The 57671-nt window shown below is 41.2% G+C and carries 56 protein-coding genes, 2 rRNA genes and 1 riboswitch (1 of these 59 running past the window's edge); of the genes, 47 read left to right on the forward strand and 11 right to left on the reverse strand.

What is annotated here, in order from left to right; all coding sequences use genetic code 11:
- From BTR25_RS05855 to purD, 18 genes are all read left to right on the forward strand, one after another.
- A 23S ribosomal RNA gene (locus BTR25_RS05855) occupies positions 1-290 on the forward strand; the annotation flags it as partial.
- Between the two features lie 90 nt (positions 291-380).
- Positions 381-497, forward strand: a 5S ribosomal RNA gene (gene rrf, locus BTR25_RS05860).
- A 296-nt stretch (positions 498-793) separates the two neighbouring features.
- A complete protein-coding gene (locus tag BTR25_RS05865; RefSeq protein WP_254842637.1) occupies positions 794-1255 on the forward strand; it encodes a MarR family winged helix-turn-helix transcriptional regulator in 462 nt (153 codons plus the stop codon).
- Positions 1256-1321: 66 nt separating this feature from the next.
- Positions 1322-2197: an alpha/beta fold hydrolase gene (locus tag BTR25_RS05870; protein ID WP_075687093.1), complete on the forward strand. Its 876-nt coding sequence runs from the start codon at positions 1322-1324 to the stop codon at positions 2195-2197.
- A 131-nt stretch (positions 2198-2328) separates the two neighbouring features.
- Positions 2329-2871 carry a DUF2179 domain-containing protein gene (locus BTR25_RS05875; protein ID WP_075687095.1) on the forward strand — a complete coding sequence of 181 codons (543 nt, stop codon included), beginning with the start codon at positions 2329-2331 and terminating at the stop codon, positions 2869-2871.
- Positions 2868-3065 carry an NETI motif-containing protein gene (locus BTR25_RS05880; protein WP_075687097.1) on the forward strand — a complete coding sequence of 66 codons (198 nt, stop codon included), beginning with the start codon at positions 2868-2870 and terminating at the stop codon, positions 3063-3065. The genes BTR25_RS05875 and BTR25_RS05880 overlap by 4 nt, the downstream gene beginning before the upstream one ends.
- Before the next feature lie 84 nt (positions 3066-3149).
- A riboswitch (purine riboswitch) is annotated at positions 3150-3251 on the forward strand.
- A gap of 170 nt (positions 3252-3421) precedes the next feature.
- Complete coding sequence (gene purE, locus BTR25_RS05885) at positions 3422-3913, forward strand: 5-(carboxyamino)imidazole ribonucleotide mutase (protein WP_075687098.1); 492 nt, start codon at positions 3422-3424, stop codon at positions 3911-3913.
- On the forward strand, positions 3897-5045 hold the full coding sequence (gene purK / locus BTR25_RS05890) for a 5-(carboxyamino)imidazole ribonucleotide synthase (RefSeq protein WP_075687100.1): 1149 nt from the start codon (positions 3897-3899) through the stop codon (positions 5043-5045). Before purE ends, purK begins: the two co-directional genes overlap by 17 nt.
- Complete coding sequence (gene purB / locus BTR25_RS05895) at positions 5042-6340, forward strand: adenylosuccinate lyase (protein WP_075687102.1); 1299 nt, start codon at positions 5042-5044, stop codon at positions 6338-6340. Before purK ends, purB begins: the two co-directional genes overlap by 4 nt.
- Positions 6341-6409: 69 nt before the next feature.
- Positions 6410-7123, forward strand: coding sequence for a phosphoribosylaminoimidazolesuccinocarboxamide synthase (gene purC / locus BTR25_RS05900; protein WP_075687104.1), 714 nt, complete (start codon positions 6410-6412; stop codon positions 7121-7123).
- A complete protein-coding gene (purS, locus tag BTR25_RS05905) occupies positions 7116-7370 on the forward strand; it encodes a phosphoribosylformylglycinamidine synthase subunit PurS (protein ID WP_075687105.1) in 255 nt (84 codons plus the stop codon). The genes purC and purS overlap by 8 nt, the downstream gene beginning before the upstream one ends.
- Positions 7367-8050 (forward strand): phosphoribosylformylglycinamidine synthase subunit PurQ, encoded by a 684-nt coding sequence (gene purQ / locus BTR25_RS05910; protein ID WP_075687107.1) that lies wholly within the window; start codon positions 7367-7369, stop codon positions 8048-8050. Before purS ends, purQ begins: the two co-directional genes overlap by 4 nt.
- Positions 8034-10259, forward strand: a complete 2226-nt coding sequence (purL, locus tag BTR25_RS05915; protein WP_075687109.1) for a phosphoribosylformylglycinamidine synthase subunit PurL — start codon at positions 8034-8036, stop codon at positions 10257-10259. The genes purQ and purL overlap by 17 nt, the downstream gene beginning before the upstream one ends.
- Complete coding sequence (gene purF / locus BTR25_RS05920; RefSeq protein ID WP_075687111.1) at positions 10235-11650, forward strand: amidophosphoribosyltransferase; 1416 nt, start codon at positions 10235-10237, stop codon at positions 11648-11650. Before purL ends, purF begins: the two co-directional genes overlap by 25 nt.
- Positions 11651-11655: 5 nt before the next feature.
- Complete coding sequence (purM, locus tag BTR25_RS05925; RefSeq protein WP_075687112.1) at positions 11656-12687, forward strand: phosphoribosylformylglycinamidine cyclo-ligase; 1032 nt, start codon at positions 11656-11658, stop codon at positions 12685-12687.
- A complete protein-coding gene (gene purN / locus BTR25_RS05930; protein WP_075687114.1) occupies positions 12687-13295 on the forward strand; it encodes a phosphoribosylglycinamide formyltransferase in 609 nt (202 codons plus the stop codon). The genes purM and purN overlap by 1 nt, the downstream gene beginning before the upstream one ends.
- Positions 13270-14808, forward strand: a complete 1539-nt coding sequence (purH, locus tag BTR25_RS05935) for a bifunctional phosphoribosylaminoimidazolecarboxamide formyltransferase/IMP cyclohydrolase (RefSeq protein ID WP_075687116.1) — start codon at positions 13270-13272, stop codon at positions 14806-14808. The genes purN and purH overlap by 26 nt, the downstream gene beginning before the upstream one ends.
- A gap of 21 nt (positions 14809-14829) precedes the next feature.
- The gene (purD, locus tag BTR25_RS05940; RefSeq protein WP_075687349.1) at positions 14830-16101 is read left to right on the forward strand and encodes a phosphoribosylamine--glycine ligase; all 1272 of its coding nucleotides are present in this window, start codon (positions 14830-14832) and stop codon (positions 16099-16101) included.
- Here the strand turns inward: purD and BTR25_RS28605 are convergent.
- Positions 16079-16240: an EYxxD motif small membrane protein gene (locus tag BTR25_RS28605; protein ID WP_368482971.1), complete on the reverse strand. Its 162-nt coding sequence runs from the start codon at positions 16238-16240 to the stop codon at positions 16079-16081. The genes purD and BTR25_RS28605 overlap by 23 nt on opposite strands.
- A gap of 204 nt (positions 16241-16444) precedes the next feature.
- Complete coding sequence (locus BTR25_RS05945; RefSeq protein ID WP_075687118.1) at positions 16445-16810, reverse strand: YgaP family membrane protein; 366 nt, start codon at positions 16808-16810, stop codon at positions 16445-16447.
- Between the two features lie 175 nt (positions 16811-16985).
- On the opposite strand from BTR25_RS05945, the gene BTR25_RS05950 reads away from it, so the two are divergent.
- The 9 genes from BTR25_RS05950 (at position 16986) to BTR25_RS05990 (ending at position 29263) form a co-directional block, all read left to right on the forward strand.
- Positions 16986-18728, forward strand: coding sequence for an adenine deaminase C-terminal domain-containing protein (locus tag BTR25_RS05950; RefSeq protein WP_075687120.1), 1743 nt, complete (start codon positions 16986-16988; stop codon positions 18726-18728).
- A gap of 79 nt (positions 18729-18807) precedes the next feature.
- Positions 18808-19863, forward strand: a complete 1056-nt coding sequence (locus BTR25_RS05955) for a DUF3048 domain-containing protein (RefSeq protein ID WP_075687121.1) — start codon at positions 18808-18810, stop codon at positions 19861-19863.
- Positions 19864-19892: 29 nt separating this feature from the next.
- The gene (locus BTR25_RS05960) at positions 19893-20192 is read left to right on the forward strand and encodes a YerC/YecD family TrpR-related protein (protein ID WP_075687123.1); all 300 of its coding nucleotides are present in this window, start codon (positions 19893-19895) and stop codon (positions 20190-20192) included.
- Between the two features lie 320 nt (positions 20193-20512).
- Positions 20513-21196 (forward strand): heptaprenylglyceryl phosphate synthase, encoded by a 684-nt coding sequence (gene pcrB / locus BTR25_RS05965; RefSeq protein WP_075687124.1) that lies wholly within the window; start codon positions 20513-20515, stop codon positions 21194-21196.
- Positions 21197-21258: 62 nt separating this feature from the next.
- Positions 21259-23526, forward strand: a complete 2268-nt coding sequence (gene pcrA, locus BTR25_RS05970; RefSeq protein ID WP_075687126.1) for a DNA helicase PcrA — start codon at positions 21259-21261, stop codon at positions 23524-23526.
- 127 nt (positions 23527-23653) lie between these two features.
- Entirely contained in the window at positions 23654-25660 is a 2007-nt protein-coding gene (gene ligA / locus BTR25_RS05975) for an NAD-dependent DNA ligase LigA (RefSeq protein WP_075687128.1), read from the forward strand.
- 14 nt (positions 25661-25674) lie between these two features.
- On the forward strand, positions 25675-26844 hold the full coding sequence (locus tag BTR25_RS05980) for a CamS family sex pheromone protein (RefSeq protein ID WP_075687130.1): 1170 nt from the start codon (positions 25675-25677) through the stop codon (positions 26842-26844).
- A 117-nt stretch (positions 26845-26961) separates the two neighbouring features.
- Entirely contained in the window at positions 26962-28509 is a 1548-nt protein-coding gene (pruA, locus tag BTR25_RS05985; protein ID WP_075687132.1) for an L-glutamate gamma-semialdehyde dehydrogenase, read from the forward strand.
- 244 nt (positions 28510-28753) lie between these two features.
- Entirely contained in the window at positions 28754-29263 is a 510-nt protein-coding gene (locus BTR25_RS05990; RefSeq protein ID WP_075687133.1) for a hypothetical protein, read from the forward strand.
- A 162-nt stretch (positions 29264-29425) separates the two neighbouring features.
- Here the strand turns inward: BTR25_RS05990 and BTR25_RS05995 are convergent, their stop codons facing one another.
- Genes BTR25_RS05995 through BTR25_RS06005 form a run of 3 tightly spaced genes read right to left on the reverse strand, consistent with a single transcriptional unit; the run spans position 29426 to position 31858 of the window.
- Positions 29426-29782, reverse strand: a complete 357-nt coding sequence (locus BTR25_RS05995) for a hypothetical protein (protein ID WP_083652251.1) — start codon at positions 29780-29782, stop codon at positions 29426-29428.
- A 41-nt stretch (positions 29783-29823) separates the two neighbouring features.
- A complete protein-coding gene (locus BTR25_RS06000) occupies positions 29824-30702 on the reverse strand; it encodes an alpha/beta fold hydrolase (protein WP_075687135.1) in 879 nt (292 codons plus the stop codon).
- Positions 30703-30724: 22 nt separating this feature from the next.
- The gene (locus BTR25_RS06005; protein ID WP_075687137.1) at positions 30725-31858 is read right to left on the reverse strand and encodes an acyltransferase family protein; all 1134 of its coding nucleotides are present in this window, start codon (positions 31856-31858) and stop codon (positions 30725-30727) included.
- Between the two features lie 226 nt (positions 31859-32084).
- Here BTR25_RS06005 and nirB point away from each other — a divergent pair, with 226 nt between their 5' ends.
- From nirB to BTR25_RS06030, 5 genes are all read left to right on the forward strand, one after another.
- Complete coding sequence (nirB, locus tag BTR25_RS06010) at positions 32085-34502, forward strand: nitrite reductase large subunit NirB (protein ID WP_139311181.1); 2418 nt, start codon at positions 32085-32087, stop codon at positions 34500-34502.
- A gap of 5 nt (positions 34503-34507) precedes the next feature.
- The gene (gene nirD / locus BTR25_RS06015; protein WP_075687140.1) at positions 34508-34828 is read left to right on the forward strand and encodes a nitrite reductase small subunit NirD; all 321 of its coding nucleotides are present in this window, start codon (positions 34508-34510) and stop codon (positions 34826-34828) included.
- Between the two features lie 37 nt (positions 34829-34865).
- On the forward strand, positions 34866-36308 hold the full coding sequence (gene cobA, locus BTR25_RS06020; RefSeq protein WP_075687142.1) for a uroporphyrinogen-III C-methyltransferase: 1443 nt from the start codon (positions 34866-34868) through the stop codon (positions 36306-36308).
- 18 nt (positions 36309-36326) lie between these two features.
- On the forward strand, positions 36327-36953 hold the full coding sequence (locus BTR25_RS06025) for an NAD(P)-binding protein (protein ID WP_075687144.1): 627 nt from the start codon (positions 36327-36329) through the stop codon (positions 36951-36953).
- A gap of 630 nt (positions 36954-37583) precedes the next feature.
- The gene (locus tag BTR25_RS06030) at positions 37584-38633 is read left to right on the forward strand and encodes a glycoside hydrolase family 15 protein (RefSeq protein WP_075687146.1); all 1050 of its coding nucleotides are present in this window, start codon (positions 37584-37586) and stop codon (positions 38631-38633) included.
- Between the two features lie 25 nt (positions 38634-38658).
- Here BTR25_RS06030 and BTR25_RS06035 read toward each other — a convergent pair whose 3' ends face one another.
- The gene (locus BTR25_RS06035; protein ID WP_139311182.1) at positions 38659-38952 is read right to left on the reverse strand and encodes a hypothetical protein; all 294 of its coding nucleotides are present in this window, start codon (positions 38950-38952) and stop codon (positions 38659-38661) included.
- 140 nt (positions 38953-39092) lie between these two features.
- Between BTR25_RS06035 and BTR25_RS06040 the strand changes: the two genes are divergently transcribed.
- The 6 genes from BTR25_RS06040 (at position 39093) to BTR25_RS06065 (ending at position 43399) form a co-directional block, all read left to right on the forward strand.
- Entirely contained in the window at positions 39093-39575 is a 483-nt protein-coding gene (locus BTR25_RS06040) for an Hsp20/alpha crystallin family protein (RefSeq protein ID WP_075687150.1), read from the forward strand.
- A gap of 136 nt (positions 39576-39711) precedes the next feature.
- Complete coding sequence (locus BTR25_RS06045; RefSeq protein WP_217696958.1) at positions 39712-40866, forward strand: agmatinase family protein; 1155 nt, start codon at positions 39712-39714, stop codon at positions 40864-40866.
- 12 nt (positions 40867-40878) lie between these two features.
- Positions 40879-41523, forward strand: a complete 645-nt coding sequence (locus BTR25_RS06050) for an energy-coupling factor ABC transporter permease (RefSeq protein WP_075687152.1) — start codon at positions 40879-40881, stop codon at positions 41521-41523.
- Positions 41520-41807 carry a PDGLE domain-containing protein gene (locus tag BTR25_RS06055; protein WP_075687154.1) on the forward strand — a complete coding sequence of 96 codons (288 nt, stop codon included), beginning with the start codon at positions 41520-41522 and terminating at the stop codon, positions 41805-41807. The genes BTR25_RS06050 and BTR25_RS06055 overlap by 4 nt, the downstream gene beginning before the upstream one ends.
- A gap of 66 nt (positions 41808-41873) precedes the next feature.
- The gene (gene cbiQ, locus BTR25_RS06060; RefSeq protein WP_075687155.1) at positions 41874-42551 is read left to right on the forward strand and encodes a cobalt ECF transporter T component CbiQ; all 678 of its coding nucleotides are present in this window, start codon (positions 41874-41876) and stop codon (positions 42549-42551) included.
- The gene (locus tag BTR25_RS06065) at positions 42548-43399 is read left to right on the forward strand and encodes an ATP-binding cassette domain-containing protein (protein WP_254842638.1); all 852 of its coding nucleotides are present in this window, start codon (positions 42548-42550) and stop codon (positions 43397-43399) included. Before cbiQ ends, BTR25_RS06065 begins: the two co-directional genes overlap by 4 nt.
- On the opposite strand, the gene gerPC is transcribed toward BTR25_RS06065, so the two are convergent.
- The 3 genes from gerPC to BTR25_RS06085 form a co-directional block, all read right to left on the reverse strand.
- A complete protein-coding gene (gerPC, locus tag BTR25_RS06070; RefSeq protein ID WP_075687158.1) occupies positions 43396-43917 on the reverse strand; it encodes a spore germination protein GerPC in 522 nt (173 codons plus the stop codon). The genes BTR25_RS06065 and gerPC overlap by 4 nt on opposite strands.
- Positions 43918-44207: 290 nt before the next feature.
- The gene (locus BTR25_RS06080; protein ID WP_075687160.1) at positions 44208-44432 is read right to left on the reverse strand and encodes a spore germination protein; all 225 of its coding nucleotides are present in this window, start codon (positions 44430-44432) and stop codon (positions 44208-44210) included.
- 91 nt (positions 44433-44523) lie between these two features.
- A complete protein-coding gene (locus BTR25_RS06085; protein ID WP_075687161.1) occupies positions 44524-44751 on the reverse strand; it encodes a spore germination protein in 228 nt (75 codons plus the stop codon).
- Between the two features lie 163 nt (positions 44752-44914).
- On the opposite strand from BTR25_RS06085, the gene BTR25_RS06090 reads away from it, so the two are divergent.
- Complete coding sequence (locus BTR25_RS06090; protein ID WP_075687162.1) at positions 44915-45220, forward strand: hypothetical protein; 306 nt, start codon at positions 44915-44917, stop codon at positions 45218-45220.
- A 63-nt stretch (positions 45221-45283) separates the two neighbouring features.
- Here BTR25_RS06090 and BTR25_RS06095 read toward each other — a convergent pair whose 3' ends face one another.
- On the reverse strand, positions 45284-45499 hold the full coding sequence (locus BTR25_RS06095) for a hypothetical protein (RefSeq protein WP_075687163.1): 216 nt from the start codon (positions 45497-45499) through the stop codon (positions 45284-45286).
- 200 nt (positions 45500-45699) lie between these two features.
- Between BTR25_RS06095 and aceB the strand changes: the two genes are divergently transcribed.
- The 3 genes from aceB (at position 45700) to BTR25_RS06110 (ending at position 49244) form a co-directional block, all read left to right on the forward strand.
- Positions 45700-47292, forward strand: a complete 1593-nt coding sequence (gene aceB / locus BTR25_RS06100; RefSeq protein ID WP_075687352.1) for a malate synthase A — start codon at positions 45700-45702, stop codon at positions 47290-47292.
- Between the two features lie 69 nt (positions 47293-47361).
- Positions 47362-48642 (forward strand): isocitrate lyase, encoded by a 1281-nt coding sequence (aceA, locus tag BTR25_RS06105; protein ID WP_075687164.1) that lies wholly within the window; start codon positions 47362-47364, stop codon positions 48640-48642.
- Positions 48643-48809: 167 nt separating this feature from the next.
- Complete coding sequence (locus BTR25_RS06110; protein ID WP_075687165.1) at positions 48810-49244, forward strand: YueI family protein; 435 nt, start codon at positions 48810-48812, stop codon at positions 49242-49244.
- A 142-nt stretch (positions 49245-49386) separates the two neighbouring features.
- Here BTR25_RS06110 and BTR25_RS06115 read toward each other — a convergent pair whose 3' ends face one another.
- On the reverse strand, positions 49387-49848 hold the full coding sequence (locus tag BTR25_RS06115; protein ID WP_075687166.1) for an OsmC family protein: 462 nt from the start codon (positions 49846-49848) through the stop codon (positions 49387-49389).
- A gap of 98 nt (positions 49849-49946) precedes the next feature.
- Between BTR25_RS06115 and BTR25_RS06120 the strand changes: the two genes are divergently transcribed.
- The 5 genes from BTR25_RS06120 to BTR25_RS06140 form a co-directional block, all read left to right on the forward strand.
- Positions 49947-50447 (forward strand): VanZ family protein, encoded by a 501-nt coding sequence (locus tag BTR25_RS06120; protein ID WP_075687167.1) that lies wholly within the window; start codon positions 49947-49949, stop codon positions 50445-50447.
- Positions 50448-50603: 156 nt separating this feature from the next.
- A complete protein-coding gene (gatC, locus tag BTR25_RS06125) occupies positions 50604-50897 on the forward strand; it encodes an Asp-tRNA(Asn)/Glu-tRNA(Gln) amidotransferase subunit GatC (protein WP_075687168.1) in 294 nt (97 codons plus the stop codon).
- Positions 50898-50909: 12 nt separating this feature from the next.
- A complete protein-coding gene (gatA, locus tag BTR25_RS06130; RefSeq protein WP_075687169.1) occupies positions 50910-52367 on the forward strand; it encodes an Asp-tRNA(Asn)/Glu-tRNA(Gln) amidotransferase subunit GatA in 1458 nt (485 codons plus the stop codon).
- Between the two features lie 13 nt (positions 52368-52380).
- Positions 52381-53808, forward strand: coding sequence for an Asp-tRNA(Asn)/Glu-tRNA(Gln) amidotransferase subunit GatB (gene gatB, locus BTR25_RS06135; protein WP_075687170.1), 1428 nt, complete (start codon positions 52381-52383; stop codon positions 53806-53808).
- 792 nt (positions 53809-54600) lie between these two features.
- On the forward strand, positions 54601-57671 hold the 5' portion of the coding sequence (locus BTR25_RS06140) for an S-layer protein (RefSeq protein ID WP_254842639.1). 712 nt of this gene lie beyond the right edge of the window; only the first 3071 of its 3783 coding nucleotides appear in the window; its start codon is at positions 54601-54603; its stop codon lies beyond the right edge, outside the window.

Below are 57671 nucleotides of genomic sequence, written 5' to 3' on the forward strand. Positions count from 1 at the left end.
CCCTATCCGTCGTGGGCGCAGGAAATTTGAGAGGAGCTGTCCTTAGTACGAGAGGACCGGGATGGACGCACCGCTGGTGTACCAGTTGTCTTGCCAAAGGCATCGCTGGGTAGCTATGTGCGGACGGGATAAGTGCTGAAAGCATCTAAGCATGAAGCCCCCCTCAAGATGAGATTTCCCATAGCGCAAGCTAGTAAGAACCCTGAAAGATGATCAGGTTGATAGGTCAGAGGTGGAAGCGCGGTGACGTGTGGAGCTGACTGATACTAATCGTTCGAGGACTTAACCAAAACATAGCAATATGAGTAAGGTGAACTCGGTTTTACAAAACTTCTTCTACATTATCTAGTTTTGAGGGAATGAAACCTCAAACTTAATAGTCTGGTAATTAAGGCGAGAAGGTCACACCCGTTCCCATACCGAACACGGAAGTTAAGCTTCTCAGCGCCGATGGTAGTTGGGGCAGGCGCCCCTGTGAGAGTAGGACGTTGCCAGGCAAATAAAAAAAGACAATCCTTAATTGGGTTGTCTTTTTTTATAGTAATGTATTGATAAGAGTAAATTGGATATAAGTCAACTCTATACTATTCAATTTCGTAAAACAGGTCAATTAAAGGGATGACAAGTGATCACTTATCGGAAATCGAGGACAAAAGAGGTCACGTATAGCTAGGATAAGTGACCTGTTATCGACAAAACAGGTCACTAATCACGTATCTACCCAAAAAATAATTAAGCAAACTTAATGTTTAAGTTAGTTTAATTATTTAGATTGTTTTATAATGTTGGTGAGGTGATACAATTGGATAAAGATTTAGCTAGTATTAGTAAAAAGATTCTAGACTGCTCCAATGCTTTGAGCGGGATTTTCCTAGAGGATTATAACAAATTGGTTGCCGGTGAGTTTGGAGACTTATCGACCAAACAGCAGGTGATTCTTGAATTACTACGTGTACAAACTCGTACGGTTAATGAGATTGCACAATTTTTGTCTATTACTGCAAGTGCAGCGAGTCAGCTGATTTCTAAGCTAGAGAAACTAGGATATATAAAAAGAGAAATTAATCCACACAATAGGCGGGAGATCATCGTTCATCTTGGTGAAAAGGGCCTTTATTATAACCAGATGATTGAGAAGAACCAATTATATATAATCGAAAAATACTATGCAAAACTGCCGCAGGATGACCTAGAAAAACTTTTAGATATACATGAAAAACTCTATAACATTGCAGTGAAAGCCCAACAGGATTAATTTTTTTAACTAATACTTAAGTAGTATTAAATATTTATTAAAATTAATAGTTTAGGGGAGAAGAGGATGAATACAACAGTAAAACTTAGTGACGGCAGGGATATTGGGTTTATAGAATATGGCGATAAAAATGGACTTCCGGTTATGTTTTTTCACGGTACACCTGGGTCTAGGTTACTCTTTCTAGAGGATGATGAGATTTCTAAAACTTTAGGGATACGTTTGATATCATTAGATCGCCCGGGGTTTGGTTTATCAACACCAAAACTAGGCAGATCCCTGTTAGATTGGACAGATGATGTCAAGGAAATTGCTGATCACCTATCTATCAACAAATTTTCAATAATTGGAGTGTCAGGAGGCGGCCCCTTTGCTGCAGCCTGTGCTTATAAATTGCCTCTAAGACTTCACTCAGTTGCATTAGTAGCGAGTGGGACACCGTTTCATAACGGAAAAACTCCAAAGGAAATGATGACAGCAAATAAAATAGCCTTCTTCCTGGCTAGAAAAGCACCCTGGTTAATAAAAGCAAGCTATCGTGCGACTAAAAGGCTTCTTGAAGAAAATCCAGAGAAATTCATGGAACAAAATAGGAAGGGCAATAAACATTTGACTGCCTGGGATCGTCAGTTCCTGCAGACTGATGACCAGTTAAAAGGATTAATGATGCACATGGGGGAAGCCTTTAGGGTATCAATTGACGAGTGTGTCAATGAACCGGCCTTACTCACAAAACCATGGGGCTTTTCAGTTAAAGATATTGTCGTACCTATTGATGTTTGGCATGGAGAAGCAGACCGTTTGGCACCTATTAGCCGAATGATGAAATTGGCTCAGCAGATTCCAAACTGCCACACGCACTATATACCAGAAGCCGGACATTTTCTAACGGACGATGATGATATTTGGAGAAATATTCTTCAAACTCTATTAAAAAAATAAACAAATGAAAAGGATCTACAGTGGTAGATCCTTTTTATTTAATTTGGGATTGGACATGAAAATTAGAACAAAGTAAGTTACACTAAGTTAACCGTGAGAAAATGGGTAAAGTAAACATAGGAGGGATTTTCTTGTTACAAAATAGTCTTGTCATGGTTTCTGTTATTCTTATCATTAATATTGTATATGTATCATTCTTCACGATAAGAATGATATTAACCTTAAAGGGTCAACGTTATTTAGCTGCGGCCTTAAGTATGATTGAAGTGGTTATTTATGTGTTAGGTCTCGGCCTAGTGTTAAACAACCTAAATGAAATCCAGAATCTGATTGCCTATGCGGTTGGTTATGGAATCGGGGTAGTTGTCGGAATGAAAATTGAGGAAAAATTAGCTCTCGGATATATAACGGTTAATGTGATTACAAAGGAATATGACAAAAACTTGCCTAAACTTCTACGTGACAAAGGATATGGTGTAACGAATTGGGCAGCTAATGGTCTTGAGGGAGACCGAATGGCCATGCAAATTCTCACACCGAGGAAATTTGAGCTTAAATTATACGACACAATTAAGGAACTAGACCCTAAGGCTTTTATTATTTCATATGAACCAAAATCCATTCACGGGGGATTCTGGGTGAAATCTGTGAAAAGAGGGAAGTTATTTTCATGAGCAAAAAGAAATTACAATTTGAGGTACTAGAAAATGAAACCATAGATGATTGTTTAGAACGTATTAAAAAACAGGGCTATACTCCGATTAGACGTACAGAAAAACCTATCTTCCAAGAGGTGATAAAGGGGAACGAAACCTCTTATGAACCGGTAGGAAGGCAGATTGTTTTTGAAGCGAAGGTTATTGAGTAAACCGAACATTCATTTTTAAATAAATAAAATTGTTCGTTTTTATTGACCATTTGTAGGTTAAATTGTTAATATAAAGGTGTCAAAAAAATAATAATGTAACACCCTCGTATAATGTTGGGAATATGGCCCATAAGTTTCTACCCAATTACCGTAAATGATTGGACTATGAGGGGAAGTGGATATGCCGGAAATGTTAACTCGTTTCAGGCTATATAACTGTGCCGATATTAGCCCGGACAGACTGCTTTCTCTCATTTTATAAAATTGGGGAAGTATCTGTTTAGGGCTTTTTATATTGGATAAGTAAGAAAAGCGTAAGCGCATAGCTGCTTTCGCTAGACAAAAGGGGCGGGAACATGAATCCGAATGTAGCGGTAATAATGGGCAGTAAATCAGACTGGGAAACAATGCGTCATGCTTGTGAAATCCTCGAACGGTTAGAGGTGCCTTATGAGAAACAGGTAGTTTCTGCTCACCGAACACCAGATTTAATGTTTGAATTTGCGGAGAATGCTAGATTAAGAGGTATGAAGGTGATTATTGCCGGTGCAGGTGGTGCAGCTCACTTGCCTGGAATGGTTGCAGCCAAAACGACTTTGCCGGTTATTGGTGTTCCTGTTCAGTCTAAGGCATTAAATGGTCTCGACTCACTGTTATCGATTGTCCAGATGCCAGGAGGAATCCCAGTGGCGACGGTTGCCATTGGCAGAGCAGGTGCTACAAATGCTGGTTTACTTGCGGCACAGATTTTAGCAACAACAGATCTAGATTTAGCTGAACGACTAGACCAATACCGACAGGAGTCGCGAGCAACCTCGATAGAAAGCAGTGATGAACTTGTCTTATAAAGTAATTCTACCGGGACAGACGATTGGAATTATTGGCGGAGGACAGTTGGGGAGAATGATGGCACTCGCAGCTAAGGCGATGGGATACAGTATCGCCGTTTTAGACCCGGTCGACGATTCGCCATGTGGGCAAGTGGCTGACATTAAGATTATTGGAGATTATGGTGATATACAAGCCATCAAGAAGCTTGCAGAAGTAAGTGATGTTATTACCTATGAATTTGAGAATATTGATGCACCAGCATTGGAATGGCTTTGTCAGCATGCCTTTGTACCACAAGGGAAGTCATTGCTAGAAATTAGCCAGGATCGGGTAAACGAAAAAACAGCAATTGAAGCGGCTGGGGTAAAGGTAGCTCCATTTGCTGTAATTGAAACGTATAAAGACCTTTTGGCTGGTGTTGACAGCCTAGGACTCCCTGCTGTGCTAAAAACAGCACGCGGCGGGTACGATGGTAAGGGCCAAGCGGTAATTAGAAATATGCAAGACATTGAAAGTGCCGTTATACTTCTTGAACATGGCCGATGTGTGCTGGAAAAGTGGATTCCTTTTAAAAAGGAAATCTCGGTCATTATAACAAGAAACGGACTCGGGGATACAGCAGTGTTTCCAGTTGCAGAAAACATCCATCGTGACAATATACTCCATCAAACCATTGTTCCTGCAAGAATTAGTGCAGAGGCAGAGGAGCTAGCAATTAAAGCGGCAGTAAGGCTAGCTAATGAATTTCAGTTAATCGGAACGTTAGCCGTCGAAATGTTTTTAACGGAAGATGACATGATTTATATAAATGAACTTGCTCCGAGGCCGCATAATACTGGACATTGTACCATTGAGGCATGTGTAACCTCACAATTCGAACAGCATATCCGGGCAGTTTGCAGCTTGCCTCTCGGAAGTACAGAGCTGTTAAAACCGGCACTAATGGTTAATATATTGGGAGAGCATGTCAAAACTGTGTTAGATTATCTGCCAAGGACGGCTGAATGGAAAGTACATTTTTACGGAAAAGATGAAGCGAAGGTTAAAAGAAAAATGGGACATATTACGATACTTTGCGATTCTATTGAAGAAGCTATAATAGACGTAAATGAAATTTGGGAAGAAAAACATTTGGAGGCAAAAAGATGATTGATCGCTATACAAGACCTGAGATGGGTGCTATCTGGACTGAGGAAAACCGTTTTAAAGCTTGGCTTGAGGTTGAAATTCTTGCTTGTGAAGCCTGGTCAGAGCTAGGTGATATTCCTAAGGAGGACGTTCAAAAACTTCGTGAAAATGCGAGTTTTAACATTGAACGGATTCAAGAAATTGAAGAAGAAACGCGCCATGACGTGGTAGCTTTTACAAGAGCGGTATCCGAAACATTAGGTGAAGAGCGCAAGTGGGTGCATTATGGTTTAACTTCAACGGACGTTGTAGATACCGCACTCTCATATGTGTTAAAGCAAGCGAATGAAATTATCAGGAAAGACCTAGTCAATTTCATTGAGATTTTAAAAAACAAGGCCATTGAGCACAAGTATACCGTCATGATGGGCCGGACTCACGGAGTTCATGCTGAGCCGACAACGTTTGGTTTAAAGCTTGCGCTTTGGTACGAAGAAATGAAGCGTAATCTTGAGCGTTTTGAGCAGGCAGCAGAGGGCATTGAGTTTGGTAAGATTTCTGGGGCGGTTGGGACATATGCCAACATTGACCCGTTTGTAGAGCAATATGTATGTGAGAAATTAGGACTAGAGCGTGCACCGATTTCAACTCAAACCCTGCAGCGTGACCGCCATGCACATTATCTTTCTACTATTGCATTGATTGCCACTTCAATTGAGAAGTTTGCCGTCGAAGTTCGCGGTTTGCAAAAGAGTGAAACGCGTGAGGTCGAGGAGTTTTTTGCAAAAGGGCAAAAAGGTTCATCAGCGATGCCGCATAAACGGAATCCAATTGGCTCGGAAAATATGACGGGTATTGCCCGCGTCATCCGTGGTTATATGCTGACAGCCTATGAAAATGTACCATTGTGGCACGAACGTGATATTTCCCATTCATCTGCGGAGCGGATTATCTTACCAGATGCCACGATTGGCTTGAATTACATGCTTAATCGCTTTGGAAACATTATTAAGAATTTAACGGTTTATCCAGAGAATATGAAGCGTAATATGGACCGGACGTTAGGTCTCATTTATTCTCAGCGTGTGCTGCTTGCTTTAATTGATAAGGGTCTGTCACGCGAAGAAGCCTATGATACTGTTCAGCCGAAAGCAATGGAAGCATGGGAGAAACAAGTTCCTTTCCGCGGCTTGGTTGAAGGAGAAGCAAAGATTACAGCATTATTGTCTCAAGAAGAAATCGCCGGCTGCTTTGATTACAGCTACCACCTGCAGCATGTAGACACCATATTTGATCGATTAGGTTTAAACCAATAAATAAGGGGGGCGGATATCGCCCTTCTATAATAACAGATTCCCGATATTGCGAATTAGGAGGCACTCCCGATGAAAGAACTTCTATACGAAGGCAAGGCGAAGCGGATTTATAAAACCGATAACGAACAGGTTGTCTTGATTGAATACAAAGATTCAGCAACTGCTTATAACGGACAAAAGAAAGCTGATATTACAGGGAAGGGCCGCTTAAATAACGAGATTACAAGCTTGCTATTTTTAAAGCTGCAAGAGCATGGAATAGCTTCCCATTTCATTGAGCGCATCTCCGAAACCGAGCAGCTTGTAAAAAAGGCAGCGATTATTCCAATAGAAGTGGTTGTTCGCAACAAAGCGGCGGGGAGTATGTCTAAAAGATTAGGAATCGAAGAAGGAAGATCATTAGCAAAGCCAATCGTTGAGTTTTATTTAAAAAATGATGAGCTAGGCGATCCGTTGATCACCACAGACCATATTTACGAACTACAACTTGCAAAAGAGGAAGAAGTAGCACTTTTAAAAGAAAAGTCTCTGCAAATCAATACCGTTTTATCAAGCTTTTTTAATGAACTGGGAATTACCCTTATTGATTTCAAGCTCGAATTTGGCAAGGACCACGAAGGTCATATCATTCTTGCTGATGAGATTTCACCTGATACGTGCAGGTTATGGGATCAGAAGACAAATGAAAAGCTCGATAAAGATGTATTTCGTCGTGACTTAGGAAGTTTAACAGAAGCCTATGAAACTATTTTAGCCAGGGTAGGAGGAACACAGCATGTATAAAGTTAAGGTATTTGTTACGTTAAGAGAAAGCGTATTGGATCCACAGGGGAAAGCCGTGACCCATTCACTACAGTCTTTAAACTATCAAGAAGTTGCCGACGTTCGAATCGGTAAATATATGGAACTAACGATTGAAAAATCCGAGCGTGATATCAACGATGTAATCAATGAAATTTGTACAAAGCTGTTAGCGAATCCAGTTATTGAAGATTATCGTTACGAAGTAGAGGAGTGTGTTCCTCAGTGAAGTTTGCGGTAATCGTCTTCCCAGGATCGAACTGTGACGTAGATATGTACCATGCGATCAAGGATGAACTAGGTGAACAGGTGGAGTATGTATGGCACGACTCCGAAAGCTTAGATGAATTTGATGCTATTCTCTTACCAGGTGGTTTTTCATACGGAGATTACTTAAGAACCGGAGCAATTGCTCGTTTCAGCAAGGTCATGAAAGAGGTTGTCAAAGCTGCTGAGGCAGGTAAGCCTGTACTTGGTGTCTGTAATGGATTTCAGATTTTATTAGAAGCAGGTTTACTGCCTGGAGCGATGAGACGAAATGAGAGTCTTTCCTTTATTTGCAAGCCGGTAGAACTAAAGGTAGTAAACAACGAAACCATGTTTACCACTAGTTTTAAACAAAATGAAACAATCACGATTCCGGTTGCTCATGGTGAAGGAAACTATTATTGTGATGAGCAAACGCTGGCAAACTTAAAGAAAAATAATCAAATCGTCTTTACGTACGAGCAAAATCCAAATGGAAGTCTGGCAGACATCGCTGGAATTATGAATGAACGAGGAAACGTACTTGGCATGATGCCTCACCCTGAAAGAGCGGTAGACGATTTATTAGGCGGGGCAGATGGACTGAAATTGTTTCAATCGATTGTAAAAGCTTGGAGGGAAGCATATGTTGTTAACGCTTGAACCAAATCCAGAACAAATTAAATCAGAGAAGTACTATCAGCAAATGGGTTTGTCCGATGATGAATTTACATTGATTGAAAAGATACTTGGCCGAACACCGAACTATACCGAAACAGGTCTGTTTTCTGTCATGTGGTCAGAGCATTGCAGCTATAAAAATTCTAAACCTGTATTAAGCAAGTTCCCAACCAAAGGGGAAAAAGTTCTTCAAGGTCCTGGTGAAGGGGCTGGAATCGTCGACATTGGTGACGGTCAGGCGGTTGTTTTTAAAATTGAAAGTCATAACCATCCATCTGCGATTGAGCCTTATCAAGGTGCTGCCACCGGGGTTGGCGGAATTATCCGTGATATTTTTTCCATGGGTGCCCGTCCGATTGCACTGCTCAATTCACTTCGCTTTGGTGAACTTGATTCTGCCCGCGTGCGCTACCTGTTTAAAGAGGTAGTAGCAGGTATTGCCGGGTATGGAAACTGTATTGGGATTCCGACTGTGGGCGGAGAGGTCCAATTTGAAGATTGCTATGAAGGCAACCCTTTAGTAAATGCGATGTGTGTGGGTTTGATTGATCACAAGGATATTAAAAAAGGCCAGGCACATGGGCTTGGAAATACCGTTATGTACGTGGGAGCAAAAACAGGGCGCGACGGTATTCACGGTGCTACGTTTGCTTCTGAAGAGTTAACGGAACAATCCGATGAAAAACGCCCAGCTGTTCAGGTTGGCGATCCGTTCATGGAAAAACTTCTCCTTGAAGCTTGTCTGGAGTTGATCCATTGTGATGCTCTTGTCGGCATTCAAGATATGGGTGCTGCCGGGTTAACCAGTTCATCAGCCGAAATGGCAAGTAAAGCCGGAATGGGAATGGAAATGAATTTGGACCTTGTTCCACAACGTGAAACGGGTATGACAGCATATGAAATGATGCTTTCTGAGTCACAAGAGCGGATGCTGATTGTCGTTGAAAAAGGAAGAGAACAAGAGATTGTTGATCTTTTTGAAAAATACGACTTAGAAGCAGTAGCGATTGGCAAAGTAACGGACGATAAACAATACCGTTTATATCATAAAGGTGAAGTGGTTGCAGACATTCCGGTTGATGCTTTAGCGGAGGATGCACCGGTCTACCACAAGCTATCGAAAGAGCCTGCCTATTTCGCGGAATTCCAAGCGATGGAAAGTGAAATTCCACAGGTAGGGAACCCGGAAGAAACATTGTTACAACTTTTAAGCCAGCCAACGATTGCCAGCAAAGAATGGGTGTATGAGCAATACGACTATATGGTTCGTACAAACACGGTTGTATCTCCTGGCTCTGATGCTTCTGTTGTCAGAATTCGCGGGACTCGTAAGGCTTTAGCGATGACAACTGACTGTAATTCGCGCTACGTCTTTCTAGATCCTGAAACAGGTGGAAAAATTGCGGTTGCTGAGGCGGCACGTAATATTATCTGTTCTGGTGCAGAGCCATTGGCGGTGACGGATAATTTAAATTTTGGAAACCCTGAAAAGCCAGAAGTGTTCTGGCAAATTGAGAAATCGGCAGATGGGATCAGTGAAGCGTGCCGTGTTCTTGAGACACCGGTCATCGGCGGAAATGTTTCTTTGTATAACGAGACGAGCGGAACAGCCATTTACCCGACACCTGTTATTGGAATGGTTGGTTTAGTTACAGACCTTGACCATATTACGACCCAGTACTTTAAGAACAATGGCGACCTGATTTATTTAGTAGGGGAAACTAGGCCCGAGTTTGGCGGAAGCGAGCTGCAAAAGCTTGTGAATGGCCGAATCTATGGAAAAGCGCCGGAGTTAAAGATTGAAGTTGAAAAAGAAAGACAAAATCAAGTTCTCACAGCCATCCGTGCTGGAGTCATTCAGTCTGCTCATGATTTGTCAGAAGGCGGGTTAGGTGTAGCGTTGGCTGAATCCTTGTTCACAACCGGTAACCTTGGTGCCCAAGTCCAAATCAGCGGTGACGCTACTACAGCTTTATTTAGCGAAACACAATCTCGTTTTCTTTTATCTGTAAAAAAAGAGGATCAAAGCAAGTTTGAAAGTTTAGTAGCTGCGACTCTTATTGGAGAAGTAAATCAGACAGGAACACTTTCAGTTTCCAATGGGGAAAGCCTTGTGATTGATACAACTGTTAACCAATTAAAGGATGCCTGGAAAGGAGCAATCCCATGCTTGCTGAACTCAAGGGATTAAATGAAGAGTGCGGGATTTTTGGTGTTTGGGGCCATCCCGATTCTGCACAATTAACCTATTACGGACTTCATAGTCTCCAGCACCGCGGACAGGAAGGGACCGGTATCGTTGTTTCTGACGGTCAAAAGCTGAAAGGCATAAAAGGAGAAGGCTTGGTTTCCGAGATTTTTACAGCAGATGTTATCGCTGAGCTGGAAGGAACCTCTGCAATAGGTCATGTCCGCTATGCCACAGCAGGAGGCGGCGGTTATGAAAACGTTCAGCCTCTGCTTTTCCATTCACAAAGCGGCAGTTTAGCTCTTGCTCATAATGGCAATCTAGTAAATGTTAATTCCCTTAAGCATCAGCTTGAGGCACAGGGAAGTATTTTTCAAACAAGCTCAGATACGGAAGTTTTGGCTCACTTAATGAAGAGAAGCGGGTATGCTGAGCATAAAGACCGTGCAAAAAATGCACTGTCAATGCTAAAGGGTGCTTACGCGTATTTAATTTTAACCGAAACAGAATTGATGGTAGCCCTTGATCCTCATGGATTAAGACCGTTGTCTCTCGGCTGTCTTGGTGATGCCTATGTCGTAGCTTCTGAGACTTGTGCATTTGATGTCGTCGGTGCTGAATACATTCGCGACATTATGCCAGGTGAACTTCTGATTATAAATGAAAATGGACTTACCTCAGAAAGATTCGCGATGAGTTCAACAAAAGCGATTTGTACAATGGAATATGTTTATTTTTCAAGACCTGACAGTGATATTCAAGGGATTAATGTTCATACCGCCCGTAAAAATATGGGCAAAAGAATGGCAATTGAAGCGCCAATTGAAGCGGACGTTGTCACAGGAGTGCCGGATTCCAGTATTTCTGCCGCAATCGGCTATGCGGAAGCATCGGGAATTCCATATGAAATGGGGCTAATTAAGAATCGTTATGTGGGGAGAACCTTTATTCAGCCTTCACAATCTTTAAGAGAGCAAGGGGTAAAATTAAAGCTTTCTGCCGTTCGGGGAGTAGTGGAAGGTAAGCGTGTGGTTATGGTTGATGACTCGATTGTCCGCGGAACCACGAGCAGAAGAATTGTGACCTTACTGAAGGAAGCAGGGGCAACGGAGGTTCATGTTGTGATTACTTCACCACCAATTAAAAATCCTTGTTTTTATGGCATTGATACGTCAACAAAGGAAGAATTGATTGCCTCTGATAAGTCAGTGGAGGAAATCAGACAGTTGATTGGTGCAGATTCGCTGACCTTTATCAGTGTCGATGGAATGGTGAAGGCAATTGGGCAGCAAGAGGGTGCAGGAACGAACGGATATTGTCTCGGCTGCTTTACTGGTAATTATCCAACTGAAATTTATCCAGATACACTTCAATATTACTATCAAAAGGGGTGAGCATCTTGGCAAATGCCTATAGAGAAGCAGGCGTAGATATCGAAGCAGGTTATGAAGCAGTGATTAGAATGAAAAAGCATGTTCAAAAAACGGCTAGGGCTGGGGTGCTTGGCAGTTTGGGCGGCTTCGGCGGTATGTTTGATTTATCCGCATTAAACTTGAAAGAGCCTGTCCTCGTTTCGGGAACAGATGGTGTCGGCACGAAGCTGATGATCGCATTTTGGATGGACCAGCATGACACGATTGGCATCGATGCGGTTGCGATGTGTGTCAATGATATCGTTGTCCAAGGGGCAGAGCCGTTGTTTTTCCTTGATTATATTGCTTGTGGCAAAGCGGTTCCGGAGAAGATCGAGGCGATTGTTAAAGGTATTGCCGAGGGATGTGAACAGGCAGGCTGTGCCCTCATTGGCGGAGAAACAGCAGAAATGCCTGGATTATACCGTGAGAACGAATATGACCTTGCTGGGTTTACAGTTGGTGCCTGTGAAAAATCGAAATTAATAACAGGTGACACGATTAAGCCCGGAGACGTTTTAATTGGATTAACCTCAAGCGGTATTCATAGCAATGGCTATTCTCTCGTTAGGAAAGTATTTGAAAATTGGTCGTTAACAGAGGTTGTCGATGAACTTGGATGTACATTAGGGGAAGAATTGATCAAGCCAACAAAAATCTATGTGAAACCGATATTGTCAGCATTGGAAAAATTCCCCATTAAAGGAATGGCCCATATTACTGGCGGCGGATTTATTGAAAATATTCCGAGAATGCTGCCGAACCAGTTTGGAGCAGAGCTCTATGAAAAGAATTGGCCTGTACTGCCTGTGTTCAATTTAATTTCAACTGTTGGACAAATTGACCGGTCTGAGATGTATAATATCTTTAATATGGGAATTGGCATGGTGTTAGCAGTTGATGCTAAGGACGCTGCGGCAGTTGTAGAGCACTTTAGAGAATGTGGCGAAGAAGCTTATGAAATCGGTGTGGTAAATGAACAAACGGGGATTAACATAAAAGGCTATGGTGACCGTTAATGAAAAAAATCGCGGTATTTGCCTCAGGCAATGGCAGTAATTTTCAAGCCATTATTGATGTTGTCGCCCAAGGAGAATTAGACGCTGACATCCGGTTTCTCGTTTGCGATAAGCCTTTAGCCTATGCTGTTCAGCGGGCTGATGCAGCAAGAATTCCGAGTTTTACTTTTAATCCAAAGGAATTTCCTACTAAGGAAGAGTATGAAAAAGAGATCTTGCTGCAATTAAGAATGTCCGGGGTTGAATTCATCGTTCTGGCTGGTTATATGAGGCTGATTGGGCCGACATTATTAAGAGAATACCAAGGTCGAATCGTGAATATCCACCCTTCCCTGCTTCCGAACTTTCCAGGCAAGGATGCCATTGGTCAGGCGATAGAGGCAAGCGCAAAATGGAGCGGTGTAACTGTCCATTATGTGGATGAAGGGATGGATACTGGTCCGATTATTGCTCAAGAACGGGTACGGTTGGATGAAAAAGAGACACGAGAGACACTTCAGCAGAAAATTCAAGCCATTGAGCACAAGCTATATCCATCAGTCCTGCAGATGCTGTTAACAACGACAAGAGGGGGAGCAACAAATGACGAAAAAGCGAGCACTTATTAGTGTATCTGATAAAACGGGAATAACGGATTTCGCAAGAGAACTAGTAAACCTTGGTTTTGAGTTAATCTCGACAGGTGGTACAAAAAAGGCGATTCAGGAGCAGGGAATCCCTGTCCTCAGCGTTAGTGATGTAACAGGTTTTCCTGAGATATTAGAGGGGCGTGTAAAAACGCTTAATCCATTTATTCATGGTGGATTACTTGCAAAACATGATGACCCCATGCATATTGACCAGCTTAATGAACATGGTATTGAACCGATTCAACTTGTATGCGTTAACCTTTATCCATTTCAGCAAACGGTTGAGAAGCCGGATGTAACGGTGGAGGACGCGATTGAAAATATTGATATTGGCGGACCAACTATGCTTCGTGCTTCTGCAAAAAATCATCAATATTTAACAGTTGTTGTCGATCCAAAAGACTACTCAACTGTTCTAGATGAACTGAAAGCAGAAGGTGTTACTCAACTTGCAACGAGGGTAAAGCTGGCTGCAAAAGTATTCCGTCACACGGCTGCTTATGATGCATTAATTTCACAATATATGACCGATTTAGCAGAAGAAGAAACGCCAGAAAATGTAACGGTTACATACGAATTAAAACAGACACTTCGTTACGGGGAAAACCCGCACCAAAAAGCTACTTTTTATAAAAAGCCTCTAGGCTCGAAATTCTCAATTGCCAATGCAGAGCAGCTTCATGGTAAAGAACTTTCCTATAACAATATCAATGACGCAGATGCTGCCCTGCAAATAGTCAAGGAGTTCACTGAACCAGCTGCTGTGGCGGTGAAACATATGAATCCATGCGGTGTTGGAACAGGAAAAACTGCATTTGAAGCATTTGAAAAGGCATTTGCCGCCGACCCTGTATCGATCTTTGGCGGGATTATTGCGTTCAATGAGGAAGTAGACGGAGCAACTGCGGGTAAGCTGCATGAAATATTCTTAGAAATTATCATTGCGCCTTCTTTTTCAGAAGAAGCATTAACCATCCTAATGGGGAAGAAAAATCTTCGTTTATTAACGATTCCTTTCGAAACAACAAATAAAGCAGAAATGAAGTTGACTACGGTTGAAGGGGGCTTATTAGCTCAAGAACAGGATCGCTATACGCTGGCTAATGCCGATATCACGATCCCGACTAAAAGACAGCCAACCGAACAAGAGTGGGAAGCATTAGAGTTAGGCTGGAAAGTTGTAAAGCATGTTAAGTCGAATGCGATTGTATTAGCAACTGAAGACATGACCGTGGGTATCGGTGCGGGTCAAATGAATCGGGTCGGAGCGGCAGAAATCGCCCTTAAACAAGCGGGTGAAAAAGCAGAAGGTGCTGCACTTGCCTCTGATGCTTTTTTCCCAATGGATGATACCGTTGAAGCAGCAGCAAAAGCAGGAGTTACAGCCATCATACAACCTGGCGGATCGATCCGTGATGAGGATTCGATTAAAAAGGCAGATGAATATGGAATTACCATGGTATTTACAGGAGTAAGACATTTCAAACATTAAAATGAGCGGGGGGCAATCATGGTGAATATACTTGTAATTGGACGCGGTGGCAGGGAGCACGCAATCTGCCGTAAGGTACGTGAAAGCTCGCTAGTTGACAAGGTGTTTGTGGCTCCAGGAAATCCAGGGATGGAAGACTGTGCAGAACGGATTCTAATTGCTGAAGATAACCATCCGCAGCTCCTCCAATTTGCAAAAGAACAGGGTGTTGGTTTAACGATTATTGGTCCTGAGGTGCCGCTTCTTGAAGGCTTAGCTGACAAATTAGAAGCAGAAGGTTTGAAGGTATTTGGCCCTAAGCAGGCTGCGGCAGAAATCGAAGGCAGTAAAAGTTTTGCCAAAGAACTCATGAGTAAATACGATATTCCAACGGGGGATTATGCTGTCTTTACTAACTACGAGACGGCAAAGCAATATGTCGAGCAGAAAGGTGCTCCCATTGTCATCAAAGCAGATGGATTAGCGGCAGGCAAGGGAGTTACCGTGGCATTAACAGTAGACGAAGCGTTGAAAAGTTTAGAAGAAATGCTGGTAGGCCACAAATTTGGCGAGGCTTCTGCTCAGGTGGTGATTGAGGAATTTTTAGCTGGTGAAGAATTTTCGTTGATGGCCTTGGTAAACGGTGAGATTGTTATTCCGCTTGAAATTGCTCAAGACCATAAGCGGGCTTTTGATGGTGACCAGGGTCCTAATACAGGTGGGATGGGCGCTTATTCTCCAGTACCGCACATCAAAAAGGAAACCATTGATATTGCTGTTAAAACGGTCCTTCAGCCAGCTGCAAACGCAATGATTCAAGAAGGCAGAAGCTTTTGCGGAATCTTGTATGCAGGATTAATCGATACGGCCGACGGTCCAAAGGTAATCGAATTTAATGCCCGCTTTGGTGACCCGGAAACACAAGTGGTTCTGCCAAGGTTAAAATCAGATTTAGTCGAAGTGATTTTAGAGTTATTAGAAGGTAAAAAGCCTGAACTTACTTGGGATGATCAAGCCATGCTAGGGGTTGTGGTTGCTGCGAAAGGGTATCCTGAAGCCTATGAAAAAGGGGCTGTGCTTAAAGGGCTGGGCGATGTTTCAGATGAAGTAAATGTTTTCCATGCAGGCACAGAAAAAGACCTATCAGGAGAGTTTACTGCCGCCGGCGGCAGGGTGCTCCTTATAGGTGCAAAGTCGGAAAACCTGCTGTCTGCTCAGGAAAAGGTTTACCAAGAGTTGAATAAGCTGAATTGCGATGGGGTCTTCTACCGAAAAGATATCGGTTCAAGGGCTATCGAGCGCGTCTTTTGTTAGTTCGGCGGATATAGACATATAAAAGGGCTACGATGCCTCCGATTAGGCTGATTAAGACAAATGACATATCTAAAACGTATTCCCAAAACATAAACATCTTCCTTTCAAGGGCTGACCAAATACTGGTCGGCCCTTTCATTTTTCTAATACTATTGGCTGTGATTTTTGCGAAATGTACTCGCTTTCCGCGGGCTCACCTGCGAGCCTCCTCGGTCGTTGCGACCTGCGGGGTCTCACATGGCTCATGCTCCCGCAGGACATTGAATAACATCCTTGATTTTGCCCACGCACGAAGAAAATGCGATAGCATTTTAGGGTCTGCATTTATAACACCGGCAACCCTTTATGAAGGATTATATGGTAATGGTTGGTCTAGGTCGGTGTCGATTCTTTCAGAAAATTCGTCTGATGATGAATGGTTGTGTTCGGTTGATTGATTGTCTTTTTGAAACATCTCCATAGATTGTTCGACGATGTTTTTTCCTTTTTGGAGGATATCGGCTCCTTGTCCTTCCTGAAATAGTGCGGTAACTGGGCAAAAGCGGACAATACCTTCAGCAACCTTCATGGCCCCGCAGATGGCCAAGAATAGGTAGGAGTCCCTCCATGGGCGCTTCACCATTTTAGCCGTACACCAAGATAAAATGGTAAGGCCGATGGTTATTCTAATTAATGCATTGACGATTCCGATATTTTGCGAAATTTTCAATTTGTTCACTCCTTCACAATTTTTTTACAGGATTTATTAATTCTTTAGTGCGTTAAAAGATAAAATATGATAGTATAGAAATAATTAATCTTGTAAGGGTTTACATTGTTGATAAATCAACTTTTAATACTACTTTTTAATAGATAGATAGTTTTGCGAAAGGGAGGGATATTGTATGCTGGAACAACGTTACCGATGGAAAAATAAACATTTACGCATGCATGTATCCGTTTTAGATGGAAAAACAGCACCAACCTTATTATTGAAAAATGCCCTATATTTAAATCAGACATTCCGTCAATGGATGAGAGCGAATATTTGGATATATGAAGATCGGATTGTTTATGTCGGCGAAAACTTGCCTGCTCGTATAGAAAACTGTGAAGTCATTGATTGTACAAATGAGATACTCGTACCAGGATATATCGAACCGCATGCCCATCCTTTTCAATTATATAATCCCCATACATTGGCCGCCTATGCATCCCAATTTGGAACAACCACGCTAATAAATGACAATATGTCTTTTATTATGAACTTAAGCAAGAAGGATGCATTTTCGCTATTAAAGGATTTGCGTTCCATTCCAACTACTATGTATTGGTGGTGCCGTTTTGATTCGCAAACGGAGATTTTAGATGAGGTTGACGTCTTTTCACACAGCAATATAAAAGCATGGCTTGAGCATGATGCCGTACTTCAAGGCGGAGAATTAACAGGTTGGCCAAAACTATTAGATGGCGATGACATGATGCTTCATTGGATTCAAGAAGCAAAAAGGATGCGAAAAAAGATTGAAGGCCATTTTCCTGGTGCGTCTGAAAAAACGTTAGCCAAAATGATGCTCTTAGGTGCCGATAGTGATCACGAAGCAATGACAGGCGAAGAAGTCTATGACCGTTTGATGCAGGGCTATATGGTTTCCTTGCGTCATTCATCCATACGACCAGACTTACCTAATCTGCTTGATGATATGAATAGATTAGGAATTACTGCATATGACCGTTTAATGTTCAATACAGATGGTTCTTCTTCTAATTTCTATGAGCAGGGTATTAACGACAATATGATCAGAATTGCGATTGAAAAAGGCGTACCAGTTATTGATGCCTATAATATGGCCACTGTTAATATCGCTCGCTATTATAATATTGACCATTTACATGGCAATATAGCGACCGGACGTGTGGCAAATATTAACTTTCTCTCTAGTGTGGAAAATCCAACACCTCATTCTGTCCTTGCAAAAGGAAAATGGGTGAAGCGTGATGGCAAGGCAGAAGGTATCTATAACAGAATGGAATGGAATGAGTATGGTTTAAAACCAATGGAGATTGATTGGACGTTAAGCTTAGACGACTTGCAATATTCTATGCCATTTGGGATAAAAATGGAGAATTCAGTTATTACAAAACCGTATTCGATATCAATTGATGCATCAAATGATCAACTCGGCTACGACCATGATGAATGTTACTTCACGTTGATCGACCGTGAAGGTAAATGGCGGGTAAATACCTTATTAAAAGGTTTTGCCACGAAGCTTTCTGCACTTGCAAGTTCTTTTTCAAATACTGGTGATATCATCCTTATAGGTAAAAATAAGGTGGATATGGTTGCTGCCTTTGAGCGTATGAAGGAGCTCGGCGGTGGAATTGTGATGGTTGAGGATGGAGAGGTAGTTTGTGAAATTCCATTAAAATTAGCTGGAATTATGTCAGATTTACCAGTTGAAGAATTAATGAAGGAAGAAAAACTGCTGCTTGAAAAATTAGGGGAATGCGGTTATTCCTTCTCGGATCCTGTGTATAGCCTTTTGTTCTTTTCATCAACACACTTGCCTTATATACGTATTACACAGCAGGGGATATACGATGTAATGAACAAAACAGTACTCTTTCCATCGATAATGCGTTAAAATGTAACAGTGATAAAGTACAACTTTGAGAAAATTTTACATCTGTGTTAGAGAGATATAGATTGGAGTGTCAATAAAGATGAGAAAATGGGCTGTTGCCATAACGGCTGCTCTTTTACTCTTATCTGGATGCAGTGATAAGAAGGAAACAGCTGTAGAGCCAGAAAAGGAAGTAAAGGAAGTTGAACCTGTAGAAGAAGTAGTTGCGGAGGATCCAACACCTTATCAATTTCCGCTGACAGGAGTCGCATCTGAAGAGGAAACGGATGGAAGAGCAGTTGCGGTTATGATTAACAATCATCCAAAAGCAAGACCACAATCCGGTTTACACAAGGCTGATTTTGTATATGAGATTCTTGCAGAAGGTGATGTAACTCGTTTTCTTGCTGTTTTTCAAAGTGAAGAACCTGATAATATCGGACCGGTTCGAAGTGCAAGGGATTATTACATCGACCTAGCGAAGGGACTTAATGCTCTTTATATTGCACATGGCTATAGTCCTGAAGCGAGGCAAATGCTTGAAAGTGGGTATATCGATAACTTAAATGGAATTGTATATGACGGAACATTATTTCAAAGGTCCAGTTCCCGAGTTGCACCGCATAATTCCTACATCACGTATGAAAATATCCTAAATGGTGTGGACCAAAGGAATTATTCCATGGAAGATTCGCCGCCGAAATTTACTTTTATGGCAGAGGAAGACAAAAATGCGATTATTGGGAACGAAGCTACATCTGTGATGATTACCTATTCAGGCAGCTCCATTTCTGATTCCTTTTTTGAGTATGATGCGTCTTCAGGGAAGTATAAGCGATTCTTTAGCGGCGGTCTGCAAACGGTCGATTTAGAATCGAATGAACCAGTGCTGGTAGATAACGTATTTATCATTGAAACCAGTCACCGTGTGATTGATTCTTCCGCAGGTCTAAAAGAGATTGACTTTCAATCTGGTGGAAAAGGCTATTTAATCCAGATGGGTAAGGTAATCGAAGTGGAATGGAAGAATGAGAACGGAACACTAGTACCAATGAAAGACGGATCACCTGCACCTTTAGTGCCAGGAAAAACATGGGTAAATGTAATGCCGTCAAACCCAGGGATTTCGAGCAGTATTTCTTTCAATGGCAATTAATATCTAACCAATTAAAAGGGGTAAAAAATATGCAGATAAACAAATTACGGGGGAAAGAGCTGGATCAACTTTTTAAGTCTGTGCTATCGTTAAAAGATCTTGAAGAGTGTTATCGATTTTTTGATGATTTATGTACGATTAATGAGATTCAATCATTAGCTCAACGCCTAGAAGTAGCAAGAATGCTTCGTGATGGTAACACCTATCATAAAATCGAGACCGAAACAGGTGCAAGCACGGCAACCATCTCACGCGTAAAGCGCTGCTTAAACTACGGAAACGATGCCTATGAGCTTGTTCTAGAGCGGGTAAAAGTAGAAGAGAAATAGAATGCAACGAAAACCGAAGAGCGAGTCTTCGGTTTTTTATTTTGCGGTTGGGTTTGATAGCGGGCTTGGTTCTTGGGCAGAGAACTGGCACAAAGTTTTGCCCCAAAAAGAGCCCCCGCCGAATTTGGGTAAGAACTAGCCCATGCTCTGCCCCAAAAATCCCCAAACCTAATTAAGTGAGACCCGACCCCAGCTGGCCTCATTCAAGTTAATTTTCTTGTAAAACTTGGTACTGATTTCATTTACTGTTTTCTTTTTGTATTGATACCGTAGTGCTATAATGGTTAATGGAATAATGATTGGATTGGGAGGATTTTGGGATGTATGATTTTCGCGAGTGGCGCCACGTGTTTAAACTCGACCCAAACAAACAGATATCAGACGAAAATTTAGAGAAAATTTGTGAATCAGGGACAGATGCTATAATAGTAGGCGGCACAGATGGTGTGACTCTTGAAAATGTCCTCGATTTAATGGCAAGAATCCGCCGCTATACCGTTCCTTGTGTGCTTGAGGTTTCTAGTCTTGACACCGTAACCCCCGGCTTTGACCTATACTTTATCCCAACAATCTTAAATAGCAGTGATGCCGAGTGGATTACCGGTCTGCATCACCAGGCGGTAAAAGAATTTGGTGAAATCATGGATTGGGAAGAAATCGTTATGGAAGGCTACTGCATATTGAATGAAGATTGCAAAGCAGCGAAACTAACCTCTGCCAAAACCGATCTAACCATTAATGATATAAGTTCGTATGCAATGATGGCGGAAAAAATGTTTCACCTTCCTATTTTTTACCTAGAGTATAGCGGTATATATGGAGATGTTAATGTAGTGGCTGACGCAAAGAAGACACTTAACAAAACCACCTTGTTTTATGGCGGGGGAATAACAAATATTGAGCAAGCGGTAGAGATGACTGCCCATGCTGATGTAATCGTAATCGGAAATGCTATCTATGATGATTTTGAATTAGCCTTAGCAACAGTGAAAGCAGTAAGGTAAGAGTTGCTTATACGGAAGAAGAGAGTTAAAATAAGAACAAATGTTTGCGTGGTGGTGGAAGAATGCAATATTTAACGGACAAGCTATTGAATGGTTTAAATCCAGAACAGCAAAATGCAGTAAAAGCAACAGACGGTCCACTTCTGCTCATGGCAGGTGCCGGCAGTGGTAAAACTCGAGTGCTTACACATAGAATTGCTTATTTAATTGTTGAAAAACGAGTCAATCCTTATAACATTTTAGCGATTACCTTTACGAATAAAGCATCTCGTGAGATGAGAGAGAGAATTAGTAAAATGATGGGCGGCGTGGCAGACGAAATTTGGATCTCCACCTTTCACTCCATGTGCGTAAGAATTTTAAGAAGAGATATCGACCGCATGGGGTACAACCGTAACTTTACGATTTTAGATACCGGTGATCAGCAGTCTGTCGTAAAAAGGATCCTAAAGGAAAAAAATATCGACCCGAAGAAATATGACCCGCGAGCGATATTAGGTTCGATTAGTTCGGCAAAGAATGAATTAATTGATCCAGAGGAATATGCAAAAACAGCAGGCGGCTATTTTGAACAGGTTGTTAGTGACGTGTACGAGAAATATCAAAAGCGTCTTCGCAAAAATCAAGCACTTGATTTTGATGACTTAATTATGCTGACCATTCAGTTGTTTAAACGAGTTCCTGAGGTGTTGGAATACTATCAGCGTAAATTTCAATATATTCACGTCGATGAGTACCAGGATACAAACAAAGCTCAATACTTATTAGTTAAACTGCTGGCAAATCGCTTCCAGAATCTTTGTGTTGTCGGGGATTCGGATCAGTCGATTTATCGCTGGAGAGGTGCCGATATTGCCAACATCCTTTCTTTTGAAAAAGACTACCCAAATGCGACGGTTATTTTGCTTGAGCAAAACTACCGCTCAACGAAAAGGATTTTGCTTGCTGCTAATAAAGTAATAGAAAACAATATGACCAGAAAAGCAAAAAACCTTTGGACTGAAAATCCAGAGGGCAATAAACTCGTCTATTATCGTGCGGACAGTGAGCAGGGGGAGGCCCAGTTCGTAGCGGGAAAAATTAAAGAAATAACTTTTAATAATGCTTGTAAACATTCGGACATTGCCATCCTTTATCGTACAAATGCACAGTCGCGTGTGATGGAGGAAGTACTTCTCAAATCAAATATCGAATACAGCATTGTCGGCGGAACAAAGTTCTATGACAGAAAAGAAATCAAGGATACGCTTGCCTACCTGCGTTTAATTTCGAATCCCTATGATGATTTCAGCTTGCAGCGAATTATCAACGTGCCAAAACGAGGCATTGGCTCAAGCTCGGTTGATAAAATGGCTGATTTTGCTGCGATGCATGATATCTCTATTTTCCAAGCACTAGACTCTGTTGAGTTAATGGGGTTAAGCCCAAAGATCACGAAGTCCGCGAGAGAATTTAGAGACTTAATTAGAAACTATACACAAATGCAGGAGTTCTTATCGGTAACAGAGCTTGTCGAAGCGATACTTGATAAGTCAGGCTATACAGAAATGCTTAAGGCTGAAAAGTCGCTTGAAGCACAAAGCCGCCTCGAGAACTTAGATGAATTACTTTCTGTAACCAAAAGCTTTGAGGAGTCAAGTGAAGATAGAAGTCTCGTTGCCTTTTTAACGGATTTAGCTCTTGTAGCAGATATTGATTCGCTTGATGAGGACGGCGAAGAAAAGGCTGATGCCATTACCCTGATGACATTGCACTCGGCAAAGGGATTAGAATTTCCTGTTGTCTTCTTAATTGGTATGGAAGAAGGGGTTTTCCCGCACAGCCGCTCGCTCATGGAAGAAGCAGAAATGGAAGAGGAGCGCCGTTTGGCTTATGTTGGAATAACAAGAGCAGAGCAAAAGCTTTTCTTGACCAATGCTCAGATGAGAACATTATTTGGCCGAACCAATATGAATCCAGCATCAAGATTCATTAAAGAAATTCCAGAAGATCTCTTAGAAGGAGTCGAACCAGAACAAAAAAGCACTCCATTCGGCTCAAGAGGCAGTTCTTTTGGCCGAGCTAGCAGTATGGCAAGCGGAGGCTCAGGCAGCAGTACGTTTGGAACTCCAGTTGCCAGAAAACCAGTTATGCGTCCTATTGCTTCGACGACTGGCGGGGACGAACTTGGCTGGAAGGTCGGCGATAAAGCCGAGCATGGTAAATGGGGAATCGGTACCGTTGTGAGTGTTAAGGGTGAAGGCGAAGGAACCGAGCTCGACATTGCGTTTCCAAGCCCAACCGGCATCAAACGATTACTTGCGAAATTTGCACCGATAAAAAAAGCATAATTTTGATAAAAGTATAAGCGCCTTGCTTATGACCCGAGCCCCTAGGCGCTGAAGCTACACATTGAAAATGCCCCTTTAATGGGGCTATTCTAGTATTACATTCATTTCATATGAAAGGGCTGGTTAGATGGACCTTCAAATGGCTGAACAAAAAGTCAATGAAATCAAAACCCTCTTAAATCAATACGGGTATGAATATTACGTGTTAGATAAACCAACTGTTCCAGATGCAGAGTATGACCGTCTAATGGAGGAACTAATAGAACTTGAGGAAAAGTTTCCAAATTTAAAAACCCCAGATTCTCCATCAGAAAGAGTCGGAGGCAAAATCCTTGATCTTTTTGAAAAAGTAGAGCACCGGACGCCGATGTTGAGCCTAGGAAATGCCTTCAACGAACAGGATTTACGAGATTTTGACCGAAGAATACGCCAAGCGGTTGGCGATGAATTCTCCTATGTTTGTGAACTGAAAATTGACGGACTCGCTGTTTCACTGCGCTATGTAGATGGTTTGTTTGTTCAAGGAGCAACACGTGGGGACGGTTCTATTGGCGAAGAAATTACCGCTAATTTAAAAACGATTAAATCCATTCCACTTAGGTTAAGGGAAAACATGTCTTTGGAGGTTCGCGGCGAGGCTTTTATGCCGAAAAGGTCTTTTGAGGCTTTAAACAAAGCCAAGGAGGAACGTGGCGAAGATCTATTTGCCAATCCTAGAAATGCCGCTGCCGGTTCCTTAAGACAGCTTGATCCAAAGATTGCGGCATCCAGAAATCTCGATGTCTTTTTATATGGAATCGGCAATGCCGAGGAAACTGTGGCTGATTCTCATAGTAAAGGCCTTGATCTGCTGGACCGACTTGGGTTTAAAACAAATAAAGAACGACGTAAGTGTAAATCCATTGATGAGGTTATTGAATATGTAAATAGCTGGGTCGATCGGCGACCGGATCTGCCTTATGAAATAGATGGTATTGTGATTAAAGTAGATTCTTATAGTCATCAAAGTGAGTTGGGAACAACAGCAAAAAGTCCGCGCTGGGCGGTAGCCTATAAGTTTCCCGCAGAAGAAGTTGTCACGACTCTGATAGATATTGAATTAAGTGTTGGTCGAACCGGGGTTGTTACGCCTACTGCTATCTTAAAGCCTATAAAAGTTGCCGGAACTACCGTGCAGCGAGCGTCTTTACATAATGAAGACTTAATTCGTGAGAAGGATATTAAAATAGGTGATCAGGTGGTCGTCAAGAAAGCCGGAGATATCATCCCAGAAGTGGTGAATGTACTGGCTGAGCAGCGGACGGGTAGCGAAATGGACTTCGTTATGCCGACACATTGTCCGGAGTGTGAAAGCGAGCTAGTTCGCCTAGAAGGTGAAGTGGCCTTACGATGCATTAATCCAAAATGTCCCGCACAAATTCGTGAGGGTCTGATCCATTTTGTCTCACGTGATGCGATGAATATTGATGGATTAGGTGAAAAGGTGATAAGTCAGCTTTTTGCCGAAAAATTAATTAGGGATGTTGCAGATATCTATAAACTGACGCATGAGCAGCTGATTAGTTTAGAAAGAATGGGCGAAAAGTCAGTTACTAATCTGTTAAAAGCGATTGAGGCATCCAAGACTAACTCTCTTGAAAAATTGTTATTTGGACTGGGAATTCGTCATGTTGGGGCAAAAGCGGCTAAAACATTGGCTATTCAGTTTGGATCAATGGACCATTTGGCAAGAGCATCGAAGGATGATTTGATTGCTATTAATGAAATTGGCGATAAAATGGCTGATTCAATTGTCACGTATTTTGAAATGGAAGAGGCATCCGAGCTGATTGTAGAATTAAAAGCTGTCGGAGTGAATATGGAATACAAGGGAGCCAGACCTGTTTCTGTTGAGGATTCAGACAGCTTTTTTGCTGGAAAAACCGTGGTCCTTACAGGGAAATTAGAGCAGTTATCCAGAGGCGAAGCAAAGGAAAAGATTGAAGCACTTGGAGGGAATATAGCCGGTAGTGTGAGTAAAAAAACTCATCTCGTGGTTGCTGGAGAAGATGCCGGTTCAAAACTTACCAAGGCACAGGATCTGGGGATTGATATCTGGGACGAGGAGAGGCTATTGGCTGAACTAAATAAATAAGAGGTGTTAACGACGTGAGAAAACTCTCATTGCTCGCTCTAGTTCTTGTCTTGTTGCTCAGTGCATGCGCACCGAACTTTCAAAAGCAGGACAATGTGGTGAAAACAGAAGAAAAGGACGAAGAGAAAGCGATTATACCGAAATATAATATATCAGATAATTACTATCGGACCATTTTACCGTTTGTACCTGGGGAAGCACGCGGCTTGATTGTCAGCAATGTTAATACAAGGTATGACATTAATGAATTTGAAACAGGCTTAATGAGAATTGCCCAGCAAAGCTTTGATCCTAAGACCTATCTTTTTCGTGAAGGACAAGAGATCAAACGTAATACCGTAAGGCTCTGGCTGAATCGAAAATACACCGAGCAGCAATTAGCTGAAAAAGGGGTAAAAGCAGAAAACAATATCGGATTAAACCCATTGCTGCAAGAGTCAGATGACCTTAAAGATAGTAACAATAAAAGCCCTATTTATTTGGCGCATATTCTCGAGCACAATTATTTAATCAAGGGTGAGAATGATGACACGGTTCGTTTAGGCGGTGTAGTCATTGGACTTGCATTAAATTCGGTTTATTATTACCAAACAGTCAAAGACGGTCCAGTATATGAAACAAAGATTGATTTTTCGACGATGGAAAGTGAAGGGAAAAAGATTGCCCAAGAAGTTCTTAACCGTCTGCGAGCAACGAAAAACCTAAAGGATGTCCCCATTACGATTGCCTTGTTTGAACAGCAAAGCAAATCTTCCGTTGTTCCTGGTACCTTTTTCACGTATACGACAGTGGACAAAGGTAGTTCAACCATTGATGGCTGGGAGCCAGTCGATGAAAAGTACTTTTTATTTCCTTCTACCCAGGCGCAAGAGTCACACCGGGATGATGTTACGGCATTCCTTAATTTTAAACAGGATGTTGAGAAATACTTTCCGAACTTTAATGGGGTAATTGGCCGTGCATTCTATGTAGGTGATCAATTTCAGGAACTGAATATATCGATTCCAATTCAGTTTTATGGAAAATCAGAGGCAATTGGGTTCGTTCAATATGTGACAGGACTAGTACTCGAACATTTTCCAAAGTACATTTCTGTTTCTGTAAGTGTTACATCCGTTGGTGGCCCTGAGGCATTAATCGTCAGAAAAGCAAATGAAACAGAACCGTTTGTTCATATTTATTAAGAGAGTCCGGCAGAAATGCTGGGCTTTTGTGATGCCTCTTATCATTGATAGTGTGAAATGAATCATGTTAGAATGAACAGTGTGTGAAAACGTTTTAATACATAGGAGGGTTATGTGATGGTGCAACCGTATAAGCATGAGCCATTTACTGATTTTACAATTGACGAAAACCGCCAGGCCTATTTAAATGCGTTAAAAACAGTCGAAGGTTACCTTGGGCAGGATTACGCTCTTGTTATTGGCGGCGAAAAAGTGACAACTGAGGATAAAATTGTTTCCTATAATCCATCTAATAAAGAAGAAGTGATTGGCCGCGTTTCAAAAGCGAGTCAAGAGCTTGCTGAACAAGCGATGCAAGCGGCAGTTGCTGCATATAAGACTTGGAAAAAAACAAAAGCAGAGGTACGTGCCGATGTCTTGTTTAAGGCGGCAGCGATTATCCGACGCCGTAAGCATGAATTCTCAGCTCTTTTAACAAAGGAAGCAGGCAAGCCGTGGAGAGAAGCAGATGCAGATACGGCAGAAGCAATCGATTTCCTTGAATATTATGCTCGTCAAATGCTAGCGATCAAAGATGGTGTTCCAGTTAATAGCCGTCCGAATGAATTCAATCGTTATAACTATATTCCGCTGGGAGTAGGGATCATCATTTCACCATGGAACTTCCCATTAGCGATTATGGCAGGAACAACTGTTGCAGCAATTGTGGCAGGTAATACGGTTCTTTTAAAACCAGCTTCTACTACCCCGATTGTTGCGGCTAAATTTGTAGAGGTAATGGAAGAAGCAGGCCTACCTGCAGGTGTATTAAACTTTGTTCCAGGTAGTGGGGCAGAGGTTGGCGACTATTTAGTGGACCATAAAGATACTCGTTTCATCAGCTTCACGGGTTCACGTGATGTCGGACTCCGTATTTTTGAGCGCTCTTCAAAATTGAGCCCAGGCCAAATCTGGATGAAGCGTTTAATTGCTGAAATGGGCGGTAAGGATACCATCGTGGTTGATTCAGAGGCAGACCTTGAGCTTGCTGCGCAGTCTATCGTAGCGGGTGCATTCGGTTTCTCTGGTCAAAAATGTTCAGCATGCTCACGCGCAATAGTTGTTGAGGATGTATATGACACAGTATTGAATCGTGTGGTTGAATTAACGAATGAATTATTATTAGGAGACCCAACAGAGCAAGGTACGTTTATGGGTCCAGTTAACGATAACAATGCCTTCAAAAAGATCATGGAATACGTTGAAATTGGCAAGCGGGAAGGCAGATTAATGACTGGCGGCGAGGGAGACAACTCAAAAGGATATTTTATTCAGCCAACTGTTTTTGCTGACCTTGATCCAAAAGCACGAATCATGCAGGAAGAAATTTTCGGTCCGGTGGTTGGTTTCACAAAGGCAAAGGATTTTACAGAAGCAATTGAAATTGCCAACAATACTGAGTACGGCTTAACAGGAGCAGTCATTACGACAAACCGTGCTCACCAAGAGCAGGCTCGTGAAGACTTCCATGTGGGGAACCTTTACTTCAACCGTTCTTGTACAGGAGCAATCGTTGGCTACCAGCCATTCGGCGGCTTTAACATGTCAGGTACCGACTCCAAAGCAGGCGGCCCAGATTACCTATTACTTCATATGCAAGCAAAAACGACATCTGAGATGTACTAATAATAGATTTAAAGAAGAAAGGCCCAATTCATTTGAATTGGGCTTTGTTTGGGTGCACTTCATCTAGAGTAAGTCAAATCATTTTCTTTATAAGTATTTTTCTTTTTTTTGAAATAATAAATATCAAATACCATTTGTATTCCTATCATATTTGGACGAGTGCCTCGGCTTCATTATTTCACCTATGTACGTTTACCTTATTCATACTATTAAAGTACTTTAATAAGAAGGTGGAATGGTTTTAGTGAATCGACATATACCTCTCTATGAAGGTCAATTTGATACGAATGATATATTTATCATAAGTGCAATTATTATCTTATATTTGCTTATTTGCTTATCACCGAAGATTTTTTCAAAAAAGAGTACCTCTTTTTTATTAGTTTTTTATAGTATTACAATTGCAAGCATCTTTGACAATTCCATTGGTGCTCACATCTTTGACTACTACGATATTATGGATGGTAAAAAATATACCATCATGGATCTAGTTGTCTATTTAGTATATGGGCCTTTTGGATATTTTTTTATTTACATCTATGAACGGTATAAAATAAGGGGTCATTGGGTTCTCATTTACCTGTTAGCTTGGACGTTTGTAAGTCTGTTATTTGAGTTTCTTAACGTAAGATTGGGTGTGTTTACATATAAAAATGGGTATAAGTGGTACTTTTCTATTCCCATTTATATGTATGTGCAATTGCTTTTGTTTTACTTATATAAACTAATAATTAAAGAAAACAAGGTGATCTAATAGGTAGGTTCGAAAAATTTTGAGTCGCGGAAGACCTAAGGGCTAACTCGAAACAGGTGACTATATCCATGTTGACGGGGAAGCTGGAGAAAAATTGAAAAAGGTGGGATGACCAATCCCACCTTTTTCGGTTGCTAATTATTATATTGTATCAACCTTCTTTTATTTAAACGCATAATTATATAAGCCAAAGTATAAAGGTCCAAGTAAGACGATTAAAGTGATTCCGATAATCGCTAGTTTAACGGATTGAGGTGTCTGATCATCATCTTTGACATCTTCATGGAAATTTTTGAAGCTAAAATAAACATCCCATAATATAGCGATTACAAAGACAAATTTCCATACAAGAGGAATAAGGAATTGATTATTTGTAACATAACCAAACAAACCGATCCAAGTGATGACGGAAAATATAAAATCTACTATACCAATAGTTGTTTCATACTTGGTGAGTAGTATTCCAACCACAGCTATTGCTAGAAATCCTAAGTAACAATACCAAAAAATATCAATCATATTTATTTGCTCTTTCCCTATAATTTTATGAATAAAACAATTTAATAATAGTTATCCAAGAACTCATTTATTACACGATTAATATGTACTAAATGATGTTCTGATGGAAAATGTCCCATATCTATTGTTTCAATTTTTTTAAGATTGGGGATAATCTCCTTTGCTTTAAGACTCACCTTTTCGGCAGGGAAGAAGACATCGTTCCTTCCTGTGATCACCATGGTTGGCGAACTATAGTGGATCAACTCTTCTTTTGTTGTTAACTTTGGCATGTCCTGCTCAAGTTTTACGTGTTTGAAAATATGACTAATAACCTCTTTATCCAGTTCCTTCATACTTCGTTCAGACATAATATCAGCAATTTTATTCATATGACTCTTTTTATCGGTTATTTTATAAAGCATTAAGGGAACTAAGATTTTCTTAATCATCTCCCATTTTGATCCGAGCTGAATCCCCGCCGGGCAAACTAAAATAGCACAAGCAATTTTTTCAGGCATATGGGCAGCCAGTCTTAGCGTAATCCCCCCACCGTAAGAGGGGCCAAGAAAGGCAGACCTTGGAATTTGAAAGTGAGCCATTAATTCAGAAATCCACTGTGCAAAACTAGCATCTTTGGCAGAAATTCTATTTTCGTCACTAAAGCCAGGATGCCCGATCGTGTCCGGAGCATAGACTCTGTACTCTTTTAACAAGGGAGTGAACCATGATAATGTCATAGGATTAATGCAGTTTCCGCCCTGGAAGATGAATAATGGTTTCCCATCCTTAGGCCCGGCTACTAACACATGAGTGTTTCCAAAGGAGGTTTGAACATAACTTCTTTCGAAATCCACTCCTATTTGCTCTAAGTAATGTTCATAATCATTAGCAAGTGCTTGCTTTCCTGTACTATCTTTATAGATTAAATGTTTCTCCATTACACACCTCATTTTCTATTTCTTAATAGGTAATATTTTTGTCAGTTGCAACTGCTTTAGCAATTTTCTTACCTTTCATCCCAAAAAAGAACCTTAGTATTCCGATACGGCAAATAATAAGATGGTAAAGAAGCATAATGATGACAAAGGATCCGCCTACTAGGAAGCTAACCTTAAGCGGCAGCGGCCAAGAAAGATCATAGATTTGATAGCCTAGCAGGACGATTACAGGCTGATGCAAAATATAGAACGGCATAGAGGCTTCGCTTCCATATTTTAAAAAGCGGTTAGACTTCTTCAAATATTTATCCGCAAAATAGAAGATACATAGTAACCAGCTCCAACAATTTATCACTTGAACAGCAAAGAAGATGGTATCTGCTATGGAACCCGATTGCGGAAACTTATCCATAAACATATAAATGAATACAACTGAGGTAATAACAGCAATGGTTAAATGAATTTTATAAGTCCGCTTCACTGCCTCTTTAAAGCCCTCATTAGAGAAAAAATAAAACCCATAAATAAAGGTTACTAGATAAAATAGCAGATCCCAGCCGCCTAGATTAACTGTTTCAACTACTCCTGTGCCAAATAATAGGAGGGGAAGAACGACAAAATGCACCATGCTAAACTTGGCATTCCCCGAAAACTTTTTAAATAAAGGCAAGGTTAGAAAAGAAAAAATTAATAATAGAAATAAGTACCACAAATGCAAGCCAAAGAATGCAAAGTTCCCCGTTCCGCCAATTTCTAAATACACACCGTTAAGAAAGTGGGGAAGAAAGTCGATCAATGAACCGGTAAATTGATTGTGAGTCATCCTCTCAATATAGACTTGGTGAACCGTTAGAAAGACTACACCAAATAAAAGCGGTACTCCTAAACGCAAGAGGCGTTCATGGAGATAATCTTTAGCTGTTCGCTTCTTTAATGCATAGAACACACTAATTCCAGAGACGGCAAAAAAGATTGGCATCAACCATGAGCCAACAAATAGTGAAAATGCTAGAATACTTCCTGAATCTAGTTGATTATTTTTTACATGCCAAGGAAATGGATTAAAGAACATTGCACAATGATAGAGAAAAACAGCTAATGTAGCTAACACACGAATCCAATCTAGGTTATACTGCCTTTTAATCGTTCCAGCCATAACTCACCCCACAAAAAAGATAAAAGTCTCTACTGTAATATAATTCCAAGCAAATACAATTATCCAACGATTTACCGATTATGACAATAATGTGAAAATGTTCACAACCATACTGTGAAATGTGACGTACCTCACAATTTTTTAGGTCCTCCGAGATTACAATATAACTATAAGGAAAACCATAATAAACGTAAAAACCGATGATATATATAACATATAAGGAGCGATCCACATGAAGAAACTAGTGATGATTGGGAATGGGATGGCCGGCGTTAGAACGATTGAAGAAATTCTTAAGCTTTCAACAGAGTTTGAGATTACGATTTTTGGACAAGAGCCATATCCAAACTATAATCGGATTAAGTTATCTAATATTCTTCAGGGAGATACAAGCTTTGAAGAGATTATTATCAATCCATTAGATTGGTATAAAGAAAATAATATTCAACTATTTACTAGTGAGACGATTACGACGATTAACACAGAAGCGAAAAAAGTTATTTCTGACCAAGGCCGTGAAGTGGAATATGATGAACTAATTATCGCTACAGGATCAAAATCTTTCATTCTGCCGATTCCAGGAGCGGACAAAATCGGAGTAACTGGTTTTCGTGACATAAAAGATTGTGAAATGATGATCAAGTCAGCGGAGCAATATAAGAAGGCAGTAGTCATTGGCGGCGGACTTCTTGGACTTGAAGCTGCAAGAGGGCTGCTGAACCTAGGGATGAAGGTCGATGTCGTTCACCTGATGCCGCACTTAATGGAACGTCAGTTAGACCCAATTGCTTCCTCGATGTTAAAAGCCGAGCTTGAAACACAAGGCATGAACTTCCTAATGGAAAAAGAAACGGTTGAAGTCCTTGGCGACGAGCGGGTTAAAGGACTTCGTTTTAAAGATGGCACAGAAGTTGAAGCAGACCTTGTCGTCATGGCCATCGGAATCAAATCTAATATTGAAGTGGCAAGAAATAGCGGTATTTATGTAAACCGTGGCATCGTTGTGACTGACTATATGCAAACAAGTGCTTCGCATGTTTATGCGGTTGGAGAATGTGCCGAGCACCGTGAAATTGTTTATGGACTAGTTGCACCTTTATACGAACAAGGGAAGGTACTAGCTGAATATATTTGCGGAGTAAAATCCGAACCATATGAAGGCTCGGTGACAGGCACCCAATTGAAGGTTGCCGGCGTAGACCTTTTCTCTGCAGGTGAAATTTTTGAAGATGGCACGACAAAATCTGTTATGGTCTACAACGATTATGAAGGTAAGTATAAGCGAGTATTAGTACGAAATAATCGAATTGTCGGGATTGTGCTTTATGGAGACACAAAGGACAGTACTAGACTGTTCAGGATGCTGACGAAAAAAGAAGATATCTCAGGAGTTTCTATTTTTGAATCTCACTGTGGCGGAGCCGGAGCTACCGACGATGTTGCCTCAATGCCAAACGATGAACTTGTTTGCGGCTGTAATGGCGTAACAAAGGGTGCGGTTGTTGAGGCGATTAAGACACAAGGTTTGACGACATTAGATCAAGTAAGCCACTGTACAAACGCTGGCCGCTCTTGCGGACGTTGTAAGCCATTGGTCAATGATATTCTAGCCTATACGTTAGGTGACCAATTTGATGCATCCGCTGCTCAAAAAACGAGTATTTGTGGTTGTACAACCATTAGCCGTGAAGAATTAGTGGAAGAAATTAAAGCAAAAGGCCTCACAAGTGTGAAGGAAGTAATGAATGTCCTTGAATGGCACAATGAGGAAGGATGTTCAAAATGCCGTCCGGCCATCAATTACTACCTTGGTATGGTTCATATGGATGAGTATAAAGATGACCGTGATTCTCGTTTGGTCAATGAGAAAATGCATGCGAATATCCAGAAGGATGGAACCTACTCTGTGGTTCCAAGAATGTATGGCGGGGTAACAACTGCAGCAGATCTGAAAAAAATTGCTGAGGTTGCAGAAAAATATGAGGTCCCACTTGTGAAATTAACAGGCGGGCAGCGAATTGGTTTGTTTGGTGTTAAAAAAGAAGACCTGCCAAGCATGTGGGAAGAACTAGATATGCCTTCCGGTTATGCTTATGGAAAAACTCTTCGTACAGTTAAAACCTGTGTCGGTGCACAGTTCTGCCGCTACGGGACACAGGATTCGATGTCACTTGGTATCGAACTAGAGAAAAAATTTGAGCGTCTTGATACTCCGCATAAAGTAAAAATGGGTGTATCAGCGTGTCCAAGAAACTGTTCTGAAGCAGGAATTAAGGATATTGGCTTTGTCGGAATCGATGGCGGCTGGGAAATTTATGTCGCTGGTAACGGCGGTGTGGATCTTCGTGCAGGAGATTTGTTAGCTACCGTGAAAACAGAAGCAGCGGTAATGGAATTAACCGGAGCATATCTGCAATACTATTGCGAAACAGCCAATTATTTAGAGCGTACATCAAAGTGGGTAGAGCGTGTTGGCTTAGAACATGTGAAGGAAATTCTTGCAGACGAGGAAACAAGAAAAGCGTTAAATGAGCGGATGAATCAAACCTTACAGAAATATATTGAGCCTTGGAATGAAGCCATTCAAAGCGACGAAATAAAAGATAAATACTATATAAAACACATGATTAAGGCTGGGGAGTGATTAAAATGAACCTGACTAAAACCCGCGTTCTAGCAGCCAGCTATTTTAAGCTACCTGTTCAGGCAAGTTATTCAGTTACAATCAATGAGAAGGAAATGGTATTATTTAAATTAACAAACGGCGAGGTCTATGCAGTTGAAAACCGCAGCCCCCACCCTAAAGGCGGGGTGCTAGCAGGTGGACTCGTCAGCGGACAGTACGTATACTGCCCTTTATATGATTGGAAGATTTCATTGGCAGATGGAAAAGTGCAGGCTCCAGATGTGGGAGAAGTAAGGACTTTTGAGGTAATCGTTGAAGATGATGAGGTATATATCGTAGTATAACAAGAAAAGTGCAACTCGAGGGAAGGAAGGCTGCAGGATGAAAACAGGAAAAGTATTTCTAGTAGGAGCGGGGCCAGGAGATATTGGGTTAATTACAGTAAAAGGGTTGGAGGCAATTAAGCAGGCCGAAGTCATTTTATATGACCGGCTTGCCAATCCAAAGCTGCTAGAATTTGCCAAAGCAGATTGCGAGCTGATTTACTGTGGCAAATTACCTGACCGTCATATTTTACGTCAAGAAAACATCAATGAGCTTTTAGTCCAAAAGGGCTTAGAAGGAAAAGTGGTCACCCGTTTAAAAGGCGGCGACCCTGGTGTTTTCGGCCGTGTTGGTGAAGAGGCAGCAGCCCTTGCCCAGCACCAAATTCCATTTGAAATTGTTCCTGGCATTTCATCGGGGATTGCAGCCCCCCTTTATGCAGGCATTCCTGTTACCCATCGAGAGCATGCGGAATCCTTTGCGGTCGTAACCGCCCATGATAAATCAAACGAAGGAAAGCCAATGCTGGATTGGGAAGGCTTAGTCCGCGGTATTGATACAATTGCTTTTTATATGGGGGTAGGGAATCTACCTTATATCTGTGAAAAACTGATGGCTCATGGAAAGCCTTCTGTTACTCCCGTGATATTAATTCAATGGGGTACCTTTGGCCGCCAGAAAACATTACAAGGTACCTTAGAGGATATTTCTGTTAAGGTTCAAGAAGCAAAGTTTCATAATCCAGCTATTATCCTCGTCGGAGAGGTCATTTCACTACGTGAAAAAATCAGCTGGTTTGAAAAGAAGCCGTTGTACGGCAGGCAGGTATTACTGGCACGCACAGGTGAAAGTGTAAGTGAGGTCGCAAAGACGTTAATGGATAACGGTGCGGATGTCATCGAATTTCCAAAATGGAAAAAGACAATCCTTCCTTTTGATGTAGCGAAAGTGTCTGAATACGAGGAAATTCTATTCTCGTCTCCTGAAAGTGTTGGTGAGTTTTTTACAGCGGTAATCGTGCAAGGGATTGATATTCGTAAAATTAACGCAGATTTTTACGGACGCTCGATGAAAACCGTTAACAGGTTAAAAGAGCGTGGATTTCTTGCTAAACTGGAAGAGGAAAGACAGCCTTCAAGAAGGTTGCTAGTGGTTGGCGATGAAAGTATACTGAACCAAAAGCGAGCGGATGCTACTGAGATACTCATAATGAGCAGAAAAGAGCTGGACGAGCAGTTCCTGCCAATTTTTCAAAGAATGTTAGAAGAAGCAGAGGTCAACACAGTTGTTTTCCCTAGCAGTGCTTCAGTTGAAGCCTTGGTTTCTGGATTGAATGCGTGCGGGATCGATGCGGCAAAATTATTAAAAGACTTGCAGGTCATCTGTATGGGCAAGCAGTCGTTAAGTGCTGTTGAAGGTGCAGGACTGCGGGCATCTGGGGTACCTAAAGCGGCTACAAAAGAAGCATTAGTAGATTACTTAATAGAGTTTAGAATTTAAGGCAAGCGGGGTGTGAACATGAAAACGAGCTATCCGATTATGGTTCAGCTGAAAGGGAAAAGCGTCGTCGTGGTCGGCGGAGGGAAGGTAGCGGAGCGAAAGGTGTCTAGCTTGCTGGATACTGGAGCTAGCATTATCGTGATTAGTCCTGAGGCAACAGAGCGATTAAAGAAGCTTGCTAGTGAAAAGAAAGTTGAGTGGCAGCAAAAGCAGTATTTGAGCGGCAACCTTACAGATGCCTTTATGATCTTTGCTGCTACAGACGACCGTGTGCTGAATCAAATGATCGGAAACGAAGCGGGGGACCATCAGCTCGTAACGATGGCTGATGACCCGGAAGGTTCAGATTTTCATGTTCCAGCACAGCTGCATCGCGGGCGGCTAACCATCGCCATATCTACAGACGGTGCAAGTCCAAAGCTCGCAAGCCAAATTCGCGAACAGCTTGAACAGCAATTCGATTCTTCATACGAGGATTATTTGGAATTTCTCTACCAAACTCGCCAAAAGATTTTGAGAGAAGTAGAAGATCCCTTGTTGAAAAATAAACTTCTAACAGTGATCGTTAGTTCTGAGTTCTTAAACAGTCAGGATCGCGAAGGCAAATTTACTGAACTATACGAAAAGTTGAGAGCGGGTACCTAAACAGAGGTACTCGTTTTTTTGTGTTCGGTGGGGGAAGGTGAAAATGGCAGATAGATAAGCCAAAAAGGCAGATAGAATGTGGAATTTGGCAGATAGCGAGTGAGATGCCCTCTTTGAAGGCTTGGAAAGCATAGAATGATCTCTAAAAAAGGTAACTTAGTGACCTGAGCCAGGCACAAGACCTGGTTTTTTGAGCTCTGTTGGGTGGGAGGATGGAAATGGCAGATAGAATGTGTATTTTGGAAGATAGAGCTACTGAAATGGCAGATAGAAGGTGGCTTTTGGAAGATAGCCCTATCAAAAAGGCAGATAGCAAGTGAAATCACCCTCTTTGAAGGCAGGAAAGGTAAAGAGTGACTACTAAAATGTAAAAAAGTAGTAACTTAGTGACCTGAGCCAGGCACAAGACCTGGTTTTTTGAGCTCTGTTGGGTGGGAGGATGGAAATGGAAGATAGCCCTACCAAATCGGCAGATAGAAGATGGCTTTTGGCAGATAGCCCAGCCAAAATGGCAGAAAGCAAGTGAGGCCGCCATCATTAAATTAAAGTCGGAGAAAATCAAGCTATCGTACGTATAAAAAAATGACAGAGTGGCGAGAAAGGAGGTAAAAAGAGAACTGAGGGTGGAGCATGAACGAGAAAATAGAAAATAGTTACCATATACTAGACCAATTACGCCTGCCACATGGACTTTACTTAGCGTCCTCATCAAGCGATTACAAATATGTATGGTTACGAGACTCCTTTTACATGTCACTTCCATACTTAAACCAAGATAATCATCTCTTTGAAAAAACCTACCATCGCATCTTAGATCTTTTTAAAGAATACGAATGGAAACTGGATATCCATACAAGCCAACGCCCGCGGGAGCAATGGGAATATCTTCACTCCAGATACTCTGCAGAGGATGTGAAAGAAATACCAACACCTTGGGGACATGCCCAGCATGATGCGATTGGCGCCATCCTCTGGGGGATCGGAATGGGAGAAAAAAGAGGGAAAAGAATCATCCGTGACCATAAAGACCACGAGATTGTTCAAAAACTTGTAGGGTACTTAGGCTGCGTTCAATACTGGGAAGATGCTGATAATGGGATGTGGGAAGAGTGGCGTGAGCTGCATTCAAGTTCTATCGGGGCATGTGCAGCTGGGCTTGAAGCCGTCAGAAATTTAGTGTTTGTGCCTGGAGAATGGATTGAAAACGGACAAAAGACTTTGACTGAACTTTTTCCACGTGAAAGTCATGACAGACCGTATGATTTAGCTCAACTCAGTTTAATCTACCCATACCAAATCCTGCAGGGGGAGGATGCCAGAATGGTTGTGGAGCAGGTAGAAGCGCAGCTATTGCGGGAACGTGGTGTTATCAGATACAAGGGTGATTCCTACTATTCAACCTTAGAGCAGGAAGGCCGGCATCATGACCTTGCATATTACCATGGTACCGAGGCCGAGTGGACGTTTGGTTTACCATGGCTGGCCCTTTGTTATTTAGAATTAGGAGACAATAAAAAGGCGAAGTATTATCTAACAAGAACGGAAAAGGTCATGCTTGAAGATGGCAGCTTGCCTGAGTTATATTTTGCACGGTCACATGAGTACAACACTAACACTCCCTTGGGATGGGGGAGTGCAATGTATATATTAGCACGAGAACAGTATGAACGATTGAACTAAGGAAAGGGACAGCTAAGCCTTTGGTTTAGCTGTCCCCTTTTAAGGCTTGTAAATATTGGGCATGAGTAGGAATTGCCCTTGCCTCCATGCAGTACTCGATTAACTGACGTAACCGGACAATTTGCTGAAACATTTGTTCATTTACCTCTGTCAAATAAGTGGTCTTATTTGAAGCAGGAGAGGAGGATATATTTATTCTCTCAGCTTGTGTAATTTGACTGACTTCTTCTAGTAACAACGTTAACTGGTCTTGTAAGCTTTTGTCGGCCTTCTCGAGCTCTTCAATCTTTTTTTCAATTTCAGATAATGGTATTGTCATGATTTTCTCCTTCTCTTTTTTATCATCTTTATGAGTTGTTTCAAAAGAATATGAGTTTAGTATTCGCAAGCTTGCCACCCGGCACCCATTCTTCATCTTTACATACATATAACATATAGGTAAATGGGGGGCTGTTTGGTATGAATAAATTTTGGCCAAAGCAATGGGAAAAAGCACTGCCTAATTTTCTAGGAGAAGATTTTTTTTCAAGCTTTGAACAGCTGGAAAAAATGGAACCGGAGACTATATCCCAATCAAAGATACCGGCTAATACCAAAAATAATATTTCCGGTATCCATGTTAATATTTATGAATCAGGACATGAGTTACTCTGTATTTTTAAGCTTCCTGGCCTAAAGCTAAAGGAAGTAGATCTAGATGTGTACGACCAGACGATTGAGGTTAAGGGCTCTGTTTTTGTGGAAGACAATGGCTTTCGGCCGGTTAGTAAAGAGATATACGAGGGACAAGTGGAAAGAAAAGTGAAATTACCTTACCCAGTCCGCAGTGATAAAATTGATGCGTCCTACCATCACGGGTACTTATTTATCCTATTACATCGTCTTATCAGAGCAGACGTACAGAAACCAAAAATATATATTGATGATTTAGAAAGAGGTTAATCAGTTTCAAATTGAAACTGATTTTTTTATTCCTGATTTGGAATAGGAGAAGCACTAGGAAAATATACATAAGTGTTAGATTTATAGGCTATTGGTAACAACAAGTTAGAACATTATGAGAAGTGGAGGTGCTGTAGTGGGTTTTTTTGATAACCATGGATTAAGCTTTCGGCAAAAACGAGCCATGAACAGTGTGCCGGATTCAGATTTATTAGGGCTTGAAAAAGCAGCTAAGGAAGCAAAAATACCAGAAATTGAAAAAAACAAGGAACTAAAACGGTCGGTAGAATATGGGCTGGAGGCTGCCCCCTCAATTGGAGACCGAACTATTTCAACCTTTACACGAGAATCACGGCCAGCGTACGCTAACATACCTACTTTTTTACGGACACCATTCTTAGAGGATGTACGCCGGGTTGGTGAATATGATGTGGCGTTCATTGGTGTTCCATTTGATATTGGAACAACCTATCGTGCAGGAACAAGGTTTGGACCTGAAGCGATTAGAAGGATTTCAAAGCTTTATACGAGCTATAGCTATGAAAAGGGTGTTGATTTAAAAGAGTCGTTAAAGATGTGTGATGTGGGTGATGTTTTTACGATCGCCAATATTGAAAAAAGCTTTGACCAGATCTTTAAAGCAGTATCCCATGTATTTACGCAAGGGACACTTCCTGTCATGCTTGGCGGGGATCATGCAATCGGATATCCATGCTTACGGGCGATTGCTGAACATGTTGATGGCAAGGTAGGAATTATTCACATGGATCGCCACCTTGATCTTCAGGAGAAAGACATGGATGAAAGGATGCATACAACTCCTTGGTTTCATGCTACGAATATCCCAAATGCTCCTGCATCAAACCTTGTCCAGGTAGGGGTTGGCGGTTGGCAGGTCCCTAGAGAGGCTGTAAAGAATGTTAGGAAATTTAATACGACCGTTATGACAATTGGTGATATGGAAAGATTAGGTGTCGAAAAGGTGGCTGAAATTGCCTTAGAAAGAGCCTGGAAGGGTGCGAAGGCTGTCTATTTGAGTGTGGATATTGATAGCTTTGACAGCGGTTTTGTGCCTGGAACAGGATGGCCGGAGCCAGGGGGATTCTTGCCGCGTGAAGGGTTGAAGTTCCTGGATTTGGTAGCAAGAGAAGGGATTTGTGGAATGGAGGTAGTAGAAGTATCACCTCCATATGATGTCAGCGACCAAACATCACTTTTAGCAACAAGAATTATTGCAGATGTACTGGCGGCAATGGTCGATGCTGGAAAGCTTGGCAAGAAATTTGCATAAGGGGTGATGAAGATGCATATCCCTGATGGGTTTCTTAGTCTTCCTGTCTGGGTGTCAACAGCTGCGATTGGAACCGCAGCTGTTGCCCTTGCAGTTAAGAAGACAAAGTTATCAGAGGAGAGTAATAATATTCCCTTAGTGGGAATTGTAACGGCCTTTATCTTTGCAGCACAAATGATTAACTTCCCTGTTGCTGGAGCGACATCAGGCCATTTAGCAGGTGGTGTATTGGCAGCGATTCTTTTTGGTCCTTGGCTGGCCACACTTGTTATGTCTGCTGTAATCATCATTCAATCGCTATTCTTTCAAGACGGTGGGATTACCGCGATTGGCGCCAATCTCTTAAATGTAGGGGTAATTGCTCCTTGGCTTGGTTATCTAGTCTATAAACTATTTGCAAAGTCAAAATCCAGAATAGTAAAATCCAGCGGGATTTTTATAGCAGCTTGGCTTTCATTAATGGCCGCTGCGGTAGCAGTATCAGTAGAGTTGTCACTTTCAGGGATCATTTCCTTTGGAGTCGTTCTAAAGGCGATGCTGACTTGGCATTCCATTATTGGTATCGGGGAAGGCATCATTACTGTTGTCATCGTGAACTATTTAATGCAGCGGGAGGATCAGCCATTTCAACTGTCAGTACAAAAGGAGTTATCATGATGAATAAAAGGATCTTATATTTTGTGCTTTTCACCTTAATTCTGGCCGTTTTTGTCTCACCCTTGGCATCCTCTAGGCCTGATGGCTTAGAAAGAGTTGCTCATGATTTAAGCTTCATAGAAAATGAAAAAAATCCATTTTATGAGGTTTTCCCAGATTACAGTTTATCCTTCATTCCAATTGAGTATCTAAGTACAGCCTTCTCGGGGCTTTTTGGACTATTAATTATAGCCGCACTTACATTAGCTAGTTTGTGGTTGGTGAGAAAGTTTAATCGAACATAATAAATAGGATGAGGTCTTGCTAAGTATTGCTGCTGCAGACCTCATCCAGCTTTGAGGGTGAGAGGGATGGCTGGAGGTTTTTTTGATATTTCTGAGGCAGGGGCTAAAAGAAAGATTATTAACTCTACACGCTTGAGAGTATTATTCTTATTTATCCTCCTGGGTATATCTGCTTCACTAAGAAGTTTTATCTGGATTGGTGTATTATCCAGTGTGGCAATGGGCCTGTGTTTGTGGGCAGGAATTAGATGGAAATATGTATTTCTTCGAATGCTGTTTTTAATTCCATTTGGGTTGGGAGCCATTATTCTACTTCCTTTTACAGTTGACGGAACGGAAAAAACATGGCTTTTAGGATTGACTGTTTCGGAAGAAGGTTTATCTACCGCTATTTTATTAGTTTGTAAGTTATTTGTCTGTCATTTTATTCTTTGTCTCTTGTTGTCCACAACCTCGCCAGCAGAACTGTTTAAGACCATGAGTCAGCTGGGGGTGCCCTTTATATTGGTTGAAATTATGAAATTCACGATGAGGTATTTAGCTGTTCTTTTTGAAGAGGTTGAGAGAATGATGGAGGCTCAGCAAGCGAGAGGTCTTACTTTTAAAATCTTTGCTTCCTGGAGGTCTTATAAACGGTCAGGGGAGTTATTAGGGGTATTACTCATTCGCTCTTATCACAGAAGCAAGAGAATTCATGAAGCAATGGTCTCGCGTGGCTATAATCTAAACCAGAAGGGGCAGTGATCCATTCAATGTTTGCCGTCGAAATGAATAACCTTACCTATCGTTATCAAAATGGCCTTGAGGCACTGAAGAACATTAATATTCAAATTCCAGCAGGAGCAAAGGTAGCATTATTAGGACCAAATGGAGCAGGGAAATCGACCTTGCTACACCAGCTTAATGGGTTAAAACTACCTCATGAAGGATCGATTAAAATCATGGGGAAAGAATTAACTAAGAAAACAGCAACCTCCATCCGCAGTATAGTAGGACTAGTCTTTCAAGATCCAGATGATCAAGTTTTCTCTGCTACAGTATGGGAGGATGTAGAATTTGGCCCGCGGAATTTAGGCATGTCTGAAAAGGAGATACAAGAGGTCTGTTTTGCGGCATTAGGCAATGTTGGCATGCTCGATCATAAGGACAGGGCTCCGTATCATTTGAGTTATGGCCAGAAAAAAAGGGTAGCGATTGCTGGTGTGCTGGCCATGAAACCAGAGGTTGTTATCTTAGATGAACCGATGTCCTATTTGGATCCCTCTGGCCAGGATGATGTTGCAGGAGTGTTGCAAGGGCTAAACTTCATGGGAAAAACAATCATTTTGTCTACACATGATGTTAACTTCGCTGCATCGTGGGCAGATATGGTCATCATTTTAAAAGAGGGTGAGCTGCTGGCAACGGGCGGGATCGATTTATTGGTGGATGAAGAGATTATTAGGAGGGCTAAGCTGCATTTGCCAATTGTCGCTAGAATCTTTAGGATGATTCCAGATCTAGTGCCTGAAAAACTTCCAAAAAATGAGCATGAAGCAGCCCGCCTGTTATACAATATATTAACAAATCAGGAAAAAGGGTTATATAATTAAGAGTTATTTTGTTCACCCTCACCAGCTTCATCTGGCTCACCAGCGGGGTCTTCCATTTCCTCAGTATCCATGTCATTTAAGTGGACAGGTCCATTTTCTGTAAGGAGCTTTTTAAGCTCTTCAGCTTCACTGAGTGCTGTTAATCCTACTAGCAGCGTTCCAGAGAGCTCTTGGACACTCAAATCCTGAATTTTATAATTTATATTTTCGATGGTTATCGGTTTAATATTTTTTATTTCTTCCTTTAATTTTTTGTTCTCCTCTTCGATTTTGTTTAATTTTTCAAAGATTTGTTCAATAAGAGTGGAGGAGGAGTTTTGAGTTTCTTTTTCCTGTTCATCATTAAGATTTTTTTCAACATCCTCAATGTTCACGTACGGGGCTGGCATGTTTTTCTCAGGTGGGGCGACGTACTGATTATTAGGTGGATAATACGACCAATAAGGGTTGTTAGAGGACTGTGAATGAGACCTTTCTTGATTATAGGGATATGTGGGATATTGCCAATGGTAATACATTGCTTCACTCCTCCAATCAATTTAAGTTTAACATTTATTTAGCCGGTATCTGGCAGTCTTTTGTCAGATTGGCGGAAAGCTTTTTATAACTTTCGGGATTTTTGGGACTGCCTTCAGGACTTTTTCTACATCCAAATCGTTCTCCTCATAGTCTGGTTTAGAGCTTTGCTTGGATGAAGCTCTATTGCCAGCAAACAAAATTTTTCCCACGTTAAGAGAGCCTAACGTACTAATGGAGTTTATTTTAATATTCCTTATGTTAATTTGCATTTCCACAAAGATTCATTCCCTTATATTTGTCCTTGCACTTGATCGTAAACATCATTATCTTCTACATGGTTCTGATTATTAAACTGTAATGGGCTAAGGTTTGCATCTCCAGCATGCCAATAACCAGTATTCAATTTCACATTTCCCTGATGACCTTTGTGCAAGACGTTACCAAAGTTTAATGATCCGTTAGTGGAAATACTATTAACTCTAATGCCAAAGATATTATTAACATGTGTAACCATGATCTACCTCCCATTGGGTGAATGCTGATATGGTAGTATATACAAAAAGTTTACTGATGTGAGTAATAGCGATGAGTAGGTGCATTCTTACTTAAACTTGAACTTGTGCTTGATCACTCACATCAGGATCAATTGCATAGTTGGCATTATTGAATTGCAAGGGGCTAAATACTGCATCACCGGGTTGGAAGTAGCCAGTATTCATTTTTGCGTTTGCTTGATGCCCTTTATGGAAGGCGTTACCATAATTGATTGAAGCGTTAGATGATGAATTGTTTATACGGATGCCAAAAATATTATTAATATGCGTAGGTAACAAAAGAACCACCTCATTTTTGTAGATAACGTATTATATTCAGCAGGTGTTATCATGTGATGGAATTTATGTAGGAATGCAAGTACTTTCTGGTGAAAAATGGAGCAAAAGACTTATTAGTGAATAATCATATACAGAAAAGTGAATTTTTGAGGAGGAATAAACGTTGAATTATTATAATTATCCCGGCGCAGATGTGAAAGGCTGGGCACAATCGGCTATGAAAAATTTAAAGGGACAGCAAACTGAGAATGTAGGAAATGTTTGTGCATATGTTCCTGACACTCCCGTCATATACAATAAGCTCCAGATCGCACATTGGCCATCGCAGGATTATAAGGTTCCCCATCCTAAGGGCTTTGCCCATACTATGCATACTACCCAATCGCTTGCAACACACCACCCATCGCGGATGTACCAACCAGATTATTTTACCTACATCCCGCATTCACCCCATGCTACTCACTTTTAAAAAAAACTTCACAAAAAAACGATGCTTGTCTATTTATACAGCATCGTTTTTTTGTTCATTCTATTATACATATTGGTTCCCATTCTCCTCATTTTCCTCGTTTCCATTCTCAGGACACCCAAAAGTAAACTCATCTCCTATGACAATTTCACCTGTGTTAATTTTGGAATTAGCTTGATAGCCTTTATGAATCGCGGGTCCGAAATTAATAGAAACCCCTTTAGAGATGTTATTAATCTTTATTCGTCCAATATTTGTTATGTGTCCATATTCTCTCATAAAAACCCCCTCCTTACTTATCGGTTATTACAGTATATGAAGGTAGGGACAAGCACGTGAGAACAGCTTATTTAATAAAACAAGAAATAATTAACTATTTTTTAAAAACTTTCCGAAAAGTAGTTCCATTTTTAAAAAACGTGTTATATAATACAAAACAGGAACAGATACTGTATTATAACAAAGAGGTGAGAGAGTTCATGTCGACGCAAACGACAGGTATTGAAGTAGTCGGGGCTGTCAACGCCCAGTATGAAGAGATATTAACACCAGGAGCGTTGAAATTTATTGAAGAGTTGGAGCGACAGTTTGGAGCAAGGAGAAATAAGCTGTTACAGTACAGGCGAATACGCCAGGAGGAAATCAAGAGTGGAAAGCTTCCAGATTTCCTGCCTGAAACAAAGCATATTCGAAATGGTGATTGGACGATTGCTCCATTGCCAGAAGACCTTCAGGACCGTCGTGTAGAAATCACAGGGCCGACAGAACGGAAAATGGTCATTAATGCACTAAATTCAGGTGCAAAAGTTTTTATGGCCGATTGCGAGGATGCGACATCTCCCACCTGGGAGAATATCGTGGAGGGGCAAATTAACCTTAGAGATGCAGTAAATCGGACGATTTTCTTTGAGAACCCAAATGGTAAGAAGTATGTGCTTAAGGAAAAAGTAGCGGTATTGCTGCTCAGACCACGGGGGCTTCACTTAGAGGAGAAACACGTGCTGTTAGAAGGCAAGCCTATTTCAGGAAGCTTTTTCGATTTCGGACTTTATTTCTTTCATAATGTTAAAAACTTACTAGCTAGAAATACAGGTCCATATTTTTATCTTCCGAAGCTCGAGAGTCATTTAGAAGCAAGATTATGGAATGATGTGTTTGTTTTTGCCCAAAAGCAGCTAGACATTCCCCAAGGGACGATTAAAGCAACCGTTTTAATTGAAACGATTATGGCAGCGTTTGAAATGAATGAAATTCTTTATGAGTTAAAAGAACATTCCGCTGGTTTGAATTGCGGAAGATGGGATTATATTTTCAGTTATCTTAAAAAACTAAGGCATCAGGATAATGTGATTCTGCCAGATCGGTCGCAGTTAACGATGACGGTTCCATTTATGCGTTCCTATTCGCTCTTAACCATCCAAACCTGCCACCGCCGCAAGGCACCGGCTATGGGAGGAATGGCGGCACAAATTCCAATCAAAGGTGACCCGCAGGCAAACGAAGAAGCTTTTACAAAGGTTCGAGCTGACAAAGAGCGGGAAGCACGTGATGGTCACGATGGAACATGGGTAGCCCATCCGGGTCTCGTCCCTGTCGCACTAGAAGTGTTTGATCGTGAAATGCCTGTTGCGAACCAGATTCATACGACCAAGCAGCAGAAGATTATGATCACTGCGCAAGATTTACTTGAAGTTCCGGGAGGTACCATTACAGAAGAAGGTGTCCGCGTTAATATTAACGTCGGCATTCAATATATCGCTTCATGGATCTCAGGCAGGGGAGCGGCACCGATTCATAATCTGATGGAGGATGCGGCAACTGCTGAAATTTCACGAGCACAGCTATGGCAGTGGATCCGTCACCCGAAAGGGATGTTAACAGATGGGAGAAAGGTTACCGTCGAGATGTATGAGCAATTCAAGCTCGAGGAAATGGAAAAAATAAAGCAGGAAATCGGTGAAGAAGCTTTTAATAATGGCAGAATTATTGAAGCAGTTAAGTTATTTGACCGTTTAATCTTGGATGAAGAATTTGCAGAATTTTTAACACTACCTGGGTATGAGCTTTTATAAAGCGGATTTTTCAAAAATCAACTTGATATAAAAATAATAGATTCATAACTTTAAGGAGGAACTAAAAAAATGACAAATTCAAGAATAGCAGGGTTACAAGAAAGCTGGGAATTAGATACGCGTTGGAATGGGATTACAAGACCATATTCTGCAGAGGATGTGATCAAGCTCCGGGGTTCTATTGATATCGAACATACTCTAGCTCGCAGGGGTGCAGAAAAGCTTTGGAAGCTTATGCATGAAGAAGATTATATAAATGCTCTCGGTGCATTAACAGGTAATCAAGCTGTTCAGCAGGTAAAGGCAGGGCTGCAGGCAATTTACTTAAGTGGCTGGCAGGTTGCGGCCGATGCAAACCTTTCCGGTCATATGTATCCTGACCAAAGCTTGTACCCAGCAAACAGTGTTCCAAGTGTGGTAAAAAGAATCAATCAGGCCCTTCAACGTGCAGACCAAATCACTCACTCAGAAGGTGACAATTCTATTGATTGGTTTGCTCCGATTATAGCTGATGCAGAAGCAGGCTTTGGCGGTCAGTTAAACTGTTTTGAATTAATGAAAGGCATGATTGAGGCAGGTGCTGCGGGGGTTCACTTTGAAGATCAGCTTTCTTCTGAGAAAAAGTGTGGCCATCTTGGCGGAAAGGTATTATTGCCCACACAAACTGCGGTACGCAACCTGATTTCTGCCCGACTGGCAGCGGATGTTATGGGGGTACCAACGATTCTAGTTGCACGTACGGATGCCAATGCGGCTGACTTGATTACAAGTGATATTGATATGAACGATGCTCCGTTTATCACCGGCGAACGGACTACAGAAGGATTTTACCGCGTGAAAGCAGGACTTGATCAAGCGATTGCCCGCGGTTTAGCTTACGCACCATATGCGGATTTAATCTGGTGTGAAACGTCTGAGCCAAATATTGAGGAAGCAAGACGTTTTGCTGAAGCGATTCACGAACAGTTCCCAGGCAAAATGCTAGCCTACAACTGCTCACCTTCCTTTAACTGGAAGAAGAAGCTCGACCAGGAAACTATTGCTAAATTCCAAATCGAGCTAGGCAAAATGGGCTACAAGTTCCAATTCGTTACACTTGCTGGCTTCCACGCCTTAAACCACAGCATGTTCGAGCTTGCCCGCGGCTACAAAGAGCGCGGCATGGCGGCTTACTCAGAATTACAGCAGGCTGAGTTTGACAGTGAACAATACGGTTACACAGCAACACGTCATCAGCGTGAAGTAGGAACGGGTTACTTTGATCAGGTTTCAATGGTAATCACAGGCGGGACTTCATCGACAACAGCACTCAAAGGCTCTACAGAAGAAGAACAATTTACAAAAAAATAATATTAATTTTTGATTAAAGTCCAATGCTCTTTTTAGGGAGTTGGACTTTATTTTTGTAGTAGCCAATACTTAGTGCTCACCTAAAAAAGTCTCCTTTTTTTGGAATGTAACATTACTTAGGGTATTATCATAATAAATAATAGCCCTTATATTGGAGTGATCTGTGATTGAAAAAGCCTAATGTGGATGAACTGCTTCAACAAGGTATCCATGGCCCTTTGGAAACAAAGCCAGAGGAGCGGAGAAAGTTTTTAGGGACCATAAGAGAGAGAATAATCGTTGCTCTTAAGAAAGCACAAGTAGTAGAGAAAAAGATTTACCCGCAAGTCGAACAAGAAATGAAGTCAAACCCAGATGCCCATCTCTTTTTAAATGGGAATATCGCTTACCCGTTATTATCCAAGTATGTAAAGCTGGCAACGAAGTACAAAATTGAACATACAATTGTCACGAATAAGGAACATGATAGCGATATTGGGCTCGTTCTCGCAATGGAACATGCGATTGATAAAGAAGAAATTTATGTGACCAAGAAAGAGGTATTCCCCGTCCAAGAAATGAAGCAGAACAAGGGTTTTTTTGCTAAGATTTTTAAAAAGTAAGGAGTAGCAATTTAGTACTTGTTACAGTGGACATTGTCCCGCAACTTCTGCGGGAGAGACAATCAAGCACGTGTTTCGGTGGACTTTGTCCCGCAACCGAGATATAACCCTTTCTCGACAAAGAGGAGTAGCTCCAATGGAACTACTCCTTTTTGTCAGCAGCGACTTCAACGATAGCTCGAAGTTCAACCTCGACATTGCCCTTGATCGCACGGCTGATCATGCAGGAGGCTTCTGCTTTTTCTGCGAGTTTATGAGCTAAAGAAATCTCCTTGTCAGAAGCACTCGAAGTTAAAACAATCAACGGCCGATGAATAATCTTTTTATAGGTGATAACACCCTTTGTAACATCGACAATTCCGTCTGACTCCATCGTTAAGCTTTCTTTTACAAGTCCGCTTCGTTCCATCATGGCCGCTAGTGTGATGATATAGCAGGTGGCGGCTGCGCCAAGGAGCATTTCGTCTGGATTTGTACCAATTCCTGGTCCGTCCATCTCTGACGGAATCGAAACCTTAGTTCTTAAATTTCCTGCCTCAATTTCTCCCACATCATTTCGTAATCCAGGCCAATTTGCCTTTAAATGAAATTGGTGTTCTGTCATAATAGAAAATCCTCCCTGCTATTTACAAAATAGTCCGCAAACAATTCAAAAAGTGTGATACCCTTTACTATAGAACAAAAATTTGGAGTAGAAAATAAATGAAATTTTTTAAAACATTAGCCCTAACCATCATACTAGTAGTTTACCTAGCGATTCTAACAAAACTAATCTTATTCAAATATATCCCGTTAACGGAAATCATTCATCATTTTAACTTTACATATACCGAGTACTTCTGGCGGTCCAATAACTTTGTCCCGTTTAAAACGATTTACTTCTATTTATTTCTTGCTGAAATTAATTTAAATAGCAGGATTGAAAACTTAGTGGGAAATGTTGTTGGCTTCATTCCATTTGGCTTTATTCTACCATTGTTATCAAAGAGGTTCATGAGTTTCAAGTCTATATTAGCAGTGACATTTACTTTGAGTTTGTCTTACGAGATGCTGCAGCTTATCTTTGAGCTTGGGAGCTTTGATGTTGATGATCTTATTTTAAATACCTTTGGCGGTATAATAGGCTACATACTAGTGAGGATTTTTCTGTTTATCATTCGCCCGAGGAAAAAACACACTGGGAAAAGTAAAAGAGTAGGTTAAGAAACTCGCCTTTCTTAGGCGGGTTTCTTCTTGATTGTAATTAAAAGAAGATTTTGTTGCCAATACTGTTGAGTGAATCATTGCGGTAAAGCGGAAAAGTTTGTTATTATCAATATTAAAATAACACCAGCAAAAAGGGATTGGAGGAAGTAAAGGATGACACGTATTTCAAATGACCAAGTGAAGCATGTTGCGAACCTTGCACGTTTAGCGATTACAGATGCAGAGGTTGATAAATTTACAAAACAGCTGGATGCGATTATTACGTTTGCAGAACAGTTAAATGAAGTGGATACAGATCATGTAGAGCCCACTAACCATGTACTGGACATGAAGAATGTCCTGCGTGAGGATATACCGCAAAAAGGCCTGCCGCGTGAAGAAGTATTAAAAAATGCACCAGACCATCAGGATGGCCAAATTAAAGTACCAGCGATAATGGGGGATTAGGAGGTAAGACCGGTGAGTTTATTTGATTCTAAAGTTTCTGAGCTTCATGAGCTTTTACATAAAAAAGAACTAAAAGTATCCGACCTTGTCGATGAGTCGTTTAAGCGAATTTCTGAAGTTGAGGATAAGGTTCAGGCATTCTTAACATTGGATGAAGAGCGGGCACGACAAACAGCACGGGTGCTTGACGATAAGTTATTCCAAGACGGTGCAAAAGGGTTGTTGTTTGGGCTGCCGATTGGCATTAAGGACAATCTCGTAACAAAAGGCTTAAGAACAACCTGTGCCAGCAAGATTTTAGAAAACTTCGACCCTATCTATGATGCAACCGTTGTTCAAAAGCTGCAGCAAGCTGAAACAGTGACAATCGGTAAGCTTAATATGGACGAGTTTGCGATGGGATCTTCCAATGAAAACTCCAGCTTTCAAAAAACAAGGAATCCATGGAATCTTGAAACGGTACCTGGCGGTTCATCAGGCGGTTCAGCAGCCGCTGTTGCTGCTGGTGAGGTCTTATTTTCACTAGGCTCTGATACAGGCGGCTCTATCCGCCAGCCAGCTGCTTTCTGTGGAGTAGTTGGACTAAAACCAACCTACGGCCGAGTGTCTCGTTTCGGGTTAGTTGCCTTTGCTTCCTCACTTGATCAAATCGGACCAGTTACGAGAACTGTTGAAGATAATGCGTATTTACTACAGGCTATTTCAGGCCTAGACCCAATGGATTCAACATCAGCTAATGTTGGCGTTCCTAACTTTGTTAATAGTTTAACAGGTGACATAAAAGGGTTAAGAATTGCCGTTCCAAAGGAGTATCTTGGTGAAGGTGTAAAGGAATCGGTACGCCAATCTGTACTTGATTCCTTAAAGGTTCTTGAGAAGCAAGGAGCGGTTTGGGAAGAGGTATCATTACCGCACTCCAAATATGCCCTAGCTACTTATTATTTACTTTCATCATCAGAGGCGTCAGCTAACCTAGCTCGTTTTGATGGAGTACGCTATGGATACCGCACACCAAATGCCGAAAACCTGTTGGAATTGTATAAACAAACACGTGCTGAAGGCTTTGGTGAAGAGGTAAAGCGGAGAATTATGCTTGGTACCTTTGCACTAAGCTCTGGTTATTATGATGCCTACTATAAAAAGGCACAAAAAGTTCGTACGTTAATTAAAAAAGATTTCGAAGATATTTTTGCTAATTATGACGTTGTCATTGGACCAACAACTCCTACACCGGCGTTTAAATTGGGTGAGAATACAGCCGATCCAATGACGATGTATGCAAATGATATCTTGACCATTCCTGTTAACCTTGCGGGTGTTCCGGGAATTTCAGTTCCTTGCGGCTTTGATAAAGGTCTGCCGCTTGGCTTGCAAATTATCGGAAAACATTTTGATGAAGCAACGATTTATCGTGTTGCCCATGCATTTGAACAGGCAACAGACTTTCATAAACAGAAGCCGAAACTATAGGGGGTGAAGAAGGATGGAATTTGAAACAGTAATTGGACTTGAGGTCCATGTTGAGTTGAAAACAGAATCAAAAATCTTTTCAGCGAGTCCGAACCATTTTGGAGCTGAACCTAATACAAATACAACAGTAATTGACTTAGGATATCCTGGTGTGCTGCCTGTGCTGAACAAAAAAGCGGTGGAATTTGGAATGAAAGCCGCTATGGCGTTAAACTGCGAGGTTGCGACACATACGAAATTTGACCGTAAGAACTATTTTTATCCAGATAATCCAAAGGCCTATCAGATCTCGCAGTTTGATAAGCCAATCGGTGAGCACGGTTGGATTGAAATTGAGGTAAATGGTTATACAAAAAGAATCGGAATTACGAGAATTCATTTAGAAGAGGATGCAGGGAAACTGAGTCATGGAAATGGGTACTCTTTAGTTGACTATAACCGCCAGGGAACACCTCTTGTAGAGATCGTATCGGAACCAGATATCCGCACTCCAGATGAGGCGTATGCCTATCTGGAAAAATTAAAGTCGATTATTCAATACACGGGTGTGTCTGACTGTAAGATGGAGGAAGGCTCGCTCCGCTGTGATGCAAATATTAGTATTCGTCCAGTAGGACAAGAAGAATTCGGAACGAAAACAGAATTGAAAAACTTGAACTCATTCAATTTCGTTCGTAAAGGGCTTGAGTTTGAAGAAATACGTCAGCGCGAAGTTGTCTCTGCTGGGGGAACGATTGAGCAGGAAACTAGACGTTTTGATGAAGCAACAGGAAAAACCCTTCTTATGAGGGTAAAAGAAGGTTCTGATGACTATCGTTACTTCCCAGAACCAGACTTGCTTGATCTTTATATCGATGAGGATTGGAAGGCGCGGATCCGTGCGGAAATTCCTGAGCTTCCTGATCAGCGTCAAAAACGCTATATTGAAGAGCTTGGTTTACCGGAGTATGATGCTAAAGTGTTGACTGTTACGAAGGAAATGGCAGATTTCTTTGAAGCAACAGTTGAGGCTGGTGCAGATGCAAAGCAGGCTTCAAATTGGGTAATGGGTGACGTATCAGGTTATCTGAATGCAGAAGGAAAAGAGCTTCATGAAGTCGCTCTTACTCCGCAGGGCTTATCAGGAATAATTAAGTTGATTAATAACGGAACCATCTCCTCCAAGATCGCCAAGACTGTTTTTAAAGAGTTAATCGAAAACGGCGGCGATGCAGAACAAATTGTGAAGGACAAAGGACTTGTGCAAATTTCTGATGAAGCAACCCTTCTCAAAATTGTCGCAGAGGTTCTTGATGCAAACCCTCAATCTATTGAAGACTTTAAAAATGGCAAAAATAAAGCGGTTGGCTTCCTTGTTGGTCAGCTAATGAAGGCGACAAAAGGACAGGCAAACCCACAACTCGTAAACCAATTATTACAGCAGGAATTAAGCGAGCGTTAAGAGAAAAAACTGGCAGAACAACTCTGCCAGTTTTTTTGTCGAGAAAACTTCCGACAATCTTCTTCCGATTTCCCGGGAAAAAGCCCTTTATTTCCAAGGATTAATGAGGAACTAATCAAACGTTTAATTAAATGACAAAATTCTACCTAATTTACGCTCTAAAGGCTGTATTACCAAGGGAAAAGGTCAAACTAATCAAACGTTTAATTACCGCTTCGTGGAAAAAAACTTGTCGATTATAGCAAGTGGTTAGCCGTTCTGTAAAAAATCTCAAAAATCCACCCTTAATTCGACAATAAATACAGCAGATTTTTATGCTAAAGCTTAATTTAGCAGGCTTAAGGAATAATGTAATTAAACGTTTAGTTAACCGACAAAAAACTGCCCTTATTTAACTAGAATTCTAGACTTTTCAAGGGGTCAATGCACTTTTAACCAAACGATTAGTTAACAACAAAACATGACAAAACCAGAAGTATTCGTTAAAAACCAATCAGGCTAAAGATGTAAAAATAACATTAAATGAAGTCGATATAGTGTTATTAAAGTTAAAAGATAATATGAAATAATGTAAACGCTAACAAATTGTATTCTGATAAGTCAGGTATTTATAGGGTAGCAATCTAACGTTAAAAGGAGGGATTTAGTATAAATTAGCAGCTTTATATATTTGTATAAGTCTCCTTAGAAAAACCTCAGAAAGCAAGTAACTCCAAAAAAGACAATTTGCTTCATTAAGTTCTCAAACGAAGGGAAGAGTGAAAACAAAATATGGGTAGACAAAGGAAAAAAATGAAAAAGATCGTTGGAAATCTATGTGTTGCTTCCATGCTTTTAGGTTCAATAGGATTTATGGGAACAAATGAAACAAAGGCGGATGTGATTACAAAAACCATTACAATCGATGGGAACAAAGTCGATCCCTACAACAGGTTTAAGGGTTTTGGAACGGTAACCGCAAATAATACCTCACGCCTCATGCTAGACTACAAAGAAGAGCACCCCGAAGCATATTGGGAAATTATGAATAAGTTATTTAATAAGGATACTGGAGCTGGACTAGCGCACGTTAAAGTAGAGTTGGGTGCAGATGTGAATTCTTCTTCAGGGACGGAGCCAGCCACGATGCGTTATGTGGATGAACCAGCTAATGTGCTTAGAGGTGCGGGGTTCCAATTTGCCGCTGATGCGAAATCGATTAATCCGGATATCACAGTAGAAATCCTACGCTGGGGTGAACCACGCTTTACATGGAATGGCGCAGCTAACAGGGACTACGAGAATCGATATCAATGGTATAAACAAACAATAGATGCTGTATACGAAGAATTCGGCTTTAAGCTAGATTATGTGGGAATTTCTCAAAATGAAAGAGCACAAAATAATAATGGTAAAAATGAACTTGAATGGCTGAAGTACTTTACTTCAAAAATTAAAACAGAACCGAATTATGATGAAGATTACAAAAATATTAAAATAGTTGCAGCAGACGGCTATCGAGATACATCGACCATTAGCCGGACTCTACTTCAGAATCCCGATTTAATAGATGAAATCGATGTCATTAGTTCGCATTATGGTTTGACTGGTTCAAATGAAATGACACAATTACAAAATAAGTTGATTGCTGAAGGGAAAAAGCCAAAAGAAAATTGGGTTTCCGAGGGTATAGCGCCAATGATTAATGCCCGTTATCGTGAAAACATGGAGCCAAATTATAAAGGACTTGGTGGTAAAGCTGGGATTATCGATGTTACTTCTCGAATTATTTCCGTTTATTCTTGGACGGGTGCAGGCAGCAATCCGCTTAATGCAGTTTCATTTGACTTCCAGCCTTCAGTTGCAGCTTTTTATGAAGGTGCTTCCTATAATCCGAAACACCTGATTAGTGCGATGGATCCATGGTCAGGTTTTTATGAAGTAGATGGAGGTTTACAAGGAGTTCGTCATGTGATGAACTTTGTTGGCTATGATGATCACACTACTCCTGAAAATGAGCGTTGGATGTATGTTAAAGATGCAACATTTAGTGATGGCGCCTTTTTTGACGGCGGTGTAGACGTTGATACGAGTACTCATAATTATTTAACATTAAAGGATCCAGAAACGGATGACTATTCAACCATCTTTGCAAATAATACAAAGCAGACTCGGAAGTATAAGATTAGTCTGAAAAATCTAGGCGGTCAAGAAAATGCACCAGTCTATGTTTGGGAAACACGCGGATCAGATGAAGGACAAGCGATTGATGCGAACTGGTTAAAAAATGTAAATGTCATCACGCCAGTTGACGGTGAGTATGAAGTGGAAGTGCAGCCGTACTCGATCGTGACCATTTCAACACTAGATAAGAAATCAGAAGTGGAAGGTTTTGAGTATAAATCAGATCCGGTGGACTTGTCGAAAGATACCATCATGCCATTACCATATATAGATGATTTTGAATACAAAAACTACCCTGTAGATGAAAAAGGCAGAGATTATGTGGATCGTCGCGGTGGCACACCTCGTTATACGACCGACCAGCTTGCTGCTTTTGAAGTAGTTAAAAAGGCAACGAAACCGGTTGCTAGAGGAAGTGAAGCCCGTGCTGATTTGGAAATTCCAGATGCACAGGAACATGGAAATATGCTCCAGCAGAAAATCACTCATGACATTATTGGAGCAGATTGGGCTGTTTGGGGCGGAATAGATGGATCAGCATCAAACAGTAATCCAAACACCACTATTGGTGATCACCGCTGGGTGAACTATAAAGCATCTTATGACTTTTTAATAGATACACATACACCTGAAACGGCCGGAAGAAGCAACTATGCATTAATTGGTGTTCGACAAGTAAAGGCTGGTGGAGCAGACTCTTATGCACCTTATAATGCACGAGTTCATTCAGATGGCAGATATGAAATTATTAAACTTGGTAAAGTTGAGAAAAGCGGAACGATAGAAAACTTCGATAATAAGGTTTGGCATAACCTAGCATTTGAAGCGAGAGAAAATCTATTTACCCTATATCTTGATGGGACAGAAATAGATTCTTATACCGACAAAGATTCAACAGTAATGGCTGGAAGAGTAGTGTTAGGATCTGGTTATTATGAAACACTGATCGATAATTTACGTGTCGATCCTATTAAAGGCTATACCTATGAATCTGATAAAATCGATAGTGCTCAAGGGAAGAAGTACGAAACAGAAGAAGCAGCTTTAAACAATACTGGCAAATGGAATCCAATTAGATATGTTGGTAAATGGGACTATACACAGGCAGGATATGCACATTTTAACCGTACACAGATGACAGCAAGGACTGATATCCCTGTTTGGAACGGGGTAACAGTCGGGCATAGAGACACGACTACCGCACAAGGAACATTGAACAAAGTATTCTATACAGGAAGCTGGGGATCAAACAGTGCAAATTCCTGGGGGTCAGTGGGTACATCCTTTGAAATTACATTTAAGGGTACTGAAATCAGACTATATGGTGAAACGAATCCGTCAAATGGAAAAGCAGATGTTTATTTAGATGGAGTTTTAGCCGGTGAAGCGAATTATGTAAATAATAGTGCTATTACTCAGATGGTCTGGTCTGCAGGTGAACTTGAGGATACGATTCACACGCTTAAAGTTGTACCAAAAGAAAAGTATGTTAGCTTTACGAAGGCAGAAGTCGAAACATCCGACCCTATACTTTCGGTCAAAAAATTAGGACCTAATGATATTGTTAAAATAAGAGATGATGAATCACTCATCGGGGATTTAGAAAATACTGTTTATGCATTTAGGAAGAATAATGTCTGGGGCTCAAACAGTACGAATGCCTGGGCGAACTTTGATGAAGCTCCCTATATATTGATTAA

The organism is Bacillus sp. MRMR6 (assembly GCF_001940785.1).
In the GTDB taxonomy this organism is placed as follows: domain Bacteria; phylum Bacillota; class Bacilli; order Bacillales; family Cytobacillaceae; genus Neobacillus.

Coding starts and splice junctions, on each gene's coding strand:
- BTR25_RS06025 (WP_075687144.1), top strand. CDS start 36,327: ATGAAAACGAGCTATCCGATTATGGTTCAGCTGAAAGGGAAAAGCGTC.
- BTR25_RS06115 (WP_075687166.1), bottom strand. CDS start 49,848: ATGACAGAACACCAATTTCATTTAAAGGCAAATTGGCCTGGATTACGA.
- BTR25_RS06000 (WP_075687135.1), bottom strand. CDS start 30,702: ATGGAGAAACATTTAATCTATAAAGATAGTACAGGAAAGCAAGCACTT.
- BTR25_RS05995 (WP_083652251.1), bottom strand. CDS start 29,782: ATGATTGATATTTTTTGGTATTGTTACTTAGGATTTCTAGCAATAGCT.
- BTR25_RS06055 (WP_075687154.1), top strand. CDS start 41,520: ATGATGAATAAAAGGATCTTATATTTTGTGCTTTTCACCTTAATTCTG.
- BTR25_RS06120 (WP_075687167.1), top strand. CDS start 49,947: ATGAAATTTTTTAAAACATTAGCCCTAACCATCATACTAGTAGTTTAC.
- aceB (WP_075687352.1), top strand. CDS start 45,700: ATGTCGACGCAAACGACAGGTATTGAAGTAGTCGGGGCTGTCAACGCC.
- cobA (WP_075687142.1), top strand. CDS start 34,866: ATGAAAACAGGAAAAGTATTTCTAGTAGGAGCGGGGCCAGGAGATATT.
- purK (WP_075687100.1), top strand. CDS start 3,897: ATGAACTTGTCTTATAAAGTAATTCTACCGGGACAGACGATTGGAATT.
- BTR25_RS06040 (WP_075687150.1), top strand. CDS start 39,093: ATGAATAAATTTTGGCCAAAGCAATGGGAAAAAGCACTGCCTAATTTT.
- BTR25_RS06035 (WP_139311182.1), bottom strand. CDS start 38,952: ATGACAATACCATTATCTGAAATTGAAAAAAAGATTGAAGAGCTCGAG.
- purH (WP_075687116.1), top strand. CDS start 13,270: ATGACGAAAAAGCGAGCACTTATTAGTGTATCTGATAAAACGGGAATA.
- BTR25_RS06030 (WP_075687146.1), top strand. CDS start 37,584: ATGAACGAGAAAATAGAAAATAGTTACCATATACTAGACCAATTACGC.
- pcrA (WP_075687126.1), top strand. CDS start 21,259: ATGCAATATTTAACGGACAAGCTATTGAATGGTTTAAATCCAGAACAG.
- BTR25_RS06095 (WP_075687163.1), bottom strand. CDS start 45,499: ATGAGAGAATATGGACACATAACAAATATTGGACGAATAAAGATTAAT.
- ligA (WP_075687128.1), top strand. CDS start 23,654: ATGGACCTTCAAATGGCTGAACAAAAAGTCAATGAAATCAAAACCCTC.
- nirD (WP_075687140.1), top strand. CDS start 34,508: ATGAACCTGACTAAAACCCGCGTTCTAGCAGCCAGCTATTTTAAGCTA.
- BTR25_RS05880 (WP_075687097.1), top strand. CDS start 2,868: ATGAGCAAAAAGAAATTACAATTTGAGGTACTAGAAAATGAAACCATA.
- BTR25_RS06005 (WP_075687137.1), bottom strand. CDS start 31,858: ATGGCTGGAACGATTAAAAGGCAGTATAACCTAGATTGGATTCGTGTG.
- gatB (WP_075687170.1), top strand. CDS start 52,381: ATGGAATTTGAAACAGTAATTGGACTTGAGGTCCATGTTGAGTTGAAA.
- BTR25_RS05870 (WP_075687093.1), top strand. CDS start 1,322: ATGAATACAACAGTAAAACTTAGTGACGGCAGGGATATTGGGTTTATA.
- BTR25_RS05955 (WP_075687121.1), top strand. CDS start 18,808: ATGAGAAAATGGGCTGTTGCCATAACGGCTGCTCTTTTACTCTTATCT.
- BTR25_RS28605 (WP_368482971.1), bottom strand. CDS start 16,240: ATGAAAGGGCCGACCAGTATTTGGTCAGCCCTTGAAAGGAAGATGTTT.
- aceA (WP_075687164.1), top strand. CDS start 47,362: ATGACAAATTCAAGAATAGCAGGGTTACAAGAAAGCTGGGAATTAGAT.
- purF (WP_075687111.1), top strand. CDS start 10,235: ATGCTTGCTGAACTCAAGGGATTAAATGAAGAGTGCGGGATTTTTGGT.
- gatC (WP_075687168.1), top strand. CDS start 50,604: ATGACACGTATTTCAAATGACCAAGTGAAGCATGTTGCGAACCTTGCA.
- BTR25_RS05960 (WP_075687123.1), top strand. CDS start 19,893: ATGCAGATAAACAAATTACGGGGGAAAGAGCTGGATCAACTTTTTAAG.
- pruA (WP_075687132.1), top strand. CDS start 26,962: ATGGTGCAACCGTATAAGCATGAGCCATTTACTGATTTTACAATTGAC.
- BTR25_RS05950 (WP_075687120.1), top strand. CDS start 16,986: ATGCTGGAACAACGTTACCGATGGAAAAATAAACATTTACGCATGCAT.
- gerPC (WP_075687158.1), bottom strand. CDS start 43,917: ATGTATTACCATTGGCAATATCCCACATATCCCTATAATCAAGAAAGG.
- BTR25_RS06050 (WP_075687152.1), top strand. CDS start 40,879: ATGCATATCCCTGATGGGTTTCTTAGTCTTCCTGTCTGGGTGTCAACA.
- cbiQ (WP_075687155.1), top strand. CDS start 41,874: ATGGCTGGAGGTTTTTTTGATATTTCTGAGGCAGGGGCTAAAAGAAAG.
- purN (WP_075687114.1), top strand. CDS start 12,687: ATGAAAAAAATCGCGGTATTTGCCTCAGGCAATGGCAGTAATTTTCAA.
- purE (WP_075687098.1), top strand. CDS start 3,422: ATGAATCCGAATGTAGCGGTAATAATGGGCAGTAAATCAGACTGGGAA.
- BTR25_RS06080 (WP_075687160.1), bottom strand. CDS start 44,432: ATGGTTACACATGTTAATAATATCTTTGGCATTAGAGTTAATAGTATT.
- purC (WP_075687104.1), top strand. CDS start 6,410: ATGAAAGAACTTCTATACGAAGGCAAGGCGAAGCGGATTTATAAAACC.
- purS (WP_075687105.1), top strand. CDS start 7,116: ATGTATAAAGTTAAGGTATTTGTTACGTTAAGAGAAAGCGTATTGGAT.
- purL (WP_075687109.1), top strand. CDS start 8,034: ATGTTGTTAACGCTTGAACCAAATCCAGAACAAATTAAATCAGAGAAG.
- pcrB (WP_075687124.1), top strand. CDS start 20,513: ATGTATGATTTTCGCGAGTGGCGCCACGTGTTTAAACTCGACCCAAAC.
- purB (WP_075687102.1), top strand. CDS start 5,042: ATGATTGATCGCTATACAAGACCTGAGATGGGTGCTATCTGGACTGAG.